Below are 56,167 nucleotides of genomic sequence, written 5' to 3'. Positions count from 1 at the left end.
ATGGGGCATGCGCCGCAGATGCAGGAGCCGGTGAAATTCCACAAGGCGCTGGTGGAAGGGCTGGTGCGCTGATCTTGATGGTGGTGGCTTCGTTTTAAGAACTTGGGTACCCGCCTCCGCGGGTACGACGTTTCGAAGGCGCGGGCCAGGAACCAGGCTGACGGCCCGCTACGCAAACACGTTGTACCATGTACGCAAGCACGTCGTACCCGCGAAGGCGGGTACCCAATTTAGCACGCCGACCCGCACCTCCCGCAGCACCCCAACCCCATTCTCTTGCAATTCGTTCAATGGTATCCTTACACGATGACCGTTGATCCATACACCAAACTGAAGCCCACGCGCGCCGCCTTTGCCGACGGTCCGCGCCTGCTGGCCGACATCGGCGCCACCCATGCGCGCTTCGGTCTCGAGACCGCGCCCGGGGTCCTCTCCCAGGTCACCGTGCTGCGCTGCGACGACTACGACGGCATCGTCCCGCTGCTGCACGCGTACCTGGCCGATCATCCGAACCAGCGCATCAGCCACGCGGCCTTCGCGCTGGCCAATCCGATCAGCGGCGATTTGATCCGCATGACCAATCGCGACTGGCAGTTCTCGACCGACGAGGTGCGCCGCGCGCTGGGCCTGTCGACGCTCCTGATCGTAAACGATTTCACCGCGCTGGCGATGGCGCTGCCCGGCTTCCAGCCGAAGGACCTGCTGCAGGTCGGCGGCGGACAGGCGCAGACGCATGCGGTGTCGGGCGTGCTCGGTCCCGGCACGGGCCTGGGCGTATCGGGCGTGATCCCGACCATCGACGGTTTCGTGACCCTGGGCAGCGAGGGCGGCCACGTCAACTTCGCGCCGAGCGACGAGCGCGAATTCGCGATCCTGCAATACGCCTGGCGCGAATGGAAGCACGTCTCGAACGAGCGCCTGATCTCCGGCCCCGGCATCGAACTGATCTACCGCGCGCTGGCGCAACGCAACGGCGTCGATGCGCCTGCGCGCAGCACCGCCGAGATCATGAGCGGCGCGCTGGACGCCGGCGACGCCCTGTGCCTGGAGGTGCTGGAAACCTTCGCCGGCATGCTGGGCAGCGCCGCCGCCAACCTGGCGGTGACCCTGGGCGCCTTCGGCGGCATCTTCATCGGCGGCGGCATCGTGCCGCGCATGGGCGAGTGGTTCGCCGGTTCGCCGTTCCGGGCCCGCTTCGAGGCCAAGGGGCGCTTTTCCGACTACATCGCACAGATCCCGACCTTCGTCATCATGACCCCGAACCCGGCCCTGTACGGCGTGTCGGCGATCCTGTCCGAACACCTGCGCGGACGCAGCGGCGCCAACACGCTGATGGACCGCGTGCAGCAGCTGCGCCACGAACTGTCGCCGGCCGAGCAGCGCGTGGCCAGCCTGGTGGTCGACCATCCGCGTAAGGTGCTGTCCGAACCGATCGCCGAGATCGCGCGCCTGGCGGACGTGAGCCAGCCAACCGTGATCCGCTTCTGCCGTTCGCTGGGCTTCCAGGGCCTGGCCGAATTCAAGCTCAAATTCGCCGGCAGCCTGACCGGCACCATCCCGGTGCGGCACAGCCAGGTGCGGGTCACCGACAGCACCCACGATTTGTCGGCCAAGGTGATCGACAACACGGTGTCGGCGATCCTGAAGTTCCGCGACGCGCTCGACGTGCATGCGATCGACCGCGCGATCGAGCTGCTGCGGCGCGCGCGCCGGGTCGAGTTCTACGCGATGGGCAATTCGCGCGCGGTGGCGCTGGACGGCCAGCACAAGTTCTTCCGCTTCCGTATCCCGGCCGCGCTGTACGGCGACTCGCACCTGCTCAACCTGGCCGCCGGCCTCTTGGGACCGGGCGACGTGGTGATCGCGATCTCCACCGGCGGCCAGCTGCCCGACCTGCTGGAGGCAGTCGACACCGCGCGCGCGCAAGGCGCCGACGTCATCGCCATCACCAGCAGCAAGTCGCCGCTGGCCAAGAAGGCCAGCGTCTGCCTGGCGGTCGACCACAGCGAGGACAGCACCACCTTCCTGTCGATGATCTCGCGCATCCTGCAGCTGCTTCTGATCGACATCATGTCGGTCGGGATCTCGCTGGGAGCCCAAGGGGAGGGCAGCCAGGGTAGCCAGAACGACATCGAACAGCGCCGGCTGCTGATTTCGCACCTGGACATCTAGAAGGACCCGCATGATTCATCACCTGTCGCTCGGCGTGCGGAATCTGCATGCCAGCGCGCGTTTCTACGACGGCATCCTTGGCGCGCTGGGTTTCCGGCGCGTGTTCGAGGACGACGAGGCGATCGGCTATGGTCTGGAAGACGATGAGGACATCCTGTGCCTGAAGCAGCGCGATGACGCCGCGGCGCCCGGTCCAGGGTTTCACCTCGCGTTCGCCGCGCCGACGCGAGCGGCCGTGGATACCTTCCATGCGGCCGGGATGCGTGCGGGCGGCGCGGATAACGGCGCTCCGGGACTGCGCCCCGACTACGGCCCGCATTACTACGCGGCTTTCCTGGTCGATCCTGACGGTCATCGGGTCGAAGCGGTAGTCAAAGGGCCGGTGGCCTGACGCCGAATGTCACACCGGTGTCACGGTCAACCCCGACAATGAAAGCCAAGCCTGATCACCGGAGGTGGCCCGTGTCGCATCCTGCCTGTTCACTTTCCTTGCGTGTCGCCGGCGCGGCATTCGTCGCGCTGCTGGCGGCCGGCTGCGCCAGCCACGACCTGAAGAACCCGGGCCCGTCCTGGCCCACCTCTCCCAGCGTCATCGCCCACCGCGGCGCCTCGGCCCTGCGGCCCGAGCACACGCTGGCCGCCTACCGCAAGGCGATCGAGGACGGCGCCGACAGCGTCGAGCCCGACCTGGTCGCAACGCGCGACGGCGTGCTGGTGGCGCGCCACGAGAACGAAATCTCGGGCACCACCAACGTCGCGGAGCTGGCGCAGTTCTCCGCGCGCAAGGCCAGCAAGACCATTGACGGCGCGGTGGTCAGCGGCTGGTTCACCGAAGACTTCACTCTCGTCGAACTCAAACAGCTGCGCGCCCGCGAGCGCATTCCCGCCAACCGGCCTGCCAACACGATGCACGATGATCGGCATGCGGTCCCGACCCTGCAGGAAATCATCGACCTGGTCGACAAGGAAAGCCGCGCGCGCAACAAGACCATCGGCCTGGTCCCGGAGCTGAAGCACCCGAGCTATTTCAAGTCGATCGGTCTGCCGCTCGAGCGGCGCCTGGTGGACGTGCTGGCGGCCAACGGCTACCGCGGCCGCGATGCGGCCGTGTTCATCCAGTCTTTCGAAACCGGCAACCTGAAGGAGCTGCGCGCGATGGCCGGCTACCGCCTGGTCCAGCTGGTCGGTCCGAGCGGCGCGCCCCACGATGCGATCGAAGCCGGCAGCGGCCTGACCTATGCCGACATGATCACGCCGGAAGGACTGCGCGCGATCGCGCGCTATGCCGACGTGGTGGCGCCGTACAAGACCATCGTCATCCCGCGTGACGCCGCCGGAGAACTGGGAGCGGCGACGCGCTTCGTCCAGGATGCGCGCGGCGCCGGGCTGGCGGTTCATGTGTGGACCATGCGGCCCGAGAATCCCTTCCTGCCAACTGGCATGCGCTTCCCGCCCGCAGACTCGCCCAGCCAGCGCGGCGATGCGGCGGGCGAGATTCGCGCCTACCTGGAAGCCGGCGTGGACGCGATTTTCACCGACGATCCGGCGACCGGACGGACTGCCATTGATTCCGTACGGAAACATTAATTCTTGCTGCCCTGGCTCCAGGACGATGTATCGTATTGACGACCGCTGGGGCCCACGCGTAAAAGCGTCTACGCCACGCAACGCTCACGGCGGAAACAGTAGTTTCCAGTAGGAACCCCATGTAAGATTCGGCCGTGGACGCCCCCATCCCCGGCGTTCCGTCATCGTCCCGGCCTCGACCCGCCGTCCCTGAACCGGTATTTGGAAGAGCACCATCATCGTCACCTACGCACACAACGAACAGGCCCGCCTCGCAGCGCTGGCCGCGCTTCAAATCCTCGACACGCCCGCGGAAACGCGCTTCGACCGGTACACCCGGCTCGCCGCGATGACCTTCGGCGTGCCGATCGCGCTGGTGTCGCTGGTCGATGCCGGGCGCCAGTGGTTCAAGTCGCGCGCCGGGCTTGAAGTGCAGGAGACGCCGCGCTCGATCTCGTTCTGCAGCCATGCGGTGCAGGCGAGCGAGATGCTGGTGGTAGAGGACGCGGCGCACGATCCGCGCTTCGCCGTCAATCCGCTGGTGACGGGCGCGCCGCACATCCGCTTCTATGCCGGCCAGCCGGTCTACAGCGATGGCCAGGCGGTGGGCACCCTGTGCATCATCGATAGCGCGCCGCGCAGCTTCAGCATCGAGGAGCGCCAGGTGCTGAAGGACCTGGCCGGGTTGGTCGAAACCGAACTGAATCACATGAAGGCGGTGATGGCGCGCATGCTCGCCGAGCAGGCGCTCAAGTCGCTCAATACCGAACTCGAAGCCCGCATCGCAGCCCGCACCGCCGAGCTGGAAGAGCGCGTGGCCGAGTCCATGCGCATCCGCCAGCAGCTGGAAGAAAAGCAGGAGCTGCTGGACGCGGTGCTGGAATCGATCGACGTCGGCGTGGTCGCTTGCGATGCGATCGGCAACCTGACGCTGTTCAACCGCACCGCGCGCGACTTCCATGGCCTCGACCTGAAGGCGGTGGCGCCAAGCGAATGGTCGCAGTACTACTCGCTGTACCACGCCGACGGCCGCACGCCGATGGCGATGGACGAGGTGCCGCTGGTGCGCGCGCTCAAGGGCGAGGTGGTGCGCGACGGCGCGATGGTGATCGCACCGAACAAACGCCTTCCCTATACGCTGATGTCCAGCGGCCGGCCGCTGCGCAATGCCCAGGGCAAGACCCTCGGCGCGGTGGTGGCGATGAAGGACATCACCGAACTGAAGGCCTCCAAGGACCGGCTGGTCGAGAGCGAGGAACGCTTGCGCACGATCACCGACAACCTGCCGGTGCTGATCGCGCATCTCGACCACGACCATCGTTATGTGTTCGCCAACGCGGTGCACCAGTCCTGGCTGGGCAAGGCGCCCGAGCAGGTGGCTGGCCAGACCATGGTCGAGGCCTTCGGCGAAGAATACTGGTCGCAGCAGCAGGAAGCCCTGAAGGATGCCTGGGAAGGCAAGGCCTCGCAGTGCGAGCATGACATCGTGCGCAAGAAGCACATCCGCATCGTGCACTCGACCTTCCTGCCGCACCTGCGCGACGGCCAGGTGGTCGGCGTCTACATCCTGACCACCGACGCCACCGCAGCGCGCATGCATGAGCGTAACCTGCACGCGCTGGCCCACACCGACGCGCTGACCGGCATTCCGAACCGGCGCCAGTTCGAGCTGGCGCTGCAGGCGGCGGTGCAGCGCGCGCCGCAGCGCGAGCGCGCCTTCGCCCTGCTGTACCTGGACATCGACCACTTCAAGCAGATCAACGACAGCCACGGCCACGCGGTGGGCGACATGGTGCTGGTGGAGTTCGCGCGCCGCGTGCGCAAGGTGGTGCGCAGCTCCGACCTGGTGGCGCGCCTGGCCGGCGACGAATTCACCGTGCTGCTCGACGAAGTCGGCTCGCCGCGCGACGTCGAGTTGGTGGCCAAGAAGATCATGCAGGCGATGGAAGCGCCGTTCGTGGTCGGCAGCCAGGCGATTCCCGTGGGCGTCACCATCGGCGTCGGCCTGGCCGACGCGCCGGACGTCACGGCGCAGGCAATCAGCGAGCTGGCCGACGGCGCGCTGTACGAGGCCAAGGGCATGGGCCGCAATACCTTTGCCATCGCAAGGCTGGCCGACGCGCTGGCGCTCGACGCCGCGGCCTGACCGAGTCTAAAAACCGGGGTCATAAAAACCGGGGTCAGGTCTGACATTCGGACACGAACTCAGCCTTTGCGAAGCTTGTTACAGTTCTCGAAAAGCGCAGGATCACCTAATTGGTGCCTAGTGATTGTCGAGGTCGTGTCTGAATGTCAGACCTGACCCCCGGTGTTGTGTGTCTGAATGTCAGACCTGACCCCCGGTGTTGTGACCCCCGGTGTTGGTTGCCGATAACAATCACCGCGTTGGCGGCGAAGCCGGCTGCGCGCCCCGGCCAACGCTACTCCACAAACACCACCGCGGTACGCGCCGGCACCGTGAAGGTGCCTCGCGCGCTGTCGAAGCGCGCCTCTTGCGCGCGCTGGTCCGCCGCGCCGGCCGCGGTATGCACCGGATGCAGGCGCAGCTTCTTGCCGCGCAGGAGCGTGGCGTCGATGGTGTGCGCCTTCTTGTCCACGTTCACCAGGTAGCCCAGGCCGGCGAAGTTCGCGCCGGGATAGCCCTGGCCGTCGATCCAGGCCGCCAGCACGGTCGGCACCTGCTCCGGGCCGGTGTTGAAGAAACGCAGACGGGCATTGATGTCCTCGGTGCTGCGCAGGCGCAGCAGCGTGGAGCTGGAGCGGATCTGCAGCAAGTCGCGGAAGGCGTCGCGCGCGAATGCGATGTCGGCGGGCGCCGGCTTGAGCGCGGCATTGGCCAGCAGCGGCTTGAACAGCGGCCAGTCCTTGGCATTGTCTGCGGCCGGCGGCAGGCCGGTGCCGAAGAAGTTGTCCTGGTAGGTCCAGTCCAGACGGTTGAACCAGTCGCCCGAATTGAAGCTGTTGCGGTCCAGGGACTTCGAGCGCAGCACGTCGATGCCGGCGTGGTAATAGGCCACGCCCTGGCTGAAGGCATTGATCGCCATGCCCAGCACCTGCACCCGCGCACGCTCGGCAGCGCTGGTCGCCACCGGCAGCTTGAGCGCGTTGATGTCGTACAGGGTCTGGTTGTCGTGGTTCTCGACGTAGTTCACCGCCTCGGCGGGCTGGCTCGCATAGCCGGCCGGCTGGTTGCCGCCGTAGACGATGTCCTGCAGCTGGCGCACCTTGCCGTCGAAGGTCTGTACGGAAAAGCTGCGCACCGAGCCGGCCAGGCCGACGCGGATCAGGTCGGCCGCGCGCAACAGGTCTGCGGGTTTGGCCGCGCCGCCGAGCGCGTTCGGGTCGTACGCCAGGCCATTGATATAGCCTTGCTGGCGGATGACGATCTCGCCCGAGTCGCCCGGCGAGCCGCCGCGCACGGCGTCGCGCGCGCGGTCGCTGAAGGTGCCGATGCCGGTGCCGTTCAGGGACAGCTGCGAGGCCTGCACGAAGCGCGCGCCATCGGCCACCTCGCCGAAGTTCCAGCCTTCGCCGATCAGCTGCACATGGCGGCCGGCGGCCTCGTTCACGTCCTTCTGCAGGCGTTCCATCGCCGCGCGCGGCTGGTGGCCCATCAGGTCGAAGCGGTAGGAGTCGATCTTGTAGTGGCGGGTCCACAGTACCGACGAGTCGATCATCAGCTTGGCCATCATCGTGTTCTCGGTGGCCGTGTTGAAGCAGCAGGTCGAGGTCTCGATGCCGCCTTTCTCATCCAGGCGGTGGTAGTAGCCCGGCACCACGCGGTCGAGGATCGATTTCTCTTCTTGCCCGGCGATGAAGGTGTGGTTGTAGACCACGTCGGTACCGACGCGCAGGCCTGCCTTGTGCAGGTTCATCACCATCTCGCGGAACTCGACGATGCGGCGCGCGCCATCCTGCGGGTCGCTGGCATAGCTGCCCTCGACCGCATTGAAGTGCTGCGGGTCGTAGCCCCAGTTGAAGCAGTCGGTATGCGCGGTCTTGCCGATCAGGGCCTGCTGGCTTTCGCCGTCCGGCGCGCCGGACGGTTGCGGCTGTGCGCAAGCCACTTCCGGGATGCTGCCGATGTCGTACACCGGCAGCAGGTGCACGTCGGTCAGGCCGGCTTTGGCCAGCGCGCGCAGGTGCTTCATGCCATTCGAGTTCGTCTCGGAGAAGGCGGTGTACTTGCCGCGCTTGGGCGCGGGCACGGTCGCGTCGATCAGCGAGAAGTCGCGCACGTGCAGCTCGTAGATGACCATGTCGGTCTGGGCCTGCACCGTGGCTGGCGGACGGGTGTCGTCCCAGCCGCGCGGCTTGAGGTTCGGCGCATCGAGGTCGGCGATGTAGCTGCGCTTCGAATCCGCGTTCAGGCTGACCGAATACGGATCGGTGACCAGGTTGCGCACCAGGCCGGCGCCGGGCACGACGACGTCGACCGCATATTTGTAATAGGTGCCCGACAGGTCGCGCGGCAGGCTGGCCGACCAGGCGCCGGTCTTGTCGTCGAGCGTCATCGCGTGCACGGCGTTCGCCTTGGCCGTCGGGCCGTCATAGGTGCAGACCGCCACCTGGCGCGCGGTCGGCGCCCACAGCTTGAAACCGGTCTTCTTCGCAGTCGGCGTGGCCCCGAGATCGGGGATGGCTTCGGCGGCGGCATACAGTTCGTCGAGCGCGCCGGCCGACTGGATGCGGGTGGCGGCGACCACCATGCCGCGCGCGTCTTCCTGCACCAGCACCAGCTGTTCGCGGTGCAGGGCCGGCAGACGCGCGAGATCGGCGTCCGCCACGCGCAGGGTTGGGCCGGTCGCGACCCATTTGAAGCGCTCGGCCGCGGCTTGCGGGACGGCGGTGGTAGAGATGTCGAGCTTGATCGAGCCGGTGGCGCCGGTCACCTTGGCGCCTGGCTTGGCATTGACCGATGCGGCAGGGGAGTGGTACAGGCGATAGGCGCCGTCAGCGGCGGCGCCCGGCCAGCGCACCAGGCGCTTGTCGAGCCAGACGGCGCGCGCATCGACTTGTTCGCCATTGGCTTGCAGGACTTCCTGGAAGCCGGCGCTGTCGCAAGTTGCGAGGGGAACCGCGGCGTAGGCGGACGTCGAGAGTGAAGCCGCCACGAGGGCGAGATGCAGTTTGCTCATGTAGGGTGGACGGCTCCGCCGTCCACGCGTTCAAGCGGCCGGAAGAATACCGCCATGATTGGCAGTTGATAGGGATGTTGAACGCGTGGACGGCAAAGCCGTCCACCCCACGTTCAGTGCAGCAATGCGCTCAGGCCGCGTTGCCGCGATAATGATCGACCATCTTGTAGCGCGTCGCATACCAGCCGAATGCCAGCGCCGACAGTAGCGCGAAGCCGGCGAAGAAATACATCTGCGCGGCCATCACGCCCATGCCGGTGCCTTCGATATAGCCCACCACCGACTCGTTCTTGACGCTCGCGTTCACGATCAGCACCCACAGGTTACCCACCGTGACGGCCAGGTACCACAGGGCCATGATCACGCCCTTCATCGAGGCCGGGGCCTGGCTGTAGGCGAACTCGAGGCCGGTCGCCGAGACCAGCACCTCGCCCAGGGTCAGCAGCGCATATGGCGCGATCTGCCAGGCGATCGAGACAGCGTCGCCAGCGTCGAGTGCGACCTGCAGGTTGCCGACCACGATCCAGGCCGCGGCCGACAGCACGATGCCTGCGGTCATGCGGCGCAGCGGCGACGGTTCGATGCCGAACTTGCGCAGCATCGGGAACAGGAGCAGGTTATTCACCGGGATCAGGATCATCACCAGCAGCGGGTTCAGGGCCTGCATCTGGGCCGGGATGACGTCGAAGCTCCAGCCGAGGAAGCTCACCTGCGTGGTCATGGCGTTGGCCTGCACGATCCAGGTCGAGGCCTTCTGGTCGAACAGCGACCAGAACGGCGTCACCAGCGCGAACACGATCAGGATGCGCAGCACGGCGCGCACGCCGTCCACCGCCTCTTGCGGATGCAGGCCGCGCGCGCGGTCCAGCTGCATCGAGGCGCCGATGCCGCCGAAGGCCATCAGCAGCACCAGCGCGGTACAGGCGCCGATCACGAAGCCCCATTGCACCGACATCGCCAGCGAGACCACGGCGCCCGCGGCGCCGATCAGGGCCACGTTCAGGCCCGGGCGGCCCTGGCCGGGCGCCTTTGCCAGCAGGGCAGTCCTGGCCACCTGCATGAAGGAGTGCGGATTCGGCGGCGAGGGCGGCACGTGCACGTATTTCTTCTTGCCGCTCCAGAACACCATGGTGGCGATGAACATCAGGATGCCGGGCACGCCGAAGGCCCAGGCCGGACCGTAGTCGCGCAGCAGCAGCGGCATCAGCAGCGAAGCGAAGAACGAGCCGAAGTTGATGATCCAGTAGAAGGCGTCGAACACGACCTTCGCCTTGTCCTTGTTGGTCTGGTCGAACTGGTCGCCGACGAAGGAGGCCACCAGCGGCTTGATGCCGCCGGAGCCGAGCGCGATCAGGAACAGGCCGAAGTAGAAGCCGTTGACGTTGTCCTCGAAGATGGCGAGGCAAGCGTGGCCCGCGCAGTACACGAGGCTGAGCCAGAACACCGTGTTGTATTTGCCGAAGTAGCGGTCGGCCAGCCAGCCGCCCAGCAGCGGGAAGAAGTACACGCCGATGACGAAGGTGTGGAACACGTGCTTGGCTTCGCCGGTGCGCATGTCTTCCGGCAGGAACATCAGGAGCGTCGTGATCAGGAAGGGCGTCAGGATGTTGCGCATCCCGTAAAAGCTGAAACGCTCGCAGCCTTCGTTGGCAATAATGTAGGGAATCTGCCGCGGCATTCGCCCGGAACCTGGTTTTGCTAGATCAGTCATCGACCGCTTCCTTGAAATGTCAAACAGACGCGATGCTATGACGAGCGCGTATCTCTTTGCAATAAAAATATTGTTGTGAAACAAACGAGAAACATATCGACGTAGTTTAGTTACGAAGGCGATGCTGCTGGAAACGTTTTCGCTCTTTCAAGCCATTGAATCATAAGGATAAATCGTGAATTTTCGGAAAATTTCCGGAATTGTCAAGTTTTGTTGCGTCCTGTATATTGCCTAGAATTCCAAACCAGAGACCAGCCATGACCCAGATCTCGACCACGACGAATCCGAACTGGTGGCGCGACGCCATCATCTACCAGGTTTATCCGCGCAGCTTCCTCGATACCAACGGCGATGGCATCGGCGACCTGGCCGGCATCACCGAAAAGCTCAACTATATCGCGAGCCTGGGCGTGGACATCGTCTGGTTGTCGCCGTTCTTCAAGTCGCCGATGCGCGACTTCGGCTACGACATCGCCGATTACTGCGACGTCGACCCGATGTTCGGCACCCTGGCCGACTTCGACCGCCTGGTGGCCAAGGCCCACGGCCTGGGCCTGAAGATCATGATCGACCAGGTGATGTCGCACACCGCCGACACCCACCCCTGGTTCGCCGAGAGCCGTTCCAGCCGCGACAATCCGAAATCGGACTGGTATGTCTGGGCCGATCCGCTCCCGGACGGCAACCCGCCCAATAACTGGCTGTCGGTGTTCGGCGGCTCGGCCTGGCAGTGGGATACCCGCCGCAAGCAGTACTATATGCACAACTTCCTGGTGAGCCAGCCGCAGCTGAACTTCCATAACCCGGACGTGCAGAAGGCGCACCTGGCGGCCCAGCGCTTCTGGCTCGAGCGCGGTGTGGACGGCGTGCGCATGGACGCCTGCGTGTTCCACTTCCACGACCGCCAGCTGCGCAGCAATCCGCCGGCGCTGGTGCGCGACACCTCGACCGTGACGGACGTGAACCCGTACGGCATGCAGGCCCACATCTACGACAAGACCCAGCCCGAGAACATCGCCTTCATGGAAAAGCTGCGCGCCCAGCTGGACGAATTCGGCGCGGTCTCGATCGGCGAGATCAGCTCGGACGATGCGCTGGCCCAGATGAACGAGTACATGGCGGGCGGGAACAAGCTGCATATGGCCTACAGCTTCAATTTCCTGACGCCGGTGTTCACGGCCGCGCATATCCGCGCGCAAGTGGAAGACTTCGAGCGCCGCGTCGAGGAAGGCTGGGCCTCCTGGTCGGTGGGCAACCACGACGCGATCCGCGTGATGACGCGCTGGGGCGGCCCGCAAGCGACCGCCGGTTTCGCCAAGCTGGTGCTGGCGATGCAGCTTTCGCTCAAGGGCACGCCCTGCCTGTACCAGGGCGACGAGCTGGCGTTGCACGAAGCTGACGTTCCGTTCGAACTGCTGCAAGACCCGTACGGCATCACCTTCTGGCCCGAGTTCAAGGGCCGCGACGGCTGCCGCACCCCGATGCCGTGGCAGGCCGGCGCGCCGCACGCCGGCTTCACCGCGGGCACGCCGTGGCTGCCGGTCGAGCCGTCGCATGCCGCCGCCGCGGTCGACCTGCAGGACAAGGACCCCGATTCGATGCTGAACTTCCAGCGCCGCTTCATCGCCCTGCGCCGCACCATGCCGCAGCTGACGCGCGGCGAGATCGCCTTCATCGACGCGCCGGAGCCGGTGCTGGCCCTGCGCCGCGACCTCGCGGGCGAGCGCAGCGTGCTGGCGGCCTTCAACCTGTCGAACGAGGAAGTGACGTTCGACTGGCCGGCCACCGAAGGCGCCGATCACATGGTTGTCGACGGCCTGGCCGGCGCAGCCCGGCGCGGCCGCGTGACCCTGCCGCCGTACGGCGCCTGGTTCGGCCTGGTCCGCGCGGAGGGATGATGGCGGTCCAGCGGGAGCACGAGCCGGAAAAGTTCGCGCGCACGGCGTTCGCCGACGGACCGCGCCTGCTGGCCGACATCGGGGCGACCCATGCGCGCTTCGCGCTGCAGACTGCGCCGGGCGTGTTCCGCTCGGTCCAGGTGCTGCGCTGCGATGACTTCGAGGGCATCGTCCCGCTGCTGCGCCACTACCTGGCAGACCATGAGGACGTCCGGCTGAACCACGGCGCGTTCGCGGTCGCCAACCCGATCAACGGCGACTACGTGCGCATGACCAACCGCGCCTGGGAGTTCTCCACCGACGCGGTGCGGCGCGAGCTGGGCCTGTCGACCCTCCTGATCGTCAACGATTTCACTGCGCTCGCCACCGCGCTGCCGGGTTTCGCCAGGGAAGACCTGATGCAGGTGGGGCCGGGCACGCCCGTGCCGGGCGCCGTCATCGGCGTGCTGGGGCCGGGCACGGGCCTGGGCGTATCTGGCGGTATCCCGACCGCGGACGGTTTCGTCACCCTGGGCAGCGAGGGCGGCCACGTCAACTTCGCGCCGGCCGACGAGCGCGAGTTCGCCATCCTGCAATACGCCTGGCGCGAATGGCCGCACGTGTCGAACGAGCGCCTGATCTCGGGCCCCGGCATGGAAGTCATCTACCGCGCGCTGGCCGACCGCAACGGCATCGACGCCACGGCGCGCAGCGCGGCCGCGATCGTGTCGGGCGCGCTGGAGGCTCACGATCCGCTGTGCCTGGAAACGCTCGAATGTTTCTGCGGCATGCTGGGCGGCGCCGCCGCCAACCTGGCGGTGACGCTGGGCGCCTTCGGCGGCATTTTCATCGGCGGTGGCATCGTGCCGCGCCTTGGCGAGTGGTTCGCGCGCTCGGCATTCCGCACACGGTTCGAGGCCAAGGGGCGTTTTTCGGACTACCTGGCGGACATCCCGACCTATGTGATCACCACGCCGAATCCCGCCTTCCACGGCGTGGCGACCATCCTGGCCGAGCACCTGCGCGGCCGCAGCGGCGCCAACACGCTGATGGAACGCATCGGGCAACTGCGCGAAGAACTGTCGCCGGCCGAGGCGCGCGTGGCCACGCTCGTGCTCGAGCATCCGCGCACGGTGCTGAACGAACCGATCGCCGAGATCGCGCGCCTGGCCGACGTGAGCCAGCCGACCGTGATCCGCTTCTGCCGCTCGCTGGGCTTCCAGGGCCTGGCCGAATTCAAGCTCAAGTTCGCGAGCAGCCTGACCGGCGCGATCCCCGTGCGCCACAGCCAGGTGCGCATGAGCGACAGCACCCACGATCTGTCGGCCAAGGTGATCGACAACACGGTCTCCGCCATCCTGCGCTTCAGGGACCAGCTCGACGTGCGTTCGCTTGACCGCGCGATCGAACTGCTGAGCCGCGCGCGGCGCGTCGAGTTCTACGCGCTCGGTAACTCGCGCGCGGTGGCGCTGGACGGCCAGCACAAATTCTTCCGTTTCAGGATTCCGACCGCGCTGTATGGCGACGCCCACCTGTTCACGCTGGCCGCGGGCTTGCTGGGGCCGGGCGACGTCGTGATCGCGGTATCGAATTCGGGTGGCTTGCCGGAGCTATTGCAGGCGGTGGACATTGCACGCGCCGCCGGCGCCGACGTGATCGCCATCAGCAACAGCCAGTCGCCGCTGGCGCGCAAGGCCAGCGTGTGCCTGGCGGTCGATCACAGCGAGGACAGCACCAGCTTCCTGTCGATGATCTCGCGCATCCTGCAGCTGCTGCTGATCGACATCATGGCGGTGGGGATTTCGGTCGATGGCCAGCATGGGCCGGAGGCAGGGAAGGATCCGCGCCGTCTGCTGATCTCGCATCTGGATAGTTAGGGCGGGTCGATCGCGGTAGGTGCGCCGGATCTGAAAATTGCCATTTTAAAATTGTTCAACTAGACTGTTATTTATTGAACAAATATTGAACAGAGTGTTATTACGATGCGAGGCGTAAAAATTCCAGCAGTGGTGCGTTCCGGTGTGATGGCACTGGTGCTGCCTGCCTGGCTGGCAGGATGCGGTGGGGAGCCGCCACCGTCGAGCGCCAACCCCATCGCGACGATGGCGGGCGATTCGCGGCGGGTCGCGACGCAGGCCGGTGTCGTCGAAGTCGCCGGTTATCGCGAGAATTTCATTGTCACGCGCATGGATGCCGATGGCGTGGTCACGCTCACCAGCTGCCTCGACGGGGAAGTGAGGCGCTTGGAGAACCCCGGCCTGATCAAATTTTTCGACAAGTGGACGTCGTTCGATCATGACGGCGTCGATGGCAAGATCTACCGCCTGTACCAGGCGGCATTCGGACGCCCGCCCGACCAGGCTGGCCTGGGCTTCTGGATCCATGCGGCGCAGGCCAGTCCCGAGGCCGGGATACAGGATATCGCCCGGCAGTTCCTGGCATCGGATGAGTTCAGGGAACGGTATGGCGCGAGCCAATCGCCTGAAGCCTACGTTAGTACCCTGTACCAGAATATCCTGCGCCGCGAGGGCGATCCGGCCGGTTATCGCTGGTGGGTGGACAATATTGGCTGGGGATTGGCGCGCGCAGACGTGCTGCTCGGCTTTTCCGAGTCCGAGGAAAACAGGAAGGCCATCGATCCGCATCTGGCCAATGGCATCGATTTCGTCCCGTTCAACAAGCCGGGCGGCGTTGCCCCCCAGCGTACTTCGTATGCGAATGCGAAACAAAACGGCCGGGGGCCGATCGCCTTGCCGCGCGAGGCAATGCATGCGGATGCGTATGTCGAGGCGGATTTCATGCAGGATGGCAGCATGAGCCTGTTTACGGCAAAGCTCACGTATTCCCCCATCAAACCCCTGAGCGAAGCCACGCCGGGAAGGTTCGCCTTCTGGTCGAGGACCGCCGATGGCGGATGGATGGAGCGCGATGACCTGATTGTGGGGACGCAGGATGGCTGCCTCCACCCGAGAAAGGCAATCGCGGCGGATTTCAACGACGACGGCAAGCCGGATGTGCTGGTGGCCTGCCATGGCTATGATGCTCCTCCGTTCCCGGGAGAAGCCATGACGTTGCTGCTGAGTGGGGCCGATGGGAAGTACCGGCTTCGCCACATGACTGAATTCAGGGGCTTTTTCCACGCGGTCGCTGCAGCCGATATCGACAAGGACGGACTGGTCGACCTGGTGGCCACGGATTCCCAGGGCACATATCCCTTGCGCGTGCTGATCAATCAGGGCGACGGCAGTTTCAAGGAGCGACCGGAACTGCTGCCGGTAACCCTGGTCCGGCAACATCCCTATTTCACCGTAGAAGTTGCAGATATGACTGGCGACGGAAACGTCGACCTGCTGGTGGGCGGGCATGAGTGGGAGGGCAATGCCAGGACGTTGTTGTTCCAGGGCGATAATAGCCCTGGATTTGCGGCGAGCCCGGCGAGAATCATTCCGGCCGTGCCTGGGCACGGCGTCGTCCTGGATTTCCTGATGACGGGCAAGGGGTTGGTCGTAAACCGGACCTCCGGCGGAATCGACGCGCCGTTCTACCAGAGTGCCGTTCTTCAGCTGGTCGATCCGGATACGCTGACTTCGACCATTATCTTCAAGCGGGAGGGAGGGGAGTGGATACGTTGGCTGGTGCCTACGTCCGATGGCGTCGCCAGTGGCGATACCACTCGTCCAGGCAGCGTTGCTTGGTGATCCATGCGCTATTCTTTCAGGTTGAATCCATGGTCTTCGCACCGCGTGCGTAGCGCCGCCCTGGTCTGTTCGTCACGATACCGGCGCCAACGTTCGCGCAGCCCGAGTCTGTCCAGTAGCTGCGAGTAGCGGCCATATGCCCGGGACGTCGAAACAGCTGGCGCACCGCATCGTATTCGTCAGACATGTCGGACTTGACGAAGCCGAAGACCAGTTCCTGTCCAAGGCCGAGTCCGCGCGCGGAAGGAATTGGCGTGAAATACGCGCTGTCGTTCACGTTGTCCGGGATGGCTTCTACCGGCTCGCCGACTTCGTCCGATTGGATAAGGACGACACCACTGCTGCGACATACCCAGGCTTCAGCGCTGCGGTCTGCATCTAGCAGAAGCATCGCGGATTCGAGGTCAGGGACATCGACGGTCGTCATCACCTTTTCCTTTGGTCGGTCGAGTGGACCGGTGCGTCAGTTGGCGCTCTTGATGTCCACGCGCTCGATGGTGCGGCGCCATTCCTGGAGACTGAGCAGGGTGTCCGAGCCGGTGTCGTCGACCAGGATCTCGCTGCCGTCCTGGGCCACCAGGAAGCTCTCGCGGCGACGCGCATCGTCGGCGCGGTTCTCGACAAAACTCAGCTGGTAATACTTCTTGCCATTGACTTCGCGCGGGACCGGATCGTCCTCGATCACGGCGCCGTGCGCCTTGCCCTGGCTGCGCTGTTCGATCTGGCGCGACCAGGCCTGCAGTTCCGGCAGCGCCAGCAGCGAATCCATCGCCTCCTGTTTCGTGTGCGCTGGCGCCTGTGCCGCGGGCGCGGCGGGCGCGGGCGCCGGTGGCGCTTCGCGCTCGGCGCGCTTGCAGCCGGCAACGGCGCAGCACAGCATCAGCGCGGCAATGGTCAGGCGCAAGGGGGAAGAAGATGCGGCGCGTGTGGACATGGCAAGTCTCGTGAGGGCAGGCGGTCATGGTAAACCATGCGTGTTCGACCAGCAACACGGGACGCCGTTCGACGACAGCATGGATTGTGCGAAAAGCAAGGGCATTGCAACGATGTTTTGCGTCCGTCGTTCAACATATTTCTTTATGGAAAGTAATTCGTGTTTTTCGCCACGAAATCAACTTTTTCACCATGGAACCAGAATTTATTTGTAGAAATAATGCTATTCTGTAGGACCACTCCTACCTGAAGTTCCTCCTCATGGACCGCCGCCGCTCTGCTTATACTCGTCGCCTCGCCAAGGCGTCGCAACGCGAAAAGTACCTGGGCGCGCTCGCGATGCTGGGACTTGCCGTGGGTGTCGCGGGCGTATTGGCGCCGCCGCTGGACATCGACTGGACGCGGCTGGACCGCCAGCCGGACGAGATCACCCGCGCCGGCGCAAGCCCGGGCGCCGCACTGGCGCCGGCCGCGTCGACCCCGGCGCCGGCCGCCGAGCAGGGCGCCGCGCGCCGCATCTATCCGTTCTCGATCATCCCCGGCGGCGTGGCCGACAAGGACGAACTGGCGCGCGTCATCCGCACCGACGCCGTGGTCGCGGCGCACTATGCCGGCTTCGACGTGGCGAATGCGCGCGCGGTCACCGTGACCGCGCCGCGCGCCGTGTACGTGTCCTACCGCAAGGGCGACCAGGTCTACTGGACCAGGAAGAAGCTGATGCTGGCGCCGGGCGAAACCCTGCTCACCGACGGCAAGAACGAGATGCGGGCGCGCTGCGCCAACCGGATTTCCGACGTGCCGATGTATCCGGTCGAAGCCAATGGGCCGACCGAGTCGGAACTCGATTCCTTCGTCGTCGAGGATGGCGGCGGGATGATGGCCGTGGCGGCCGGCCTGGAGGGATTCGACGACGGTCCCTCCGCAGGGCAGCGCTATCCTACCGAGGTGTTCCCGAACGGCGCCGGCCTGCTGACGGGCGCCGCGCCGGCCGCGCAGTCGCGCCTGGCCGACCTCATGGGCAGTCCGCCCGCAAGGTATGGCTCGGGCATTTCGAACGGCGGCACGCTGGGCGACGGCAGCGGCGATGGCGCGACGACGCCATCGACCGGGACGCCCGTCGGCAGTACCCCGACGCCGGGAGGCGCCGGCAATGGCAATGCCGGCAGCGGCGACAGTCCTGGCGGCGGCTTGCCTGGCGCCTCGACCCCGTCCACGCCGACGCCATCAACGCCGACGCCATCAACGCCGACGCCGGACCCTGGCACCATCCCGGGCTCCGATCCCGATCCCGGCCCGGGACCCAATCCCGAGTTGCCTCCGCCCACACCGGGTGTGCCGGGCACGCCGGGAGGTCCCGATACGCCGGGCACGCCAGGCGTTCCGGGCACCCCGGGAAATCCCGGCATCCCCGGCACCCCGGGCGGTCCGCCGGACGACATCGAGGTCGAGCCGAACGACCCGGTCGACGTGCCGGAGCCGGGCACCCTGTGGCTGGGCGGCGCGGCCTTCGCGGCCATGCTGTGGCTGCGTCGCAAGGGGCCGCGCGCCAGGAGCTGAGGTTCCCGCTGCATCAAACAACAAAAAAGCCCGCGAGGTGTGAACCTCGCGGGCTTTTTATCGTGGAAGACTCGCGCGCCGGCGTTGCCGCGGCGCGCCAGGCGACCGGCTGAATTACATCATGCCGTCCATGCCGCCCATGCCGCCCATACCACCCATGCCGCCCATGCCGCCGGCTGGCTTGTCTTCAGCCAGTTCCGAGACCATGCAGTCGGTGGTCAGCATCAGGCCGGCGATCGACGCTGCATTCTGCAGTGCCGAGCGGGTGACCTTGGCTGGATCCAGCACGCCCATTTCGACCATGTCGCCGTAGGTGCCGTTGGCGGCGTTGTAGCCGTAGTTGCCCGAACCGGCCAACACTGCTGCGACGACGACCGATGGCTCTTCGCCGGCGTTCTGGACGATCATGCGCAGTGGCTCTTCCATGGCGCGCAGGACGATCTTGATGCCTGCGTCCTGGTCTGGGTTGTCACCCTTGATGTCGATCGAAGCGCGAGCGCGCAGCAGGGCAACGCCACCGCCGGCGACGATGCCTTCTTCCACGGCAGCGCGGGTAGCGTGCAGTGCATCTTCGACGCGTGCTTTCTTCTCTTTCATCTCGACTTCGGTAGCTGCACCGACGCGGATCACGGCAACGCCGCCGGCCAGCTTGGCCACGCGCTCTTGCAGTTTTTCGCGGTCGTAGTCCGAGCTCGCTTCTTCGATCTGGGCGCGGATCATCTTGACACGGCCTTCGATCGATTCAGCCTGGCCGGCGCCGTCGATGATGATGGTGTTTTCCTTGCCGACTTCGACGCGCGAAGCCTGGCCCAGCTCTGCCAGGGTGACCTTTTCCAGGGTCAGGCCGACTTCTTCGGCGATGACCTGGCCACCGGTCAGGACAGCGATGTCTTCCAGCATGGCCTTGCGACGGTCGCCGAAACCAGGCGCCTTGACGGCGACGGTTTTCAGGATGCCACGGATGTTGTTGACGACCAGGGTCGCCAGCGCTTCGCCTTCGATGTCTTCGGCGACGATGACCAGCGGACGGCCAGCCTTGGCGACTTGTTCCAGTACCGGCAGCAGGTCACGGATGTTCGAGATCTTCTTGTCGCACAGCAGGATGAATGGCTGCTCGTGGACGGCGACTTGCTTGTCCGGATTGTTGATGAAGTACGGCGACAGGTAGCCGCGGTCGAACTGCATGCCTTCCACGATGTCCAGCTCGTCGTTCAGCGACTTGCCGTCTTCCACGGTGATGACGCCTTCCTTGCCCACTTTTTCCATCGCTTCAGCGATGCGCTCGCCGATCGAGGTTTCCGAGTTGGCCGAAATGGCGCCGACTTGTGCGATCTCTTTGGTGGTGGTGGTTGGCTTGGCGATCTTCTTCAGTTCTTCGACGGTGGCTGCGACGGCCTTGTCGATGCCGCGCTTGAGGTCCATCGGGTTCATGCCGGCGGCAACGAACTTCATGCCTTCGCGCACGATGGCTTGTGCCAGCACGGTCGCGGTGGTGGTGCCGTCACCGGCGTTGTCGCTGGTCTTGGAAGCGACTTCCTTGACCATCTGCGCGCCCATGTTCTGGAGCTTGTCTTTCAGTTCGATTTCTTTCGCGACCGAGACACCATCCTTGGTGACGGTCGGGGCGCCGAACGAGCGCTCGAGCACGACGTTGCGGCCTTTCGGGCCCAGGGTGACCTTGACCGCGTTGGCCAGGATATTGACGCCTTCGACCATCTTGGCGCGCGCTGCGTCGCCGAACACTACTTCTTTAGCTGCCATTTGTTATTTCTCCGAATGTTTCGTGAATGGGGTCAGGGAATTACTGCTGGACGACGGCCATGATGTCTTCTTCGCGCATCACGAGCAGTTCTTCGCCATCGACCTTGACGGCCTGGCCGGAGTACTTACCGAACAGCACGCGGTCGCCGACTTTGACTTCCAGCGGACGGACCTGGCCGTTGTCTTGCACTTTGCCGTTACCGATGGCGAGGACTTCGCCTTGGTCTGGCTTCTCTGCCGCGGCATCAGGGATGATCAGGCCAGACGCAGTCTTGGTTTCCTGGTCGAGGCGCTTGACGATTACGCGATCGTGCAGAGGACGAAGGTTCATGCAAAACTCCTTAATATTCAGTGGTTTAACTAGCGTTTTTTTGACATCGCCCCGGCCTTGCATTCAAGTGCCGCGGCAATCTGCAAAGAGTTGTTAGCACTCTCAGCTAACGAGTGCTAATTATAGGGACGATAACTTGCCTTTTCAAGCGCCCGGCGGTAGATATAGTTTTATACGCTTGAGCCAGCGCAAACCGGTCTAGGCCCCGCACAATGTGTTTTTGGCATCTCTTGCCGACAAGTGCGGAACAGGCAAGAGGCGGGCAGCGTACACTGCCTGGCGCTTTCCTGCCGCACGCCAGGCCGCCGCGGCCAGGCCTTCCACGCTCGTCTTGCCGCACCGCAGCGCGATTCGGTTGACGGAAAATCCATCTCGATCCTATAGTGTCGAATGATTTCCGAATTCCAAGACCTCTCAGACAAAATCGACCGGCTCGCCCAGCTGACCCAGTCGTTGCGCGCCGAGAACTATTTGCTGCGCCAGGCCAATACCCTGCTCAGCGCCGAGAACCTGGCGTTCAAGGAGCGCCTGATCGAGGCCCAGCGCCGGGTCGAGGCCCTGCTCGACGAATTGCCCAAGCCACCGGGCGAGGATGGCGAAGAGGGCGGGGAAGACGAAGCCGCCGGGGCGGCCGGCGATGCAGCCGGCAGCGCGGCCGGCGCACCGGGCAATAGTGAGGCAGCACGATGATCCATCTCGACGTCACCATCATGGGCCAGCCCTACCGCCTGGCCTGCCGCGACGGCGAAGAGCGCACCCTGCGCGAGGCGGTCGCTTACCTCGACGGCAAGATGTGCCAGCTGCGCGATTCGGGCAAGGTGAGGGGCACCGACCGCATCGCCGTCATGGCCGCGCTGAGCGTCGCCGCGGAATTCCTGTCGGTGAAGTCGCCACAGGGACCGCTGTCGGACATGTCGATCCTCGAGGTCAAGCAAAAGCTGGAAGCGATGCACACGGTGCTCGACAAGGCGCTGGCGCCCCAGGAAAATCTTTTCTGAAAAGCCGAATCCGTTTGACATGCCGCTTCAAAAGAGTAAACTGCGCTCTACCCTGCGGTGTTCGAGATTTGCCATATATTCCTTGAACCATTCTTACGCATAGGTCGTGGAACAAGTTCGATGGGAGTGAGCGTCACTCGTTTGACGAACCCGAAATTGATCTGACCGTGACCGCCTTGAACCGTTTTGGTTCAGGATGCCGGCAAAAACGGCACTGGCGGGGGCTAGAATACACAAGCGGTTGCGCACTCTGTACGCAGCCGCTTTTTTTTGTGCGCGCGTCAACCGTGACGGCGCCTTGCAGGGAGAACGGCGCGATGCGCTATTGGTTGATGAAATCCGAACCGGACGAAGTCAGTTTCGACGACGTCCTGTCCGCACCCGGCCAGACCGTGGCCTGGTTCGGCGTGCGCAACTACCAAGCGCGCAACTTCATGCGCGACGCGATGGCCGTCGGCGACGGCGTCCTGTTCTATCACTCCAGCTGCGCCGTGCCCGGCGTGGCCGGGCTGGCCGAGATCGCGAGCGGTCCCTATCCCGACGCCACCCAGTTCGACCCCGCCAGCCATTACCACGACCCGAAAGCCACCCCGGAAACGCCGCGCTGGATCTCGATCGACGTGCGCGCGCGGGAAGCGGGGCGCTATCTGCCGCTGGCCGAGATGCGCACCGTTCCCGCACTGGACGGCATGGTGCTGCTGCAGAAGGGCAGCCGGCTGTCGATCTCGCCGGTCACCAGATCCGAATGGGATGCGGTCGTCGAACTCGTGCGCGCCAGGGAGGCCTGAATGGATCCCTGGCTGATCCTGGCCCTCCTGGCGATGGGCACCTTCGGCGGCTTCGCGGCCGGCCTGCTCGGCATCGGCGGCGGCATGGTGCTGGTGCCGTTCATCACGATGATCTTCACCGCCCGCGGCTTCGCCGACGAACTGGTGGTCCACATGGCGATCGCCACCGCGCTCGGCGTCATCCTGTTTACCTCGATGTCCTCGGTGCGCGCCCACCACAAGCACGGCGCCGTGCTGTGGCCCGTGGTGCGCCTGCTGGCGCCGGGCATCCTGATCGGCTCCTGGATCGGGCCCTGGATCGGCAAGCAGATGAATACCTCGGTGCTGGCCTTCTTCTTCGGCTGCTTCGTCGCCTTCTCGGCCACCCAGATGCTGATCGGGAAGAAGCCGACGGCGGCGCGCGAATTGCCGGGCCGGGCCGGCATGTTCGTCACCGGTGGCCTGATCGGGATTTTGTCGGGACTGGTGGGCGCCGGCGGCGGCTTCGTCTCGGTGCCGTTCATGACGCGCTGTAATGTGCGCATCCATAACGCGGTCGCCACCAGCGCGGCGCTGGGCTTTCCGATCGCGCTCTCGGGCACGCTGTCGAATATGTATTATGGCTGGGGCGAGCCGGGCCTGCCGGCATGGTCGCTGGGCTTTGTCTACCTGCCGGCGCTGGCCATCATCGTGCTGGCCAGCGTGACCATGGCGCCGCTCGGCGCCCGCACCGCGCACAAGATGCCGGTGCGCCAGCTGCAGCGCATCTTCGCCGTGATCCTGTATGCGCTGGCGGTGTACATGTTCTGGAAGGCTTTCAACTAGCCTTTTCTCATCCTCGCCCGATCCAGCGGCAGGTCGCGCATGCGCAGTCCGCAGGCGTCGAACACCGCGTTGGCGATCGCCGCCGCGGCCGGGCCTTGCGCCGCTTCGCCGGTGCCCAGGAAGGGCTGGCCGGGGCGGTCGATCAGGTGCACGTCGACCTTGTCCGGCGCCTGGCCGAAGCGCAGGATCGGATATGAGGCCCAGTCCACGGTGAGCACGCGCGTGGCGTCGAAGCGCACCTGTTCCAATAAAGTCCAGCTGGCCGACTGATTGACGCCGCCCTCGATCTGGTTACGCACGCCGTCCGGATTGACGATCTCGCCGCAATCGACGGCGCTCGATACACGCGTCACGCGCACCAGACCCGTTTCGCGCGCCACTTCCACCTCGACCGCCAGCGCGCAATACGACGCCAGGTTCTTGTAGCGCGCGAATGCAAAACCGCGGCCACGGCGTGGCAGCCGCTTGTCATCGGCCCAGCCGAACTTCGCCGCCGCCAGCTTCACCACCTCGATGGCGCGCGGATCGTCCAGATGGCGTAGCCGGAAAGCGACCGGGTCGACTTTCGCCGCACGCGCCAGTTCGTCCATGAAGCTCTCGATCGCGAACACATTGCAATAGGCGCCCAGGCCGCGCATGGCCGAGGTGCGCAGGACCGCCTTCGGCTGGAAGTGATGGGTCACGCGCGCGTTCGGCAGCCGGTAATAGGGGATCGCGTTTCGGTCGCCGCTGCCTTCGGGCTGCGGGCTGGGTTTCGGCCTTGGCGGCGTAAAGGGCTTGGCCAGATGCGTGGCCGGCAGCAGGTTGCCGGCCTTGCCGGGACGGGTGTTGTGCGGGGGCGTGAAGACGTCGTACTGCCAGTCGGCGATGCGACCGTCCGGCCCCAGCGTGGCCGCCACCTGCGCCACCATCGCCGCGCCGAACGGCTCCCAGCCGTGTTCATCCTCACGCATCCACTGCACCCGCACCGGCCGGCCCGGGAAGGCGCGCGCCAGCAGGGCGGCGTCGGCCGCCACGTCGTCGGCGCCGTTGTGGCCATAGCAGCCCGAGCCCTCGACGTGGATGCAGCGGATCGCGTCCTCCCGGGTCGCCAGCAGTTCGGCCAGCGCACTGCGCAGCGGGAACACTCCCTGCGAGTGGGTCCAGACCGTGTAGCGGTTCTCCACCAGCTGCGCCACCGCGCAGGACGGGCCGATGGAGGCGTGCAGCTGGAAGGGGCGGGTATAGGTGGCTTTCAAGTGTGTGCCTTCCTGCACACGTGCGCCGCGTTCGAGGATGGTCGTCGGTTCGGCCGGCTGGGCCATCACCAGCGCCTTGACGTCGGCATCAGCCGGCAGCGCGGCCGGCGTCTCCCAGCGCGCGCCGCGCGCGAGCAGCGCGGCGGCTTTCACGGCGCGGTATTCGCCGTCGGCGATCACGGCCAGGAAGCGGCCGTCGCGCACGATCTTCAATACGCCCGGCAGGCGCATGACGGCGGCCGTGTCCACCTCGGTCAAGGTCGCCGCCTGTGCGGTAGGGCGCACGACGCGCGCATGCACCATGTTCGGCAGGCGCAGGTCCTGCACGTAGGCGGCTCCGCCCGTGACCTTGGCCGGGATGTCGATCCTCGGCAGCGACTGGCCGATTGCCGTCCTCGGGCCGGGAGCGGGCGGCGCCGGCTGCGGCGTGGCGCGCAGGTGCAGCTCCTGGCCGGTGACCAGCTGGCCGAAGCTGGCGCGGCGGCCGTCGGGGGCGATGAAGGCGCCATCCTTCAATGCCAGGCCGGCCGCGGGCGTTCCAAGGCGCACCGCCGCCAGTTCGCCCAAGCGCATCCGCACCTGGCCCGCCGCATGGCGCAGCGCGGCGCCGCTGTCCTTCATCGAGTTGCTGCCGGCAGTCATGCCTTCGTCCGGCGTGCGCGCGGTGTCGGCGGTGACGAGCGTCAGGCGCCCAGGTGCGATGCGCAGCTCGTCGGCCACGACCTGCAGCAGCGCGGTCTTGATGCCTTGCCCCAGCTCGGCCTTGCCGGTGAAGACCGTGATGCGGTCATCGGCGTCGATGCGGATCCAGGCGTCGAGCCAAGGCGTTTTTTCGAGGCTTTTCGGCAGCGCATCCTGCGCGGACCACGCCGGCATGGCGAACGACAGCGTCAACGCGCCGCCCGCGGCCAGGAAGTGGCGGCGGCCCTGGTCTGCGCTCATCGCTGTTCTCCCTTTGCCAGCACGTCGGCGGCACGCCGCACCGCGCGCAGGATGCGCATATGGGTGCCGCAGCGGCACAGGTTGGGCGACATGTGGGCGCGGATCCGGGCGTCGCTCGGATTCGGTTCGCGTTCGAGCAGCGCGCTGGCCTGCATGATCATGCCCGCGATGCAGTAGCCGCATTGCGCCGCCTGCTCGTCGATGAAGGCCTGCTGCAGCACGCCGGGCTTGTCGCTGTCGCCCAGGCCTTCGACGGTGCGCACGGCGCGTGTGCCGACGCTCGACACGGGCACCAGGCAGGACATCACGGGCTCGCCGTCCATGATCACGGTGCAGGAGCCGCACTGGCCCAGGCCGCAACCGAACTTGGCGCCATTCAGGGCCAGGTCGTTGCGCAGCACGTAAAGCAGCGGGGTATCGGGATCGGTATCGACGGCGTGGCGCTTGCCGTTCACCTGCAGGCGGTAGGTCGTCATCGTGCTCTCGCTTTGCTCACTTGCTGGTCCAGTTGCGGCCAGGCCGGCTGGCCGGCGCCGTACTTGCGCAGGTAGGCGGCCAGCGCGCCGGCCTGCTCATCGCTCAGGATCGCCTCGAAGCCGGGCATCCAGCGTCCCGGCTCGCCATCCGGCGGCAGGATGCCGGTGTCGACGATGTGGATCAGGCTGCGCGGGTCGGGGTCGTAAAGGGCGATCGCTTTCTGCAGGGGCAGGGCAGTGCCCGAGCTCGGGGCACGGCCGACGTCGTGGCAGCGCGCGCACGAGTTGGCGTAGAGCGCGTAGCCGAGGCGCATGCGCGGCAGGTCGGGATCGTCGGCGGCGGGTTCGGGTAGCGCTCCAGCGCGCTGCGCCGGCGTCGCGCGCAGCGGCGCCTGCGACAGGTGGCTGTGGGTCCAGGCGGCCAGCGCGGCGACGTCGCCTTCATCGGCCTGGGCCAGGTGCATCACCACGTCCTGCATCGGGCCGCCGGCGACCGCGTGGTCCTCGGCCATGCCGGTGCGCAGGTAAGCCTGCAGCTTTTCGCGTGTCCATGGCAGCGGCGACGGCGATGTTGCATTCAGGGCGGGCGCATACCAGTCGTCGGCTTCGCCGCCATCGAGCTGGCGCTCGATATCCGGGCCGCCCAGCTTCGTGCGCGGCGTGTGGCAGGCGGCGCAGTGGGCAACAGCATCGGCCAGGTAGGCGCCGCGGTTCCATTCGGCCGATTGTCGCGGGTCGGGCCGCCATGGCGCATCGTCCAGGTACAGCACGTTCCAGAAACCGACCAGCGGCCGGAAACCGAAGGGGAAGGTCATCTCGTTGGCGGGCGCCGGCGCGGCGATCGGGGAGCGCGTCATGAAGTAGGCGTACAGGTCGTCGATATCGTCCTGCGTCATGCGCACGTAGTGGTTGTAGGGGAAGGCGGGATACAATCGGTGGCCGTCGCGCGAGACGCCCTCGCGCATCGCCCTGGTGAAGGCTTCAGGGCTCCAGGCGCCGATGCCGGTGTCGGCGTCGGGTGTGATATTGGTGCTGTGGAGGATGCCGAACGGCGTCTCCATCGGCTTGCCGCCGGCGAAGGGGCGCGCCAGGTCGGCCGTATGGCACGAGGCGCACATGCCGAGGTGGGCGAGATTGGCGCCACGCTCGATGCGGGCCTGGTCGAAGGAAGGTGGCGTGGCTTGCGGCGCCAGCGCGGGGCGCCACATGATGGCGAAGGCGATGCCTGTCAATACGACGATGGCGGCAAGCAGCAGCCACCATCCGGTATGCCGCCTGCGCCTTGTTTGATCCATGAGGGCTCCGATCCGTGGAGCCTCATTGTCGGGCGTGAAGGACGAGCGCTCTGTGCGCTCGCCCACTCAGAGCTTGATCACGCGGTCACAGGCCGGCCCGGCGCCTGGCGATAGGCCCAGGCCAGCATGACAAGGGCGGCGACGATCATCGGCAGCGACAGCACCTGGCCCGAGGTGATCGGCAGGCCGAACACGGTGGTTTCCCAGTCCGGCACGCGGAACCACTCGGTGAAGAAGCGCGCGCAGCCATACAGCAGGGTGAACATGGCGCCGACCGCCAGGCGCGGACGCGCCTTGCGTGCGAACATCCACAGGATCACGAACACCAGCACGCCGTCGACCAGCGCCTGGTATAGCGGCGACGGGTGGCGCGGGCCGGCCACGCCGGGCCACAGCATGGCCCACGGCAGGTTCGGGTCGGCCAGGCGGCCCGGCAGTTCGGCGTTGATGAAGTTGCCCATGCGGCCGGCGGCATAGCCGAGCGGCACCAGCGGCGCGATGAAGTCGTACACGTCGAGCAGGTTGCGCTTGCGTTTGCGCGACCACAGCGCCATCGCGATCAGCACGCCCAGGAAGCCGCCGTGGAAGGACATGCCGCCCTTCCAGATCATGAAGATCTCGAGCGGATGTTCGAGGAAGTACAGCGGCTGGTAGAACAGCACTTCGCCCAGGCGGCCGCCCACGATCACGCCCAGCATCCCGTAGAACAGCATGTCGTCCAGGTCGTCGCGGGTCCACCCCTGCGCCGCCACGTGCGGCATGCGGATGCGCACCCGGCCCAGGATAATGAACAGGGCGAAGGCCACCACGTACATCAGGCCGTACCAGTGGATTTGCACCGGGCCGAGCGCAATCGCGATCGGGTCCGGCTGCGGATGAATCAGCATAGTCAGTCTCTCTTCAATTCTTCAAACATTCCAGGAAGCCCCTCAGCACGGGCGAATCGTTGTCGCGCCGCCAGGCCAGGCCGGTTTCGGCCAGCGGCGCCGGGTCGCGCAGGGCACGGTATTCTACGCCGGGACGCATCAGGTTCGACACGGATTGTGGCACAAGTGCCAAGCCCATGCCGCCGGAGACCAGGCTGACGATGGTCTGCATCTGGATCGCTTCCTGGCCGATGGTGGGCGGCACACCGGCCGCGCGAAAGCAGGCCAGGATCGCATCGTGCAGGCTGGGCGCCACCGCGCGCGGGAAGATCACCAGCGGCAGCGGCGGCAGGTCGCGCAGGCGCACCGGGCCCGGAGCCGACAGCGCCGCCAGGCCGCTCGGCGCGCACAGCACCAGCGGCTCGTCGACGATCTTGAGGTAATCGAGGGCGCCGTCGGCCATGTCGTCGGCGGCGCCCGGCTGCGGCGGAATGACGAAGCCGGCATCGATGCGGCCCGAGAGCAGTTCGTCGAACTGGACGTCGGAAGTCGCCTCTTGCAGCACCAGGCGCACGGACGGATAGGCGGCGCGATAGCGGCGCAGCACATCGGGCAGCATGCCCAGGCCTGCGGTCGAGACGAAGGACAGGGCCAGGCGGCCCGCTTCGCCGCTGGCAGCGCGCCGCACCAGTTCGGGCAGCGCGGCGGCCTCCTCGAGGATGCGGCGCGCTTCCGGCAGCAGGGCGGCGCCGGCCGCGGTCAGGCCGACCATGCGCCGGTTGCGCACGAAGAGCTGGGCTTTGAACAGTTCTTCGAGGTTGGCAATGCTCTGCGACAGCGGCGGCTGGGTCATGTGCAGGCGGCGCGCGGCGCGGCCGAAATGCAGCTCTTCGGCCACGGTGACGAAATGGCGCAGCTGGCGCAGTTCGGGATGCATGGGTGATGATTGGACTAGGGCTGTGATATTTCAAATGTATCACAGGGCCGGCTGGTTCAACGGCGCTTGTCGAGGGGCTTCTTGATGCGCTCGTTGCGGCGCTTGTCCTGCAGTTCGTGTTCTTTTTTCTTGTCGAGCCCGAGGATCTTCTCGATGTATTCGAACCAGATGAAGGCGGCAACGAACAGCCCGGCGATGACCCACCAGGACAGCTCGGCAAAACGCCAGACCTCGAAGAAGCGCAGGGCGGCGAGGGCGACGATCAAGAGGATGAGTGGCATGATGTAAAAAGCTCCTTCAGGCCTCACATCTTACAAAGAAAAGAATGCCGACGGGAAAAAGTTGCTATTTTCTTGTTACAGGATATTGGTAAACGTGGCGATCGAGTTACAGAGTGTATCGCCCCCATTGCCCCGCAGGGAAAGGGCGTAGAATCCAATCAGTCATAAACTCGGAGAAACAAATGAAGCGGTCCCTGATGTTGTGTGTGGTGCTGTCGGCTTTCGCCTCGTCGGGTGCGTTCGCCCAGGCCGACCTGGCCAAGGCCAAGAATTGCATGGCTTGCCACACCGTCGCCACCAAGCTGGTCGGTCCTGCCTACAAGGACGTCGCGCAGAAGTACGCGGGCCAGAAGGGCGCCGAGGACAAGCTGGTGCAGAAGGTGCTGAAAGGCGGCGCGGGCACCTGGGGCCCGATCCCGATGCCGGCCAATCCGCAGGTGAGCGAGGCCGAGGCGCGCTCGCTGGTCAAGTGGGTGCTGGCGACCAAGTAAGTATCACCCCTTATCCGTAAAAAGGCGCGCCTGCGTGAGCAAGGCGCGCTTTGTCGTTTACGGCCGGCTTCAGTCGTTGTTCGGGATCGCGCAGCGCATTGCAATTGCTGGCGGGCCGCCCGCCCTTGCCAAGGCTTTGCACGAACTGCAATTCATCGTCGAACGTCCCAGTAGGGTCAGTGTCGAATTAATTGACAATTTCCACAAAACCTTACTAATTAATTAGGGTCGGAGTCGAATTCTTTGACAACTTTTTATGCAAACGAAAGGTGCTGTTGATTTTAGATGTCGTGAAGATGTAGGTCACTGGGAAGAAAATGATCGCTTTGGGTGAAATCAAAATCAGCCTAACGATCGCTTGTGCAAAGTCGCACTGTGGCGGACTGGTATGACAACGCGCCGTTGGAACGGCGGCCAGCGCGGGGAAATTGCTCAATAATTCGACTCCGACCCTAATTAATTCGTAAGGTTTGAGGGATATTGCCAATTAATTCGACACTGACCCTAATGGGATTGGACGCGAAGGGAAGCGCGTCTGCGTGCGCGGCTGTAGAGTCAGGTGGGCTACACTGGTGGCCCACTCACCAGGAGCGACCATGAGCATGATTCGAACCGCACGCATCGCAGTTTGTATCGCCACCTTGTGCGCAACGAATGCGTTTGCGCAGCAAGTCAATATCAAGCCTGGGCTCTGGCAGATCGACATGACCCTGCCCGGCCAGGGAGGGGGCAATCAGATGGCGGGCATCGCCGCGCTGATGAAGAATCAGATGGCGTCGATGTCGCCCGCCCAGCGCGCGGAGATACAAAAAAGGCTGGGCGCCAGTGGAACGGAATTCACGGACGATGGCTTGCGCACCAAGCAGTGCATCACGAAAGAGGACATCGCGAAGTTCGACGTATTTGGCAAAAAAGGTCCTGACGGCTGCACCAGGAATGCGACGCCCGCCACTGGCGGCATGAATGTCAGCATGCAGTGCACCCAGCCGCAGATGAAAATCGATGCCGTTGTGAAGACGCCGAGCGAGACGGCCTATACCTTCGATTCGACTGCCACCGTGGCCGGTCCGAACGGCATGATGGTGACCCAGAAAACCAGCGGCACGGGTAAATGGCTGGGCAGCGACTGCGGGAATGTCGCGCCGGTGGCCGACAAAGGCTAACGCAGCCCGGGCAAGGCCGTCGGCGGCACCTCGTCGGGCGAGAAGAACAGCCAGTCGTGGTTGCCGAGACTGATGCCGATCCCGGCTACCTGGAAATGGCTGCCCAGGTCGGGCGTGAAGAAAATCTGCGGCGCGTCGTCGTAGGCGGCGCCGGCCAGCACCACCAGCAGGGTCGAGCCGCCCGCGTCGATCGTCAACGCCATCTCGTTGAACATGGCGATGCGCCCGCGGCCCGACTGTATCAGGCCGCCCAGCGACCTGGCATACACGAAGCACAGCGCCGTGGCCTCGTCATGCCAGGCGCGCAGGCGCGCCGCGATGTCGCCGCCATGCGCGGACGATCGTCGGACCAGTTGATGCGGTGCGGCCAGGATACCCATCGGTCTTCTCCACGATAGTCTGGCGGCGTGACGATCAGCGGATCACGTCCATCCGCGTGCGCTTGCCGCCCTTGTAGGTGTACAGCGTCAGCGCGCCATCGAGGATGTCGCCCGACGGATCGAACTGGATGGTGCCGGTCACGCCCTCGTATTTGATCTTCTTGAGCTCGGGAAGGTACTTCGCCGGCTCGGCCGATTTCGCCTTCTGCATCGCGGCCGCCATCACCATCACCGAGTCGTACACATACGGCGCATACAGCTGCACCTCGAGCCCCGTCTTCTGCTTGAAGCGGTTGCGGAAGTCGGCCATCACCTGCTCTTGCGCGCCTTTCACGCCGCCCGCTTCGGCGCACACGACCTTGTCTTCGCCGACCGCGTCGCCGGCCAGGCGGCCCAGCGCCGTGGTGCACATGCCGTCGCCGCCCATGAAGCGGGCATTGATGCCCAGCGCCTTCATCTGCTTGAGCATCGGACCGGCCACCGCGTCCATGCCGCCGAAGAAGACCAGGTCGGGCTTCTTGGCGCGGATGGCGGTGAGAATGGCGGTGAAGTCGGTGGCGGTGGCGCTGGTGAACTGCTTGTCGACGATGCGTACGCCCGGCCCCTTGGCGGCCTTCGCGAACTCGGCGGCCACGCCCTGGCCGTAGGTGGTGCGGTCGTCGATGACGGCGATATTCTTGACCTTGAGCGTCTCGACCGCGTACTTGCCGAGGGTGCCGCCCAGTTTGGCGTCGTTGGCGACCACGCGGAACACGCCCGGGAATTTCTGTTTGGTGAACTGGGTCGCGGTGGTGGCCGGCGAGACCTGCACCAGGCCGGCGTTGTGATAGATGCGCGAGGCCGGCACGCTGGTGCCGGAGTTCAGGTGGCCGACCACGCCATTGACCTTGGCGTCGACCAGTTTCTGCGCCACCGCCGTGCCTTGCTTCGGATCGCTGGCGTCGTCCTCGGCCAGCAGCTGCAAGGTGACCTTCTGGCCATTGATGGTGAAGCCCTTGGCGTTGAGTTCATCGATCGCCATGCGCGCCGCGTTTTCGTTGTCCTTGCCGAGGTGGGAATTGGGGCCGGAGACCGGTCCCACATGGCCGATCCTGACGATCTGCTGGGCGCCGGCGCCGGAGGCGACGGTCAGGGCAATGGCGAACGCGATGGGCTTGCTGATAAACCGCATGGACGGGCTCCGAAGTAGGGTGGTGGACGTGGCAGATCTGAAATTGCAGAGCAACGTTACCGCAAATTACAGGCTTCGGAAAGCGATAAATACAGGGCCGCCGCGGGCCGCACCCGGGCGGTGCGGCGGCGCTGGAAGGTGGCGCGCCGGCGGCCGCCTTGCGCGCCGCCGCGGGGCAGGATCAGCGCGTGATGCGGCGTTTCGCAACGTCCGCCAGCGTCTTTTCCAGGCCCTGCACGTCGGCCTCGCTGCTGGCGGCCATGTAGCCGCGCACGTAGGCGGCCTGTTTGGCTACCTGGCTGTTGCCGCCCTTGAGTTCCTCGAGCAGGTGGTCGGCCACCGCCATGTCGTTCAGGAGGCCGAGGCGGTCCTGCAGCTTTTCCAGGTGGCCGACGTAGCGCTTGACGCGGCGCGCCGGCAGCAGGTCGCGGAAGAATTCGGCCGCATAGCGCGCCTTCTTGGCGGCGATGCGCACCCGGTGGCGGCCCGGCGCGTCACCCTCGTCCAGGCCGTCGATGCGTTTGGCCAGGCGCTTCTCGGCCTTGCGCAGCAGGGGCAGGGCGGCCCTGGCGGCGCGCTCGGCCAGAGGCGAATCCTTGTCCAGCGTGGCGTCGGGACGCCAGCGGCGTTCGCCGAGCCATTCGTTCAGCTGCGTCATCAGCTCGACGTAGCGCGGCTCGCGCAGCACGTTCAGGATGTGCGCGTGGTGCGCGTTCGCCCGCTCGTGCGCGGCCTGGCGCAGCGCCGACGAGTCCAAGCCCTGGACCCGGTCGAGGGTGGAGTCGGCCAGCACGTCCCAGTCGCGCGCCGGTCCCAGTTCGCCGGACAGCCATTCGATGTCGGCGTGCAGGGCGACGGGCGGCGCGGCCAGGTCCTCGAACATGGCAAGCAGCGCGCGCAGGCGGCGCAGGCCGACCCGCATCTGGTGCAGGCTTTCGACGTTTTGCTTCAGCACGCCCGGCAGGTTCGCCTCGATCTGCCGGACGCAATTGAGGCCGATGGACTGGAAGGCGTCTTCCAGCGTCATGCGCCCGCGCAGGCGCACTGGTTCGGCCTTGACCGGGCGGATCGGTTCTTCCTTCGGCAAAGGTTGATCCTGCTGGGGCTCGGGTGGCGCCACCGCTGCGGCCTGCTGCGGGACTTGCTGTTCGGCCGGCGGCACGAGAGCTGCGTCTTTGCCTTGCGGCGCCAGTTTTTCTTTCTGTTGCTTACTCATGCTGGTTCCTTTCACGGTAGACAAGCGTAGCGGCAAGGTGGATCGCGAAGAAGCCTGTGTCGATTTTCACTGCAGGCGTGAAAGTGCTACCCATTCCGCTGGCTGTTTCGCTGCCACGAGAAGTCCTATGCTTCTCCCGACAACGAGCTGGACAGATCGATCATACGCCGATGAACCGCCCAGCATGCCCATACATGACAGGAGAATGACATGATGCTTCCAAGCACCCTTGCGCGCCTATACACCGCCATCGCTATCGCCATCGCCGTCCCGGGCGTGGCCCACGCGGCGCCGGCCGCCGCGCCCATCCCGACCATCGGCCAGCTCGAACGCGTGGCCGCCTTCGACGGCCCGATGCCCACCGGCGTCACGGTGGCCGAAGGCAATCGTATCTTCGTGAACTTCCCGCGCTGGGGCGATGACGTGCCCTATACGGTGGCCGAAATCCGCGATGGCAGGCCGGTGCCGTATCCCGACGCCGCCATCAACTGCGCCGACCCGGGCGATCCGGCGCGCGGCCTGGAGAGCGTCCAAAGCGTGGTCGCCGATGGCCAGGGACGACTGTGGATCCTGGACACCGCCGCGCCAGGCTTCGCCGCGCCGAGGCCGGGCGGCGCCAAGCTGGTGGCGGTCGACCTCAAGACCGACAAGGTGGTCAGGACGGTGGTGTTTCCGCCCGATGTGATCCTGCCGAGCACCTACGTCAACGACGTGCGTTTCGATTTCCGCGTGGGCGCCGAAGGCGTGGCCTATGTGACCGATTCGTCCCTGAGCGGGCCGGGCGCCATCATCGTGCTCGACCTGGCCACCGGCAAGGCGCAGCGCCGCCTCCAAGGGGATCGCTCCACCTCGGCCGATCCGCGCTTCGTGCCGCGCGTGGAAGGCCGGGTGTTGCAGAGCCGTGCGGCCGATGGCAAGACGGCGCCGTTCCGGGTGGCGTCGGACGGCATCGCGCTCTCGCCCGACGGTGAAACCCTGTATTTCAGTCCGCTCTCTAGCCGGCATGGCTACGCGGTGGCCACGCGCCTGTTGCGCGATCCGGCGGTCAGCGAAGCGGCGCTGGCGCTGGCCGTGCGCGACCTGGGCCAGAAGGGCGCGTCCGACGGGCTGGAGACCGATGCCGCCGGCAACCTGTATGCGACCGACTACGAGAACAATGCGATCCGCCGCCTGGAAGCCGACGGCAGCTGGCGCACCATTGCGCAAAGCCCCGAGCTGCTGTGGCCCGATACGCTGTCCGCCGGTCCGGATGGCTACCTGTACGTCACCGCGAACCAGTTGCATCGCCAGGCCGGCTTCAACGGCGGCAAGGACCTGCGCGCCAAGCCATACCGCCTGCTGCGCATGAAGATCGGGCATGGGCCGGCGCCGACGCGCTGATGCTCACTTGATGCTTACTTGCCGATCCGGTAGATCACGTCCACGCCCTGCACCAGCTTCTGCACCGTCACCAGCAGCGGATCCCCCGGCGTGGACACCGGGCTGTAACGCGGCCCGTCGGTGGCCAGTCCCATCGCGTTCGACAGGTTCTTGAGCGGCGCCAGCGCCACGCCGTTCGCCGGTCCCAGCCTGGCGCCGATCCCGCGCGCGATGTTCTGCGCCTTCAGGCGCGCCGCGCCCAGGGCCTGGCTCACGAGTTCGGCCTCGATCTTGTCGGCGTCGCTGCGGCTGAAGGCGACCGCCAGCGACTCGACGTTCGGCGTCGTCATCAGGGCCTGGATCAGCGGCGTCCACCCTTCCAGGTTGCGCACCGTGGCGTGGACCGCGGCACGGGTTTCGATCGCCTGCACCGTATCGCCCTGCTTGAGAGGACGCCGCAGCAGGTCCTGCACCGAGATGTCCTCGACCGCGACACCGTGCTGCGCGAGCAGCGCGCGGCTGGCCCCAAGTCGTTCGCTGACCAGCTTCCAGGCCGCTTCCAGGTCGGGGTCCAGGCTGACGATCTCGAAATCGATCTCGCCCACGTCCGGCATCACGTGCAGGTTGGCGGCGGCGTTCACGTGGATGAAGGGATAGTTCGGCAGGTCGGCCGCCTGGGCGGGGGCGAATGCAGTGCAGGAAGCGATGGCGAATGTGGCGGCGAGTTTCTTCAGCATGACGGTCCTTGTGGGGCGGGAGGATTCCCGGCGACAGCCAGCTTAGGTTATCTAGACATTGATGTCTAGAAGTGATGATATTTCATGCCGGACGGGTAGGGCGACCGTCAGTCGCAGATTCATGGGCGCTCTACTCCACTTCGAACGCCAGGTCGCGCCCCTCCAGCGCCAGATTGCCGGCGAAGTCGGCGGCGTGGATGCGCAGGGTGTAGCGGCCGGGGGCGAGCTCGCCGATGCGCCAGCTGCCGGTCTCGATCTCGCCGTCCTGCAGGCGGTTGTTGAGCGCGTAGTCGAACTGGGTCGACTTGCTGCCATAGACCGTGATGCCGCTGGTCGGCGCGTAGACGGCCTTGACGGCGTCCTGGTTGCGCGGCAGGCGGTCGAAGACCTGGGTGATGACCGGCTGCCCGAAGCCGGGCAGGGGCGTGCCGTCGTTCTGCAACAGCTGGTAGCCCAGCTTGTACAGGCCGAGCTTGCGGCGCGCCAGGTTGCCGTTCACCTGGTCGTAGGCGTTGACGACCACCTGGATGTCGCCCAGGCTGCGGGCCAAAAGGATCGGCTCGCCCTTCTTCGCCGTGATGCGCTTGCCGGCGCCGTCGTACAGCGCGATGCGCTGGATGGTCGGTGGGACGGTGTCGGTAAAGCCCGTGAAGGGCAGGGTCAGCGGATTGACCACCGTGCCGCCCTGGTAGTAATCCAGGTGGACGTGGGCCATGGCATTGATGGTGCCGAGCGCATCGCCCACCGCGAAGCGGGTGCCGCGCGGCACCCGCACGCGTTCGGCTTTGCCCTTGGCGTCGCGCAGGATCTGGAAGCGCTTATCGAGCGGCCGGCCCTGCGGGTCGCGGCCGACGCGCATGTGGATGTACGAGAGCGGCCCCAGGCTCAGGCCTTCGCTGAGGGAATTGAAACCCCAGTTGGCATGCGGGTCGGTCACTTTCGACGGGAATACCGCCAGCACCTTCGCGCCGACGTCGGCGCGCACGTCCAGGCCGGCGTGGAAATGGTGGCGGCTGTCGCCGTTGTAGGCGCCGCGCACCTCGCCCATCACGCCGACGACTTCATGGACCATGTCTTGTGGGCCGACCGGCCAAGGCATCGGTTCGGTGCGCGTGACCAGCGCCGGCCGCGCCAGTGCCGGCGCCGCTTCGCCCTCGCGCGGCGGCGCCAGCCGGTGCACGCGGTGGGCACTGGCGTCGGCCACCACCAGGCTGCCGTCGCGGCCGACCGCGATGCCGCGCGGGCCGTACAGCTGCACCGTGCCGTCGCTGCCGAAGCCGTTCGGATCGAGGGGGCGGTCGGCGTCCTGCAGCGGACGCATTTCGCCTTCCGGCGTCAGTTGCAGGATGCGGCCGCCGGCACTGGCGGCGATGTACAGGTAGCCGTCGCGCGTGAGCGCCAGGCCCGCAGGGCGCCGCAGCGGCGGCCGTACCTCTCCTTCGAGCGGGATCGCCAGCGTGTCGACCGTGCCGTCGGGCTTGATGCGGCGCACCGCGTGGTTGCCGGTGTCGGCCACGTACAGCGTGCCGTCGCGGCCGGCCGCCAGCGCGCTCGGGGTGTCGAAGCCGGCGTCGAGCAGCGCGCCATCCAGCAGGCCGGGTTTTCCATTGCCTGCCAGCGTGGTCACCGTGCCATCGTGCGCGATGCGGCGGATGCGGTCGTTATAGGTGTCGGCCACGTAGACGATGCCGGCGTCGTCCACCGCGATGCCGACCGGGCCGTTGAACTGGGCCGCACGGCCCACGCCGTCCAGGTAGCCGGGGCTGCCGCTGCCGGCCACCGTGGTCACCGTGCCGTCGGGCGCCACCTTGCGGATCGCGTGGTTGCCGGTGTCGGCCACGTACAGATTGCCTTCATGGTCGAGCGCCAGGGCGGACGGGGTGTGGAAGGCGGCCGCCGCGCCGATGCCGTCGGCAAAACCTTCCTTGCCGCCGGCCAGCGTCGAGACCGCGCCGTCGGGCTGGACCAGGCGGATGCGGTTGGCTTCGCCCCCGTCGGCGACGTACACCACGCCGCGCGGGCCAATGGCCACGCCGTACGGGTCGCTGAAGCGGTTGGCGCTGGCCGGCCCGTCGATCACGCCGTCGCGGCCGTCGCCCGCCAGCAGGCTCACGCGCGCCGGCCAGAATGGCGTGGTCTTCGCGATGGGTGGCGTCAGGATGGCCAGGGCGCCAGGGCGTTGTTCGATGGTATCGGTAAAGTAGACGGCCGTGCCGATGGCCAGGACGGCGGCGCCCACGAGCGCGGCGATGAGGGAGGTTCGTTTCACGAGACGCAAGAGAGGATGCTTAAATGCATGTGGGGTGGACGGCAGCGCCGACTACGCGCCCCGGTCCACCCCACGCGGAATTACCCGAAAGGCTCAGATACGCAGATCGTCGAGCGACTTGCCCTTGCCCAGCGCCTCGACTACCCATTTCGGCTGGCGGCCGCGGCCGGTCCAGGTCTGGGAGTTGTCGGCTGGGTTGTGGTATTGGGGATTCACCTTGGCGCCGCTGCCCGCTTTCTTGCTTTTACCAGTGCCCTTGGCCAGCAATTCTTCCACCGAGATTCCCATATTCTGGGCGATCTCGAGAATCTGCTCACGCGCTTTCTTGACGTCTTGCTGCTGGCGGTTTTTGATCTCCTTTTCGATATCGAATTGAAGTCCCTTCAGCTCGGCGAGGTTATAACCCGACAGATCGATGTTTGCCATTTTGTTTCATCCTTGATTAGGTGATTCGATTCGTTTCGAAGTGCCGCGCAGGGATTTTACTATTTAATCGTCAAATATGAATGACAATCGTGCGCGGGGTGATGTCGAATCAAATCCCATGGCAAATCGTTAATGCATATGGGGTTATTTTCCCAGGGTCTGGAGATGGGCAATTTCTTGTGAAACGGCGCGGGTCACGACCTGGTCCAGCGATTGATGCAGGCTAGCTCGAATTTCGGCCGAAAAACCCGCCATCGCTTTATCCACCGCGTCGGCGATGCCATCGCGCAGCCGTTGTTCGAGCACGAAATCGATCCGGCCCTGCAATTGCTGCAGCACGCGTTCGGTGAGGCGGCGTTCCATGACGCTCCACTGCTCGCCGCTCCAGCGGTCGGCGGCCCGCCGTTCCAAGGCTTCCGGGGTATCCGGATCGTCGTCGATGGCGCTCGTTTCCGTCGTGACGGCCACTGTCGCAACAGCAGCGGGAGCAGCCGGCGCCACTGGCGCGACCGGCGCCGGCGAGTCGGCGACGACCTCGGTCAATACGGGAATGCTGGTATCGAAAGCGGGATCCTGGTTCATGTCTGTCCTGCGACGAAGTGGGTCAATGGATAGGATTGCTTTTTATATGCGACATAGCGTTTGCGTCCTTCGGCGGCATCGTCTTCGTCAAGCGAAATGATTTCGAACACGCGCGCGAATTGCGCGAAATTGTTCGGCGTGCGGCGCGTGAGGTTCACAAGCATATCGTGGTGCGGCAGCGTCGCGTCTTCATTATCGGTAATCACGATCGGCGTTTGCGGCGCCAGCGGATCGTCGGCCAGCACGTGAGGAATGAAATCGGTATCGCCCACGTTCCACAGTGCCGCATTCAATGCCTCGGCCTGCTCAAGGCTTTCTGCCAGCACCACGACTTTGGCGCGCGCGCCATATGCCTTGCGCGCCAGCCGGCAGGCATAGGACAGCTTATCTGGGATATTCGTGTGGAAGTCGATCCGGGTCATGTCATCACTAAAAAGAGGAGGGCTTTCGCCCTCCGGTGCAGTTCTCTAATACTTCAGGCATTCATGCCGCTATGGCGCAGCAAAGCGTCGATCGAAGGTTCGCGGCCGCGGAAGGCCTTGAACGATTCAAGCGCGGGCCGCGAGCCGCCCACGGCAAGGATCTCGCGATGGAAACGGCGTCCCGTTTCGAACAGGTCGGCCCCGCCTTCGACGGCTTCTTCGAATGCGGCATAAGCGTCGGCGGACAGCACCTCGGCCCATTTATAGCTGTAATAGCCAGCCGCATAGCCGCCCGCGAAGATATGGCTGAACGAATGCTGGAAGCGGTTGAACGACGGCGGCGTGATGACGGCGAAGTTGCGGCGGATATCGTCGACCAGGCTTTGCACTTCCTGATTGTGCGGATCGAAATCGTAGTGCAGGTGCATGTCGATCAGCGAGAACTCGACCTGGCGCAGGGTCTGCATCCCGGACTGGAAGTTCTTCGCCGCCAGCATCTTGTCGTACAGCGCGCGTGGCAGCGGCTCGCCGGTCTTGTAGTGCGCCGTCATCTGCTGCAGCTTGTCCCACTCCCAGCAGAAGTTTTCCATGAACTGCGACGGCAGTTCCACCGCATCCCATTCGACGCCCGAGATGCCGGCCACCGACAGTTCTTCGACCTCGGTCAGCATATGGTGCAGGCCGTGGCCGAATTCGTGGAACAGCGTGGTCACTTCGTCGTGCGTGAACAGCGACGGCTGCAGCACGCCGTCCACCGTCGCCGGCGGCGTGAAATTGCAGACCAGGTAGGCGACCGGCGTCTGCACCGTGCCGCCAGAGAGCAGGCGGCGGCCGCGCGCATCGTTCATCCAGGCGCCCTGCGCCTTGCCGGCGCGCGCATACGGATCGAGGTAGAACTGGCCAACCAGCTGGCCATTGCGCTCGATGCGGTAGAAGCGCACGTCCGGGTGCCACACGGGCGCGTCCTCGGGGATGACGTCGGCTTCGAACAGCTGGCGGATCACGCCGAACAGGCCTTGCACCACCTTATGTTCAGGGAAGTATTCCTTCACTTCCTGGGCCGAGAAGGCATAGCGCTTCTCGCGCAGCTTTTCGGACGCGTAAGTGACGTCCCAGGATTGCAGCTCGTCGATGCCAAGCTCGGTGCGCGCGAATTCGCGCAGTTCGGCCAGGTCTTTTTCGGCATACGGACGCGCGCGGCGCGCCAGGTCTTCGAGGAATTCGATCACGTGCTGCGGGCTCTGCGCCATCTTGGCCACCAGCGAGACGTCGGCGAAGCTGCCGTAGTCGAGCAGGCGCGCTTCTTCGTTGCGCAGCTTGAGCAGGTTGACGATGTTGGAAGAGTTGTCCCACTTCTCGACCTCGGTGAACATGATGCCGGCATCCGACGCCTTGGTGGCGCTGGCGCGGTAGATCTTTTCGCGGAGCAGGCGGTTATCCGCGAATTGCAGCACCGGGAAGTAGGACGGGAAGTGCAGGGTGAACTGCCAGCCGCCCTTGCCATCGCGCTCGGCGGCGGCCTTCGCTGCTGCTTTTACATCGTCGGGCAGGCCGGCGAGTTCTTCTTCGTTCTCGACGACGAGCTTGTAGTCGTTGGTCGCGTCCAGCACGTTTTCCGAGTAGCGGGTCGACAGCTGCGACTGCTGCTCCTGGATCTCGGCGAAGCGCGGCTTTTTATCTTCCGGCAGTTCGGCGCCGCCCAGGCGGAAGTCGCGCAGGGCGTTTTCGACGATGCGCTGGCGCACCGGATTGAGGCTGTCCCAGTGCGGGCCGTTGCGCAACTGCCTGTACTTGGCGAACAGCGCCTCGTTCTGGCCGATGGCGGTGGAAAATTCCACGACTTTCGGCTGGTTCTCGTTATAGGTGGCGCGCAGTTCGGGCGTGTCCACCACGTGGTTCAGGTGGCCGACCACGCCCCAGGCGCGGCCCAGGCGTTCGCTGGCGTCGTCGAGCGGGGCCAGGGTGTCCCAGGTGACGTCGTCCACCGGGGCTTCGAGTTGGGCCACGATGGCATTGGCTTCGGCGATCAGCTGCTCGATGGCGGGCGTGACGTGCTCGGGCTTGATCGCGTCGAAGCGCGGCAGGCCGGAAAAGTCGAGGAGGGGATTGGTAGCGGTCGTCATCGTAGTCCTTCCATATTCGTTAATCACTGGTACGCCGAACGCTCATGCAGCTGCCATGGCCAGTTAGCAGCCATGGCGCCATGACCGGCTTACGCCAGGCCTGGTTTCGGTTCCATGCCCGACGCCTGCCCCGCTGGCGGCTGGCCGCTGACGTGCACGCGCTCTGCGGACTCAAGGGTATTCATCAACAACATCGTGATCGTCATCGGACCGACGCCGCCCGGCACCGGAGTGATGTGCGATGCCACCTCGGACACGCCCGCGAAATCGACGTCGCCGCATAACTTGCCCGCGTCGTCACGGTTCATGCCGACGTCGATCACGATCGCGCCCGGCTTGACCATCTCTGCGGTGAGGGTATTGCGGCGGCCGACGGCGGCCACGATCACGTCGGCCTGGCGGGTGTGGTAGCCCAGGTCCGGCGTGGCGCTATGGCAGATGGTGACGGTGGCGTTGGCTTGCAAGAGCAACAGGGCCATCGGCTTGCCGACGGTATTCGAGCGCCCGATCACCACTGCGTGCTTGCCGCGCAGGTCGATGCCGGTGGTCTCGATCAGCTTCATGCAGCCGTACGGGGTGCAAGGACGAAAGCCCGGCAGGTTGGCAACCAGCTCGCCGGCCGACAGCACCGAATAGCCGTCGACGTCCTTGGCGGTGGAGATGGCCTCGATGACTTTCGACGGGTCGATGTGCTTCGGCAGCGGCATCTGCACCAGGATGCCGTGGACGGCCGGGTCCACGTTCAATGCTGCAATGCGGTCGAGCAGGGCCGCTTCGGACAGGTCGGCCTCGTATTTTTCGAGCACCGAATGAAAGCCCACGTCGCCGCAGGCCTTCACCTTGTTGCGCACATAGACCTGGCTGGCCGGGTCTTCGCCGACCAGGATGACGGCCAGGCCCGGCTGCTTGCCGGCGGCGGTGAGTTTGGCGGCGCGCGCGGCGATATCTTCGCGCAGTTGTTTGGAAAGGAGAACTCCGTCGATCAGTTGTGCAGGCATGGTGAAGGCTCGTCGCTGGGCAAAAACAGAATTATACGACCCAGGCATGCAATCTCCTCCGTTCAGCCTATAAATGGCCCGTTTTTCGCCGTTTTGGAGGCGCTTCGGTATACGATATCCGTTGATCGAACGTCCAGTGTTTCCCTATGAAAAATGTGCACTTGCAGCATACGATTTCATATAGTGAAATAGCATACCGTAATTTGAAAATGCCAAAATCCACTGGTAGAATCCGTGGGTTTATCTAAAAAGATAGTCTGAAATTTCACCACTCGCCGCCAGCCTGCGCAGGGATCGGGTCGGGGCGCACCACTCTAGGAGACACATGACATGTCAGCTCAACTCGACCAGTTGACCGCGCAAGCCGCCAATGATCCGGACGCGATCGAGACCCGCGAATGGCTCGATGCGCTGGAAGCGGTGATCGAACATGAAGGGACCGAACGTGCCCATTACCTGATGGAGCGCCTGGTGGACCTGGCGCGCCGTCGCGGCGCCCACGTTCCGTTCTCGGCCAATACCGCCTACGTGAACACCATCCCGGCCCACCTGAACCAGAACTCGCCGGGCAACCTCGAATACGAAGAGCGCCTGCGCTCGTGGATGCGCTGGAACGCGATGGCGATGGTCGTCAAGGCCAACCGCGCCGACGGCGACCTGGGTGGCCACATCTCGTCCTTCGCCTCGCTGGCCAATATGCTGGGCACGGGCTTCAACCACTTCTGGCACGCCCCGACCGAAGACCACGGCGGCGACCTGCTGTACATCCAGGGCCACTCCTCGCCCGGCATCTACGCGCGCGCCTTCCTCGAAGGGCGCCTCTCCGAAGAACAGCTGCTGAACTTCCGCCGCGAAGTCGACGGCAAGGGCCTGTCGTCTTACCCGCACCCGAAACTGATGCCGGACTTCTGGCAGTTCCCGACCGTGTCGATGGGCTTAGGGCCACTGATGGCGATCTACCAGGCGCGCTTCCTGAAATACCTGCACGCGCGCGGCATCGCCAAGACCGACAACCGCAAGGTCTGGGTCTTCTGCGGCGACGGCGAGATGGACGAGCCGGAATCGATGGGCGCGATCGGCATGGCCGCGCGCGAGCGCCTGGACAACCTGGTCATGGTCGTCAACTGCAACCTGCAGCGCCTGGACGGTCCGGTGCGCGGCAACGGCAAGATCATCCAGGAACTCGAAGCCGACTTCCGCGGCGCCGGCTGGAACGTGGTCAAGGTCATCTGGGGTTCGCAGTGGGATCCGCTGCTGGCCCAGGACAAGGACGGCATCCTGCAGCGCGTCATGATGGAATCGGTCGACGGCGAATACCAGAACTACAAGGCCAAGGACGGCGCCTACGTGCGCAAGCACTTCTTCGGCAAGCACCCTGCGCTGCTCGAGATGGTGTCGAAGATGAGCGACGACGACATCTGGCGCCTGACCCGCGGCGGCCACGATCCGCACAAGATCTACGCCGCGTTCAAGAACGCGCAAGAGAACAAGGGCACCCCGACCGTGCTGCTGGTCAAGACCGTCAAGGGCTTCGGCATGGGCAAGTCGGGCGAGGCGCGCAATACCGCCCACCAGACCAAGAAGCTCGACGACCAGGCGATCCGCGACATGCGCGACCGCTTCAACATCGCCATCCCCGACGACCAGCTGGCCGACATCCCGTTCTTCAAGCCGGCCGACGACGCGCCCGAGATGGTGTACCTGCACGAGCGCCGAAAGGCCCTGGGCGGCTACCTGCCGCAGCGCCGCGAGAAGGCCGACGAGCAGCTGGTGGTGCCGAAGCTGGAAAGCTTCAAGGGCGTGCTCGAGCCAACCCCGGAAGGCCGCGAGATCTCGTCGACCCAGGCCTATGTGCGCGTGATCACCAGCCTGTTGAAGGACGAAAGCATCGGCCAGCGCATCGTGCCGATCCTGGTCGACGAATCGCGCACCTTCGGCATGGAAGGCCTGTTCCGCCAGATCGGCATCTTCAACCAGCAGGGCCAGTTGTACGAGCCGGTCGACCGCGACCAGGTGATGTACTACCGTGAAGACAAGGCAGGCCAGATCCTGCAAGAGGGCATCAACGAAGCGGGCGGCATGAGCTCGTGGATCGCGGCGGCGACTTCGTACTCGTCGAACAACCGCACGATGATCCCGTTCTACACCTTCTACTCGATGTTCGGCATGCAGCGCGTGGGCGACCTGGTCTGGCTGGCCGGCGACATTCGTGCGCGCGGCTTCCTGATGGGCGGCACCGCCGGCCGCACGACGCTCAACGGCGAAGGCCTGCAGCACGAAGATGGCCACAGCCACGTGATCGCCGCGACCGTGCCGAACTGCCTGCCATATGACCCGACCTTCGGTCACGAAGTCGCCGTCATCATCCAGGACGGCCTGCGCCGCATGGTGGAAGAACAGGAAGACGTGTTCTACTACATCACCATCATGAACGAGAACTACCCGCATCCAGGCCTGAAGCCGGGCCAGGAAGAGGGCATCCTGAAGGGCATGTACCTGCTCCAGGAAGGCGCGCCGATCGCTGGCGACAAGCCGGCGCCGCGCGTGCAGCTGATCGGTTGCGGCACCATCCTGCGCGAGTCGATCTTCGCCGCAGAGCTGCTCAAGAACGACTGGGGCGTCGACGCGGACGTGTGGTCGGCGCCTTCGCTGACGCTGCTGGCGCGCGATGGCCAGGACGCCGAGCGCTGGAACATGGTTAACCCGGAACAGCCGCAGCGCGTGCCGTACGTGACCTCGCTGCTGCAAAACACCAGCGGCCCGATCGTCGCGACCACCGACTACATGCGCATGTTCGCCGAGCAGATCCGCGCCTTCATGCCGAAGGACCGCACTTATAAAGTGCTGGGCACCGACGGCTTCGGCCGCTCGGATTCGCGCGTCAAGCTGCGCGAGTTCTTCGAGGTGAACCGCTACTACGTCACGGTCGCCGCCCTGCGCTCGCTGGCCGACGAAGGCAAGATCGACCGCGCCATCGTGTCGCAGGCGATCGCCAAGTACGGCATCGACCAGAACAAGCCGAATCCGGTGACCCAGTAATGCTCTGGTGACCCGTCGTCCCCGGGCGAACGCCGCACTCGGCGGGGACCCAAGTTTGCATGCGTTACGATGACAGTGAGTGCATCGCGGCGCTGATGACTTGGGTTCCCGCCTGCACGGGAACGACGGTCTCCAAGCCAATGAAAAATAACGGAGCTAACACTATGAGCGTTGTGGAAGTCAAAGTCCCCGATATCGGCGACTTCAAGGAAGTCGAAGTCATCGAACTGATGGTCAAGGTCGGCGACACGATCAAGGTCGACCAGTCGCTGCTGACCGTCGAATCGGACAAGGCGAGCATGGAGATTCCATCGAGCCATGCCGGCGTCGTCAAAGAGATCAAGGTCAATGTCGGCGACAAGGTCGCCATGGGTTCGCTGGTGCTGCTGCTCGAGGAAGCCGGCGGCGCGGCCGAAGCGCCTGCTGCTGCTCCTGCAGCCGCCCCTGCCGCCGCTGAAAAGCCGGCCGAGAAGCCTGCCGAAGCACCAGCCGCTGCCGCCCCTGCGGCATCTGGCGGCCCGGTCGACGTGAACGTGCCCGATATCGGCGACTTCAAGGAAGTCGAAGTCATCGAACTGATGGTCAAGGTCGGCGACACGATCAAGGTCGACCAGTCGCTGATCACGGTCGAATCAGACAAGGCCAGCATGGAGATCCCGTCGAGCCATGCCGGCGTCGTGAAAGAACTGAAAGTGAAGGTCGGCGACAAGGTTGCCAAGGGTTCGCTGGTGCTGGTCGTGGAAGCGACTGGCGGCGCGCCTGCCGCCGCGGCTCCTGCTGCTGCACCTGCACCTGCCGCAGCGCCCGCAGCCGCGCCAGCGCAAGCATCGGCGCCAGCACCTGCTGCCGCTCCTGCTCCGGCTGCAGCGCCAGGCGTGACCGGCTCGAAAGCCCACGCTTCGCCATCGATCCGCAAGTTCGCGCGCGAACTGGGCGTCGACCTGGGCCGCGTGCCTGGTTCGGGCCCGAAAGGCCGCATCACCCAGCAAGACGTGCAGAACTTCGTCAAGGGTGTAATGGCCGCGCCAGCAGCCGCACCGGCAAAATCGGGCGGCAGTGGCGTTGGACTGGACCTGCTGGCCTGGCCGTCGCTCGACTTCTCGAAATTCGGTCCGACCGAAACCGTGCCGCTGTCGCGCATCAAGAAGATCTCGGGCCCGAACCTGCATCGCAACTGGGTCATGATCCCGCACGTGACGCACTTCGACGAAGCCGACGTGACCGACCTGGAACAGTTCCGCGTCGATTCGAACGCCGCGCTGGCCAAGCAGAAATCAAACGTCAAGCTGACCATGCTGGCCTTCGTCATCAAGGCAAGCGTCGCCGCGCTCAAGAAATTCCCGCAATTTAACGCGTCGCTGTCGGAAGACGGCGCGGCCCTGATCACCAAGCAGTACTACAACATCGGCTTCGCGGCCGACACCCCGAACGGCCTGGTGGTCCCGGTCGTCAAGGACGCCGACAAGAAGACCATCTCGCAGATCGCCACCGAAATGGGTGAACTCTCTGGCCTGGCACGCGATGGCAAGCTGCCGCCGACCGCGATGCAGGGCGCGACCTTCACCATCTCGTCGCTGGGCGGCATCGGCGGCACCAACTTCACGCCGATCATCAATGCGCCTGAGCTGGCGATCCTGGGCCTGTCCAAGTCGGCGATGAAGCCGGTGTGGGACGGTTCGAGCTTCCAGCCGCGCCTGATGCTGCCGATGTCGCTGTCGTACGATCACCGTGTGATCGACGGCGCCGGCGCCGCGCGCTTTGCCGCCTACCTGGGCGAAGTGCTGGCCGACCTGCGCAAGACCCTTCTGTGATTGGAGCGCACTGATGAGCACTGTTGAAGTGAAAGTCCCGAATATCGGCGACTTCAAGGACGTCGAAGTGATCGAGCTGATGGTCAAGGCCGGCGACACGATCAAGGTCGACCAGTCCCTGATCACCGTCGAATCGGACAAGGCCAGCATGGAGATCCCATCGACCCACGCGGGCGTGGTGAAGGACATCGCGGTCAAGGTCGGCGACAAGATCAACGAAGGCACGCTGCTGCTGACGGTGGAAGAGTCGGGCGCTGACGCGCCGGCCGGGAAGCCGGCGGACAAGCCTGCTGCGCAGATCGGCGCACAGGCTGTTGCGCCGACCGCTGCTGCCGCGCCGACCGATTCGTATGCGCCGGCACACCCCGCGCCGGCCGTCCTGCCGGGCGCTGCGCCCGCGCCGAACGCCGCGAGCTACTCGGGCCAGGTCGACATCGAGTGCGAGATGATGGTGCTGGGCGCCGGTCCTGGCGGCTACTCGGCCGCGTTCCGCGCCGCCGATCTCGGCATGAACACCGTGCTGGTCGAGAAGTACGCGGCCCTGGGCGGCGTGTGCCTGAACGTCGGTTGCATTCCATCGAAGGCGCTGCTGCACGTGGCGCACATCATGGATGAAACCGCGCACATGGCCGACCTGGGCGTGGCCTTCGACAAGCCGCAAGTCGATATCGACAAGCTGCGCGCGCACAAGGATGGCGTGATCAAGAAGATGACCGGCGGCCTGGCCTTCATGGCCAAGGCGCGCAAGGTCAATGTGGTGCAGGGCGTGGGCCAGTTCCTCTCCCCGAACCACATCGAAGTCACCGGCCCGGACGGCGCCAAGAAGGTCGTGGCCTTCAAGAAGGCGATCATTGCCGCCGGTTCGTCGGTGGTGAAGCTGCCGTTCGTGCCGGAAGATCCACGCATCGTCGATTCGACCGGCGCGCTGGAGCTGCGCCAGGTGCCGAAGAAGATGCTGGTCATCGGCGGCGGCATCATCGGCCTGGAAATGGCGACCGTCTATTCGTCGCTGGGTTCGCGCATCGACGTGGTCGAGATGATGGACGGCCTGATGCAGGGCGCCGACCGCGAGGCCGTCAAGGTCTGGCAGAAGTTCAACGCCCACCGCTTCGACAACATCATGACCAAGACCAAGACCGTCGGCGTGGAAGCGCTGCCGGAAGGGATCAAGGTCACCTTCGAAGCCGCCGAAGCCGGCGCCGCCTCGCCAGAACCGCAGCTGTACGACCTGGTGCTGGTGGCCGTGGGCCGCAGCCCTAACGGCAAGAAGATCGCGGCCGACAAGGCTGGCGTGACGGTGAGCGATCGCGGCTTCATCGCGGTCGACAGCCAGATGCGCACCAATGTGCCGCACATCTTTGCCATCGGCGACCTGGTGGGCCAGCCGATGCTGGCGCACAAGGCGGTGCACGAAGCGCACGTGGCGGCCGAAGCGGCGTTTGAGAAGAAGACCCACTTCGACGCCAAGGTCATCCCGTCGGTCGCGTACACCGATCCCGAAGTGGCATGGGTCGGCCTCACCGAGGATGAAGCCAAGCAGAAGGGCATCAAGGTCGAGAAGGGCCACTTCCCGTGGAACGCCAGCGGCCGCGCGGTCGCCAACGGCCGCGACGAAGGCTTCACCAAGCTGCTGTTCGACGCCGAGACCCACCGCATCGTCGGCGGCACCATCGTCGGTACCAATGCCGGCGACATGATCGGCGAGATCGCGCTGGCGATCGAGATGGGCGCGGACGGCGTGGACATCGGCAAGACCATCCACCCGCACCCGACCCTGGGCGAGTCGATCGGCATGGCGGCCGAAGCCTATGAAGGCGTCTGTACCGATTTGCCGCCGCCGCGCAAGCGTTAAGCGTCAGCCAGTAGCTTTCGCCCGTCGTCCCCGCGCAGGCGGGGACCCAAGTTTGCAAGCGTTTCGATAGCGCGCGCAGTAATTGGGTCCCCGCCTTCGCGGGGACGACGTTTTTGAGGCTAACAAAAGAATGTGTGCGGACGGCCGATTACACCTGCCGGAACACGTCCATGTAGTTGCGGCTCACCGCCAGCTGCTTATCGCGTCCCTTGAGCTTCACATGCAGCCGCCACGGACGGCGCCGCCGTCGCCACGCGCGCCATCGACCTGGATCGACAGGTCGGCGGCGTGGCTGGCGGCAGCGCTGGACAGCAGGGCAAGCAGGAGGGCAAGGCGGTTCATGGAAGTCTCCGGTTGAGTGGTCGGTAGGGCCATTCTGGAAGAGCGAACCGGACCCCGCCGCGGTTTGCGACGAAGCGGCGCCTGGCGGCGCGAGTTGCAGGCATGCGGCGCCAGTTGCCTTGCCCGCGTGCGCCGCTTGCCAGCGCCCGCCAAAAGCCTATGATGGAAGAATGCGGCGGCAAGCCGACTTGCCGCGTCCGTGTTCAGCTCAGGAGGGCATGATGGACGAGCACTGCAACGAGTACGTCGGGACCGTCTACGTGTTACCGGAAACCCGCTGTTTCGAACTCCATACCACGGTCCATGGCGCGCCGGCGACCATTACCGGCACCATATCCCAGCTGCTGGCCTCGCAGTTCAGCCAGTACGTGCCGGGCGCCATCGGCACCGTCGATCCGCAGCAGGTGGCGGTGCGGCCGCGCCGGGTCGAGGTGCTGACCCGCGAACTGCACGAGCGCCACCGGGCGCCGCGCAAGGTGCACCTGCTCACACGCGTGCATGACGTGGAAGAGCAGGCCAGGCCGGTGCCCGTGTCGGCCATTTGAAGGTGCTACAAATGAAAAATGCCGCCCGGCTTGCACCGGGCGGCATTGTGATGAAGGCGACTTTGCTTCAGCCGAAGCTGACGAAGCGCTCCGGGATATCGATCGTGCCGGCCTTGGCGGCGGCGGCATAGGTGCGCATTTCAGCGATGACCGCTTCCATCTGGTCGGCGCCAGGATTTTCGATGAAGTTCTTCATGCGTTCTTGCAGCGATGCTTGTTGATCACGCCATTCGTATCTGGACGACTTGCTCATGCTTTCTCCTCGCGGTCACACCGCTGTTATTGATATTCACGACATCCTCTGTGAAGGCTTACAGAGTGCCACAAAATGCCATATTGTGTCCGTGCGATGCCGCACTTATTAGCTCATCGGTTCTTCAGGACACTTGCATAAAACAGTTCAAGGCGCGCTGCCAGCTCGCGCCGCGTTTCCTCGCGCGTGGGTTGGGTGTCGGGGAACAGGAAGCGTCCGATCGGATCGCCGCTGATGCAGCCGATCAGGTGGGTCGGCAGCAACTCCAGCGGCACGTCGTCGCGCAGCTGGCTGCGGATGTCCGGGCGCGAAAAGAAGCGGTACAGCATCTCGCGCGTCAGGCGCGGCCCGCCTTCATAGAAAGCCTCGGCCAGCTCCGGATTGCTGCCGGCTTCGGCGATCACCACGCGCTGCATGGCCATCGCCTCGGGTTCGACCAGCATATCGTAGAAATCGCGCGCGAAGTCGTCGACGATCTCGCGCAGCGGCCGGGTGTCGACGTCCATGTCGTGTCCGGCGAACAGGCGTTCGCGCCGTGAGGCGAGCACGGCCTTGAGCAGGCCGCCCTTGCCGCCGAACTTCACATAGATCGTGCGCACCGCCACCCGCGCCTCGCGGGCGATGGCTTCCAGGCTGACCTTGGTATAGCCATGGCGCAGGATGAGGCAGCCCGCTGCGTGGATCAATTCCTGGGTGCGGGCCTCGACTTCCGACGCCTTCGGGCGTCCGGCGGATTTGACTGCCGCCACTGTTTCATTCTGTGCTTTGCTCATGGCAAAGACTCTAGTGCAAACTAAAATGAAACGCAACCGTTTCATTTCTTGACTTCCGTGTATTGCTGGCAAATAATGCGATGAATCCATTTCATTTCATTTCCGGAGCTTTTCCATGGCAGAGATGCACAGCACGGCAGGGCAGTCGCCCGCGGCACAAACCCCAGCGGGCGGGGCGCCCGGCAAGAGCGGCCCCAACAAGCGCGTGCTGGCCGTGGTGGGCCTGATCGCGCTGGTGGCGATCGGCGCCGGTGGACGCATGTGGTACCGCAGCCATCACTTCGTCGAGACCGAAAATGCCTACGTCACCGGGCGCGTGCACCAGGTGTCGTCGCGCGTGGCCGGCGTGGTCACCAAGGTACTGGTGGACGACAACCAGCTGGTCAAGGCAGGCGACACGATCGCCGAGCTCGATCCGGTCGACCATGCCGTGCGTGTCGAACAGATCGAAGCCCAGATCGCCAGCATGCAGCAGCAGCTCAAGCAGGCCGAGGCCCAGATAGAGCAGGTGCGCGCACAGGCCGCGGCGGCCGGCGCCCAGGTCAAGCAGTCGCAGGCCCAGCTGCTGAGGGCGCGCCAGGATGCCGAGCGCTTCGGCCAGCTGTACAACGAGACCATGAAGGCGGTCTCGAAGGCCGAGGTGGATGCGTCGAGCGCCGCGCGCGACGCCGCCGTGGCCGACCTGGCCGCGCGCCGCGACAATGCGTCCGCCGCGCAAGCCCAGATCGGCGCCGCCGAGGCGGGCCGCGACGTGCTCAAGGCCCAGGTGAAGGTATTGCAGGCGCAGTGGAAGGAAGCGAGGCAGCAACTGGCCTACAACCGCATCGTGGCGCCGGTCGACGGCCGCGTCGGCCGCCGCAGCGTCGAAGTCGGCGCCCGCGTGCAGCCGGGCCAGGCGATGCTGGCCGTGGTCGAGGACAATGTGTGGGTGGTCGCCAACTTCAAGGAAACCCAGCTCGCCGGCCTGGCGCCGGGACAGATGGTCAATCTCGACGTCGACGCATTGCCTGAACACCACCTGGTGGGCCGCGTGGACAGCTTCGCCCCGGCCTCGGGCAACCAGTTCGCGCTGCTGCCGGCCGATAACGCGACCGGCAACTTCACCAAGATCGTGCAGCGCGTGCCGGTCAAGATCGCGCTCGACCCGCAGGACGTGAAAAAATACGCCGGCCGCCTGGTGCCCGGCATGTCGGTGGTGGCCGAGGTCGAACTGGGCCAGGACGTCAAACCGACCCAGACCGCCGCCGTCCACTAAGCGCTTGCCATGACTACCCTGAGCAAATCTGCTCCAGTGGGTGCGGTCCCGGGTGCGCCAGCCGATGGCGCGGCCGTGGACATGCGCACCTGGATCGCGATCGCCGCCGGCATGCTGGGCGCCTTCATGGCGGTGCTCGACATCCAGATCACCAATTCTTCGCTGCGCGACATCCTCGGCACCTTGTCGGCCACGCAGGAAGAAGGCTCATGGATCTCGACCGCCTACCTGTGCGCCGAAATCGTCGTGATCCCGCTGACGGCGCTGTTCTCGCGCGCCTTCGGCGTGCGCAACTACATGATCGGCACCACCGCGCTGTTCCTGGTGTTCTCGACCCTGTGCGGCGCGGCCTGGAGCCTGGAGAGCATGATCGTGTTCCGCATGCTGCAGGGCTTCACCGGCGGCGCGCTGATCCCGATGGCGATGACCCTGGTGATGACGCTGCTGCCGCCATCCAAGCGCGCCACCGGCATGGCCATCTTCGGCCTGACCGCGACCCTGGCGCCGGCCATGGGGCCGACCCTGGGCGGCTACCTGTCGGAGCTGTATGGCTGGCCGTCGATCTTCTACATCAACTGGGTGCCGGGCGTACTGCTGATCGCCGGCATGGCCTGGGGCCTGAATCCCGAGAAAGCCAATGTCAGGACGCTGGTGAAGGCCGACTGGCTGGGCATCGCGCTGATGGCGATGGGCCTGGCCTGCCTGACGATCTTCCTGGAAGAAGGCAATTCGAAGGACTGGTTCGATTCGAGCTTCATCGTGGCCTTCGCCGCGCTCTCGCTCACGGGCCTCTTGGGCTGGGTGGCGCTGAGCTTCTCGAAGCCGGAACCGTTCGTCAACCTGCGCCTCTACGGCAAGCGTAACTTTTTGGTGGCGACCACGCTGTCGGCCGTGATCGGCATGGGCCTGTATGGTTCGTCTTACCTGTTGCCGCTGTACCTGGGCCAGATCGCCGGCTACACGCCGATGCAGATCGGCGAAGTGATCGCCTGGGTCGGCCTGCCGCAATTGCTGGTGATGCCGTTCGCGGCCAAGCTGTCCTCGAAAGTCGACAACCGCATCCTGTGCAGCTTCGGCCTGTTCATGTTCGGTATCTCGTGCATCATGAACTCCTTCATGGACGCCACCACCGGCTACGACCAGCTGATGTGGACGCAGGTCGTGCGCGCCATCGGCCAGCCCTTCGTGATGCTGACCCTGTCGAATTTCGCGATGTCGGGCCTGCAGCCGCGCGATATGGGGTCGGCCTCGAGCCTGTTCAACATGACCCGCAACCTGGGCGGCTCGATCGGCATCGCGCTGCTGGCGACCTCGCTCACCAACCGCGAACACTTCCACTCGGCGCGCCTGGGCGAAGCGGTCTCGGTCTATGCGCCCGCGACCCAGGAACGCCTGGACGCACTGACCCAGGGCTTCATCGCCAAGGGCATCGACCCCGCCAGTGCCGCGAACCAGGCGCTGGCCGTGGTCGACCGCCTGGTGCGGCGCGAAGCCTATGTGATGGCCTATAACGATGGCTTCTGGATCATCGGCATGATCCTGCTCGGCTGCATCGCGGCGATTTGGATGGCCGACAAGGTCAAGTCGCCGGGTGGCGGCGGTGGCGGCCATTGATGCGGCGCCTGAATACTGAATTCGAATGAAGAGATCAACCATGTTCAAACCTCTCGCCTCTGTCATCGCGGTCAGCGCACTGGTCGCCGGCTGCACCACGCTCGGCCCGGATTTCAAGGCGCCGGACGCGCCGGTGCAAACGGCGTTTCGCCATCTCGAAGCGGGCAGCGACAGCGCGCGCCTGCCGGCCGCCTGGTGGACCGTGTTCCATGACGCCACCCTCGACAGCCTCGAGACGCGCGCGCTGCGCGACAACCCCGGCGTGCAGGCCGCAGCCCAGCGCCTGCTGCAGGCGCAGGCGCAACTGGGCGTCGTGCGCGCCGGCCAGCTGCCGAGCGTCTCGGTCGGCGCCGGTGTGTCGAATGCCCGTACCTCGGCCGAGACGTCGCAGGGCCTGGCCCTGGGCGGCCGCTCGATCGAGGGCAACAATTACAGCGTCGGCGCCTCGCTGTCGTATGAGCTCGACCTGTGGGGCCGCGTGCGCCGCGTGGTCGAGGCCAGCGATGCGCAGGCGCTGGCGGCGCAGATTGATCGCGACGGCGTGGTCCTGCTGCTGTCGAGCCAGGTCGCATCGTCGTACTGGCAGCTGCGCGGACTGGACGCCGAGCGCGCGATCCTGGAGGACGCCCTGGCCACGCGCCGCGAGTCGGAGCAACTGGTCGAGGCCCGCTTCAATGCCGGCCTGTCGAACGAGCTGGACGTGTCGCGCGCGCGCATCGAGCGCGCCAACGCCGAAGCCGACCTGCACGAGGTGCAGCGCCAGCGCAACCTGGTGGAACACGCGCTGGCCACGCTGGTGGGCAGCACGCCCAGCGCGCCGCTGATAGCTACAGGGCAGATGAAAACCGCGACCGCGCAACTGCCGCAGCCGCCCGCGATTCCCGTTGGCCTGCCGGCCAGCCTGATGGGCCAGCGGCCCGACCTGGCGGCGAGCAGCGCGCAGCTGAAGGCGGCCAATGCGCAGATCGGCGTGGCCGAAGGCGCCTTCTATCCGGCGCTGTCGCTGACCGGGAATTTCGGCTATGCCTCGCAAAGCCTGAACGACCTGACCAACGGCGGCGCGCGCCAGTTCTCGGCCGGCCCGCTGGCGCTGTCGCTGCCGATCTTCGAAGGCGGCCGCAATCGCGCCAACCTGGCGCTGGCCAGGGCGCGTTACGACGAGGCGGTGGCCAATCACCAGACAAAGCTCTTGACGGCACTGCGCGAGGTGGAAGACGCGCTGTCCGACCTGCAGCAGCGCCAGCAACAGGGCGAGGTGCAGGCCCAGTCGCAACAGGCGGCGGCGCGCGCGCTGCTGGTGGCGCAGGCGCGCTACGAGCGCGGCGTGTCGACCTATCTCGACGTGACCGACGCCCAGCGCAGCACGCTGGCGGCGGACCGCGCCGCGGCCCAGATCCGCACCCAGCGCCTGCTGGCGACAGTGGCGGTGGCGCGTGCGCTCGGCGGCGGTTGGGAGCAGGGGGAGGCGCTGGCGACGGTGCGATAATGGCCTGATTGCCATTCAGGATACGGAAGAGACCATGAAAACAATCTTCGCACCGCTCGCTTTGTGCTTTGCCATCAGCGCGGCATTCGCTCCAGCCGTGTACGCGCAAACGGCGCCGACGGTCGCCAGCGCCGACCAGTTGCAAGCGATGTCGAAACGCTTCGCGCCGGTCGAGCTGCGCGCCGACGTATCTCACTTGTCGAAGGGCGACCGCGCCGCCATCGCCCTGCTGATCGAAGCGGCCAGGATCATCGACACGCTGCAACTGCGCCAGCGCTGGGCCCACAACGAGGCGCTGTGGAACGCGCTCAAGAAGGACACCACGCCGCTCGGCCGCGCGCGCCTGGACGCCTTCTGGCTCAACAAGGGCCCGTGGTCGAACCTCGACAACAATGCCTCGTTCATGCCGGCCGAGTATGCGGGCATCAGGATTCCGGCGAAGAAGCCCGAGGGCGCCAACTTCTATCCGGAAGGCGCCACCAAGGCGTCGC

50 protein-coding genes and 1 other RNA gene (2 of these 51 cut by a window edge) are annotated in these 56,167 nt (G+C 65.5%); 26 read left to right on the top strand and 25 right to left on the bottom strand.

All coding sequences use genetic code 11. The features are described from left to right. The 5 genes from AC3A6F_RS10250 to AC3A6F_RS10230 form a co-directional block, all read left to right on the top strand. On the top strand, nt 1–72 hold the final stretch of the coding sequence (locus AC3A6F_RS10250) for an alpha/beta fold hydrolase (protein ID WP_487680314.1). It extends 954 nt beyond the left edge of the window; 72 of the gene's 1,026 nt are visible here — the last part of the coding sequence; its start codon lies beyond the left edge, outside the window; it ends in the stop codon at nt 70–72. Nucleotides 73–306: 234 nt separating this feature from the next. Further along, the gene (locus tag AC3A6F_RS10245; protein ID WP_487680312.1) at nt 307–2,172 is read left to right on the top strand and encodes a glucokinase; all 1,866 of its coding nucleotides are present in this window, start codon (nt 307–309) and stop codon (nt 2,170–2,172) included. A 10-nt stretch (nt 2,173–2,182) separates the two neighbouring features. Further along, entirely contained in the window at nt 2,183–2,563 is a 381-nt protein-coding gene (locus tag AC3A6F_RS10240; protein ID WP_487680310.1) for a VOC family protein, read from the top strand. A 71-nt stretch (nt 2,564–2,634) separates the two neighbouring features. Continuing rightward, nucleotides 2,635–3,759 carry a glycerophosphodiester phosphodiesterase gene (locus tag AC3A6F_RS10235; protein ID WP_487680308.1) on the top strand — a complete coding sequence of 375 codons (1,125 nt, stop codon included), beginning with the start codon at nt 2,635–2,637 and terminating at the stop codon, nt 3,757–3,759. Between the two features lie 199 nt (nt 3,760–3,958). Continuing rightward, on the top strand, nt 3,959–5,884 hold the full coding sequence (locus AC3A6F_RS10230) for a sensor domain-containing diguanylate cyclase (protein WP_487680451.1): 1,926 nt from the start codon (nt 3,959–3,961) through the stop codon (nt 5,882–5,884). 274 nt (nt 5,885–6,158) lie between these two features. Here the strand turns inward: AC3A6F_RS10230 and AC3A6F_RS10225 are convergent, their stop codons facing one another. Further along, entirely contained in the window at nt 6,159–8,876 is a 2,718-nt protein-coding gene (locus tag AC3A6F_RS10225; protein ID WP_487680306.1) for an alpha-1,6-glucosidase domain-containing protein, read from the bottom strand. Nucleotides 8,877–9,006: 130 nt separating this feature from the next. After that, entirely contained in the window at nt 9,007–10,587 is a 1,581-nt protein-coding gene (locus AC3A6F_RS10220; RefSeq protein ID WP_487680304.1) for a POT-type proton-dependent oligopeptide transporter, read from the bottom strand. Nucleotides 10,588–10,844: 257 nt separating this feature from the next. Between AC3A6F_RS10220 and AC3A6F_RS10215 the strand changes: the two genes are divergently transcribed. From AC3A6F_RS10215 to AC3A6F_RS10205, 3 genes are all read left to right on the top strand, one after another. After that, nucleotides 10,845–12,485, top strand: coding sequence for an alpha-glucosidase family protein (locus tag AC3A6F_RS10215; protein WP_487680302.1), 1,641 nt, complete (start codon nt 10,845–10,847; stop codon nt 12,483–12,485). After that, a complete protein-coding gene (locus AC3A6F_RS10210; RefSeq protein ID WP_487680300.1) occupies nt 12,485–14,341 on the top strand; it encodes a glucokinase in 1,857 nt (618 codons plus the stop codon). Before AC3A6F_RS10215 ends, AC3A6F_RS10210 begins: the two co-directional genes overlap by 1 nt. Nucleotides 14,342–14,488: 147 nt before the next feature. Continuing rightward, entirely contained in the window at nt 14,489–16,162 is a 1,674-nt protein-coding gene (locus tag AC3A6F_RS10205) for a DUF4214 domain-containing protein (protein ID WP_487680298.1), read from the top strand. A gap of 16 nt (nt 16,163–16,178) precedes the next feature. Here AC3A6F_RS10205 and AC3A6F_RS10200 read toward each other — a convergent pair whose 3' ends face one another. Next, nucleotides 16,179–16,589 carry a hypothetical protein gene (locus AC3A6F_RS10200; protein WP_487680296.1) on the bottom strand — a complete coding sequence of 137 codons (411 nt, stop codon included), beginning with the start codon at nt 16,587–16,589 and terminating at the stop codon, nt 16,179–16,181. Nucleotides 16,590–16,625: 36 nt separating this feature from the next. Then, the gene (locus tag AC3A6F_RS10195) at nt 16,626–17,096 is read right to left on the bottom strand and encodes a hypothetical protein (RefSeq protein ID WP_487680294.1); all 471 of its coding nucleotides are present in this window, start codon (nt 17,094–17,096) and stop codon (nt 16,626–16,628) included. Nucleotides 17,097–17,356: 260 nt separating this feature from the next. On the opposite strand from AC3A6F_RS10195, the gene AC3A6F_RS10190 reads away from it, so the two are divergent. Beyond that, nucleotides 17,357–18,652 carry a PEP-CTERM sorting domain-containing protein gene (locus AC3A6F_RS10190; protein WP_487680292.1) on the top strand — a complete coding sequence of 432 codons (1,296 nt, stop codon included), beginning with the start codon at nt 17,357–17,359 and terminating at the stop codon, nt 18,650–18,652. A gap of 114 nt (nt 18,653–18,766) precedes the next feature. On the opposite strand, the gene groL is transcribed toward AC3A6F_RS10190, so the two are convergent. Together groL and groES are read right to left on the bottom strand one after the other, a co-directional pair. Next, a complete protein-coding gene (gene groL, locus AC3A6F_RS10185) occupies nt 18,767–20,413 on the bottom strand; it encodes a chaperonin GroEL (RefSeq protein WP_487680290.1) in 1,647 nt (548 codons plus the stop codon). Nucleotides 20,414–20,453: 40 nt separating this feature from the next. Further along, a complete protein-coding gene (groES, locus tag AC3A6F_RS10180; protein WP_147935989.1) occupies nt 20,454–20,744 on the bottom strand; it encodes a co-chaperone GroES in 291 nt (96 codons plus the stop codon). Between the two features lie 390 nt (nt 20,745–21,134). On the opposite strand from groES, the gene AC3A6F_RS10175 reads away from it, so the two are divergent. The 5 genes from AC3A6F_RS10175 to AC3A6F_RS10155 all read left to right on the top strand — a co-directional run bounded on the left by AC3A6F_RS10175 (nt 21,135) and on the right by AC3A6F_RS10155 (nt 23,334). Continuing rightward, nucleotides 21,135–21,434 carry a hypothetical protein gene (locus AC3A6F_RS10175; RefSeq protein ID WP_487680287.1) on the top strand — a complete coding sequence of 100 codons (300 nt, stop codon included), beginning with the start codon at nt 21,135–21,137 and terminating at the stop codon, nt 21,432–21,434. Next, a complete protein-coding gene (locus AC3A6F_RS10170) occupies nt 21,431–21,742 on the top strand; it encodes a cell division protein ZapA (protein WP_109346553.1) in 312 nt (103 codons plus the stop codon). The genes AC3A6F_RS10175 and AC3A6F_RS10170 overlap by 4 nt, the downstream gene beginning before the upstream one ends. A gap of 46 nt (nt 21,743–21,788) precedes the next feature. Beyond that, nucleotides 21,789–21,970: non-coding RNA, 6S RNA (ssrS, locus tag AC3A6F_RS10165), on the top strand. 89 nt (nt 21,971–22,059) lie between these two features. Further along, nucleotides 22,060–22,530, top strand: a complete 471-nt coding sequence (locus AC3A6F_RS10160) for an EVE domain-containing protein (protein ID WP_487680285.1) — start codon at nt 22,060–22,062, stop codon at nt 22,528–22,530. Next, the gene (locus tag AC3A6F_RS10155) at nt 22,531–23,334 is read left to right on the top strand and encodes a sulfite exporter TauE/SafE family protein (protein WP_487680283.1); all 804 of its coding nucleotides are present in this window, start codon (nt 22,531–22,533) and stop codon (nt 23,332–23,334) included. On the opposite strand, the gene AC3A6F_RS10150 is transcribed toward AC3A6F_RS10155, so the two are convergent. From AC3A6F_RS10150 to AC3A6F_RS10125, 6 genes are all read right to left on the bottom strand, one after another. Then, entirely contained in the window at nt 23,331–25,514 is a 2,184-nt protein-coding gene (locus AC3A6F_RS10150) for a xanthine dehydrogenase family protein molybdopterin-binding subunit (protein WP_487680282.1), read from the bottom strand. The genes AC3A6F_RS10155 and AC3A6F_RS10150 overlap by 4 nt on opposite strands. Next, complete coding sequence (locus AC3A6F_RS10145) at nt 25,511–25,990, bottom strand: (2Fe-2S)-binding protein (RefSeq protein ID WP_487680280.1); 480 nt, start codon at nt 25,988–25,990, stop codon at nt 25,511–25,513. The genes AC3A6F_RS10150 and AC3A6F_RS10145 overlap by 4 nt, the downstream gene beginning before the upstream one ends. After that, a complete protein-coding gene (locus AC3A6F_RS10140; RefSeq protein WP_487680279.1) occupies nt 25,987–27,285 on the bottom strand; it encodes a c-type cytochrome in 1,299 nt (432 codons plus the stop codon). The genes AC3A6F_RS10145 and AC3A6F_RS10140 overlap by 4 nt, the downstream gene beginning before the upstream one ends. A gap of 77 nt (nt 27,286–27,362) precedes the next feature. Next, nucleotides 27,363–28,172 (bottom strand): prolipoprotein diacylglyceryl transferase, encoded by an 810-nt coding sequence (gene lgt, locus AC3A6F_RS10135; protein WP_487680277.1) that lies wholly within the window; start codon nt 28,170–28,172, stop codon nt 27,363–27,365. Between the two features lie 13 nt (nt 28,173–28,185). Then, nucleotides 28,186–29,088, bottom strand: a complete 903-nt coding sequence (locus tag AC3A6F_RS10130; RefSeq protein ID WP_487680275.1) for a LysR substrate-binding domain-containing protein — start codon at nt 29,086–29,088, stop codon at nt 28,186–28,188. A gap of 56 nt (nt 29,089–29,144) precedes the next feature. Continuing rightward, the gene (locus AC3A6F_RS10125; RefSeq protein ID WP_320476349.1) at nt 29,145–29,369 is read right to left on the bottom strand and encodes a TIGR04438 family Trp-rich protein; all 225 of its coding nucleotides are present in this window, start codon (nt 29,367–29,369) and stop codon (nt 29,145–29,147) included. Between the two features lie 182 nt (nt 29,370–29,551). Here AC3A6F_RS10125 and AC3A6F_RS10120 point away from each other — a divergent pair, with 182 nt between their 5' ends. From AC3A6F_RS10120 to AC3A6F_RS10110, 3 genes are all read left to right on the top strand, one after another. After that, nucleotides 29,552–29,860, top strand: coding sequence for a c-type cytochrome (locus tag AC3A6F_RS10120; protein WP_005665668.1), 309 nt, complete (start codon nt 29,552–29,554; stop codon nt 29,858–29,860). Between the two features lie 34 nt (nt 29,861–29,894). Next, the gene (locus tag AC3A6F_RS10115; RefSeq protein WP_487680273.1) at nt 29,895–30,086 is read left to right on the top strand and encodes a hypothetical protein; all 192 of its coding nucleotides are present in this window, start codon (nt 29,895–29,897) and stop codon (nt 30,084–30,086) included. Nucleotides 30,087–30,456: 370 nt separating this feature from the next. Beyond that, on the top strand, nt 30,457–31,023 hold the full coding sequence (locus AC3A6F_RS10110; RefSeq protein WP_487680271.1) for a DUF3617 domain-containing protein: 567 nt from the start codon (nt 30,457–30,459) through the stop codon (nt 31,021–31,023). Here AC3A6F_RS10110 and AC3A6F_RS10105 read toward each other — a convergent pair. The 3 genes from AC3A6F_RS10105 to AC3A6F_RS10095 all read right to left on the bottom strand — a co-directional run bounded on the left by AC3A6F_RS10105 (nt 31,020) and on the right by AC3A6F_RS10095 (nt 33,790). Further along, nucleotides 31,020–31,403: a hypothetical protein gene (locus AC3A6F_RS10105; protein WP_487680269.1), complete on the bottom strand. Its 384-nt coding sequence runs from the start codon at nt 31,401–31,403 to the stop codon at nt 31,020–31,022. The genes AC3A6F_RS10110 and AC3A6F_RS10105 overlap by 4 nt on opposite strands. A 34-nt stretch (nt 31,404–31,437) precedes the next feature. Further along, nucleotides 31,438–32,574: a branched-chain amino acid ABC transporter substrate-binding protein gene (locus AC3A6F_RS10100; protein WP_487680267.1), complete on the bottom strand. Its 1,137-nt coding sequence runs from the start codon at nt 32,572–32,574 to the stop codon at nt 31,438–31,440. A 181-nt stretch (nt 32,575–32,755) separates the two neighbouring features. Further along, nucleotides 32,756–33,790, bottom strand: coding sequence for a CHAD domain-containing protein (locus AC3A6F_RS10095; RefSeq protein WP_487680265.1), 1,035 nt, complete (start codon nt 33,788–33,790; stop codon nt 32,756–32,758). A 210-nt stretch (nt 33,791–34,000) separates the two neighbouring features. Between AC3A6F_RS10095 and AC3A6F_RS10090 the strand changes: the two genes are divergently transcribed. Further along, nucleotides 34,001–35,170, top strand: coding sequence for an L-dopachrome tautomerase-related protein (locus tag AC3A6F_RS10090; protein WP_487680263.1), 1,170 nt, complete (start codon nt 34,001–34,003; stop codon nt 35,168–35,170). A 14-nt stretch (nt 35,171–35,184) separates the two neighbouring features. Here AC3A6F_RS10090 and AC3A6F_RS10085 read toward each other — a convergent pair whose 3' ends face one another. From AC3A6F_RS10085 to folD, 7 genes are all read right to left on the bottom strand, one after another. Beyond that, nucleotides 35,185–35,886, bottom strand: a complete 702-nt coding sequence (locus AC3A6F_RS10085; RefSeq protein WP_487680261.1) for an SIMPL domain-containing protein — start codon at nt 35,884–35,886, stop codon at nt 35,185–35,187. Between the two features lie 130 nt (nt 35,887–36,016). Then, on the bottom strand, nt 36,017–38,155 hold the full coding sequence (locus tag AC3A6F_RS10080) for an NHL repeat-containing protein (protein ID WP_487680260.1): 2,139 nt from the start codon (nt 38,153–38,155) through the stop codon (nt 36,017–36,019). A gap of 93 nt (nt 38,156–38,248) precedes the next feature. Continuing rightward, a complete protein-coding gene (locus AC3A6F_RS10075) occupies nt 38,249–38,581 on the bottom strand; it encodes an H-NS histone family protein (protein WP_109346568.1) in 333 nt (110 codons plus the stop codon). Nucleotides 38,582–38,725: 144 nt separating this feature from the next. Beyond that, on the bottom strand, nt 38,726–39,163 hold the full coding sequence (locus tag AC3A6F_RS10070) for a DUF2486 family protein (protein WP_487680258.1): 438 nt from the start codon (nt 39,161–39,163) through the stop codon (nt 38,726–38,728). Then, nucleotides 39,160–39,585, bottom strand: coding sequence for a DNA polymerase III subunit chi (locus AC3A6F_RS10065; protein ID WP_487680256.1), 426 nt, complete (start codon nt 39,583–39,585; stop codon nt 39,160–39,162). Before AC3A6F_RS10065 ends, AC3A6F_RS10070 begins: the two co-directional genes overlap by 4 nt. Nucleotides 39,586–39,638: 53 nt before the next feature. Next, the gene (locus tag AC3A6F_RS10060) at nt 39,639–41,708 is read right to left on the bottom strand and encodes a M3 family metallopeptidase (RefSeq protein ID WP_487680254.1); all 2,070 of its coding nucleotides are present in this window, start codon (nt 41,706–41,708) and stop codon (nt 39,639–39,641) included. An 89-nt stretch (nt 41,709–41,797) separates the two neighbouring features. Next, nucleotides 41,798–42,706 carry a bifunctional methylenetetrahydrofolate dehydrogenase/methenyltetrahydrofolate cyclohydrolase FolD gene (gene folD / locus AC3A6F_RS10055; protein ID WP_487680252.1) on the bottom strand — a complete coding sequence of 303 codons (909 nt, stop codon included), beginning with the start codon at nt 42,704–42,706 and terminating at the stop codon, nt 41,798–41,800. Between the two features lie 330 nt (nt 42,707–43,036). Between folD and aceE the strand changes: the two genes are divergently transcribed. From aceE to lpdA, 3 genes are all read left to right on the top strand, one after another. Then, entirely contained in the window at nt 43,037–45,745 is a 2,709-nt protein-coding gene (gene aceE / locus AC3A6F_RS10050) for a pyruvate dehydrogenase (acetyl-transferring), homodimeric type (RefSeq protein ID WP_487680250.1), read from the top strand. 164 nt (nt 45,746–45,909) lie between these two features. Further along, nucleotides 45,910–47,556 carry a dihydrolipoyllysine-residue acetyltransferase gene (gene aceF / locus AC3A6F_RS10045; RefSeq protein ID WP_487680248.1) on the top strand — a complete coding sequence of 549 codons (1,647 nt, stop codon included), beginning with the start codon at nt 45,910–45,912 and terminating at the stop codon, nt 47,554–47,556. A gap of 13 nt (nt 47,557–47,569) precedes the next feature. Next, nucleotides 47,570–49,408, top strand: a complete 1,839-nt coding sequence (gene lpdA, locus AC3A6F_RS10040; RefSeq protein ID WP_487680246.1) for a dihydrolipoyl dehydrogenase — start codon at nt 47,570–47,572, stop codon at nt 49,406–49,408. Nucleotides 49,409–49,624: 216 nt separating this feature from the next. Here the strand turns inward: lpdA and AC3A6F_RS10035 are convergent, their stop codons facing one another. Then, nucleotides 49,625–49,750: a hypothetical protein gene (locus AC3A6F_RS10035; RefSeq protein ID WP_487680244.1), complete on the bottom strand. Its 126-nt coding sequence runs from the start codon at nt 49,748–49,750 to the stop codon at nt 49,625–49,627. 218 nt (nt 49,751–49,968) lie between these two features. Between AC3A6F_RS10035 and AC3A6F_RS10030 the strand changes: the two genes are divergently transcribed. Beyond that, entirely contained in the window at nt 49,969–50,295 is a 327-nt protein-coding gene (locus AC3A6F_RS10030; protein ID WP_487680242.1) for a hypothetical protein, read from the top strand. A 67-nt stretch (nt 50,296–50,362) separates the two neighbouring features. Here AC3A6F_RS10030 and AC3A6F_RS10025 read toward each other — a convergent pair whose 3' ends face one another. Together AC3A6F_RS10025 and AC3A6F_RS10020 are read right to left on the bottom strand one after the other, a co-directional pair. Beyond that, nucleotides 50,363–50,548 carry a hypothetical protein gene (locus AC3A6F_RS10025; protein ID WP_109346579.1) on the bottom strand — a complete coding sequence of 62 codons (186 nt, stop codon included), beginning with the start codon at nt 50,546–50,548 and terminating at the stop codon, nt 50,363–50,365. A 113-nt stretch (nt 50,549–50,661) separates the two neighbouring features. Next, nucleotides 50,662–51,321, bottom strand: a complete 660-nt coding sequence (locus AC3A6F_RS10020; RefSeq protein WP_487680240.1) for a TetR/AcrR family transcriptional regulator — start codon at nt 51,319–51,321, stop codon at nt 50,662–50,664. Nucleotides 51,322–51,436: 115 nt separating this feature from the next. Between AC3A6F_RS10020 and AC3A6F_RS10015 the strand changes: the two genes are divergently transcribed. The 4 genes in view from AC3A6F_RS10015 to AC3A6F_RS10000 are tightly spaced (at most 40 nt apart) and all read left to right on the top strand, a layout consistent with a single transcriptional unit that may run on beyond the window. Further along, nucleotides 51,437–52,576 carry an HlyD family secretion protein gene (locus AC3A6F_RS10015; RefSeq protein ID WP_487680238.1) on the top strand — a complete coding sequence of 380 codons (1,140 nt, stop codon included), beginning with the start codon at nt 51,437–51,439 and terminating at the stop codon, nt 52,574–52,576. A gap of 9 nt (nt 52,577–52,585) precedes the next feature. Continuing rightward, complete coding sequence (locus AC3A6F_RS10010) at nt 52,586–54,190, top strand: DHA2 family efflux MFS transporter permease subunit (protein ID WP_487680236.1); 1,605 nt, start codon at nt 52,586–52,588, stop codon at nt 54,188–54,190. A gap of 40 nt (nt 54,191–54,230) precedes the next feature. Next, complete coding sequence (locus tag AC3A6F_RS10005; protein ID WP_487680234.1) at nt 54,231–55,676, top strand: efflux transporter outer membrane subunit; 1,446 nt, start codon at nt 54,231–54,233, stop codon at nt 55,674–55,676. 34 nt (nt 55,677–55,710) lie between these two features. Beyond that, on the top strand, nt 55,711–56,167 hold the start of the coding sequence (locus AC3A6F_RS10000; protein ID WP_487680232.1) for a dipeptidyl-peptidase 3 family protein. Its footprint extends 1,268 nt past the window's final position; 457 of the gene's 1,725 nt are visible here — the first part of the coding sequence; it begins with the start codon at nt 55,711–55,713; its stop codon lies beyond the right edge, outside the window.

It is taken from the genome of Massilia sp. Soil_C_3 (assembly GCF_057657035.1).
The sequence above is the reverse complement of the archived record's forward strand: the minus strand, read 5'-3'. Positions and strand labels throughout refer to the sequence as shown.

Excerpts from the sequence above, each read along its gene's own strand:
- AC3A6F_RS10095 (WP_487680265.1), bottom strand. The coding sequence starts at position 33,790 with ATGAGTAAGCAACAGAAAGAAAAACTGGCGCCGCAAGGCAAAGACGCA.
- folD (WP_487680252.1), bottom strand. The coding sequence starts at position 42,706 with ATGCCTGCACAACTGATCGACGGAGTTCTCCTTTCCAAACAACTGCGC.
- AC3A6F_RS10195 (WP_487680294.1), bottom strand. The coding sequence starts at position 17,096 with ATGTCCACACGCGCCGCATCTTCTTCCCCCTTGCGCCTGACCATTGCC.
- AC3A6F_RS10200 (WP_487680296.1), bottom strand. The coding sequence starts at position 16,589 with ATGACGACCGTCGATGTCCCTGACCTCGAATCCGCGATGCTTCTGCTA.
- AC3A6F_RS10120 (WP_005665668.1), top strand. The coding sequence starts at position 29,552 with ATGAAGCGGTCCCTGATGTTGTGTGTGGTGCTGTCGGCTTTCGCCTCG.
- AC3A6F_RS10090 (WP_487680263.1), top strand. The coding sequence starts at position 34,001 with ATGATGCTTCCAAGCACCCTTGCGCGCCTATACACCGCCATCGCTATC.
- AC3A6F_RS10035 (WP_487680244.1), bottom strand. The coding sequence starts at position 49,750 with ATGAACCGCCTTGCCCTCCTGCTTGCCCTGCTGTCCAGCGCTGCCGCC.
- AC3A6F_RS10110 (WP_487680271.1), top strand. The coding sequence starts at position 30,457 with ATGAGCATGATTCGAACCGCACGCATCGCAGTTTGTATCGCCACCTTG.
- AC3A6F_RS10015 (WP_487680238.1), top strand. The coding sequence starts at position 51,437 with ATGGCAGAGATGCACAGCACGGCAGGGCAGTCGCCCGCGGCACAAACC.
- lgt (WP_487680277.1), bottom strand. The coding sequence starts at position 28,172 with ATGCTGATTCATCCGCAGCCGGACCCGATCGCGATTGCGCTCGGCCCG.
- AC3A6F_RS10150 (WP_487680282.1), bottom strand. The coding sequence starts at position 25,514 with ATGAGCGCAGACCAGGGCCGCCGCCACTTCCTGGCCGCGGGCGGCGCG.
- AC3A6F_RS10075 (WP_109346568.1), bottom strand. The coding sequence starts at position 38,581 with ATGGCAAACATCGATCTGTCGGGTTATAACCTCGCCGAGCTGAAGGGA.
- AC3A6F_RS10005 (WP_487680234.1), top strand. The coding sequence starts at position 54,231 with ATGTTCAAACCTCTCGCCTCTGTCATCGCGGTCAGCGCACTGGTCGCC.
- AC3A6F_RS10020 (WP_487680240.1), bottom strand. The coding sequence starts at position 51,321 with ATGAGCAAAGCACAGAATGAAACAGTGGCGGCAGTCAAATCCGCCGGA.
- AC3A6F_RS10100 (WP_487680267.1), bottom strand. The coding sequence starts at position 32,574 with ATGCGGTTTATCAGCAAGCCCATCGCGTTCGCCATTGCCCTGACCGTC.
- AC3A6F_RS10215 (WP_487680302.1), top strand. The coding sequence starts at position 10,845 with ATGACCCAGATCTCGACCACGACGAATCCGAACTGGTGGCGCGACGCC.
- AC3A6F_RS10170 (WP_109346553.1), top strand. The coding sequence starts at position 21,431 with ATGATCCATCTCGACGTCACCATCATGGGCCAGCCCTACCGCCTGGCC.
- groL (WP_487680290.1), bottom strand. The coding sequence starts at position 20,413 with ATGGCAGCTAAAGAAGTAGTGTTCGGCGACGCAGCGCGCGCCAAGATG.
- AC3A6F_RS10155 (WP_487680283.1), top strand. The coding sequence starts at position 22,531 with ATGGATCCCTGGCTGATCCTGGCCCTCCTGGCGATGGGCACCTTCGGC.
- AC3A6F_RS10160 (WP_487680285.1), top strand. The coding sequence starts at position 22,060 with ATGCGCTATTGGTTGATGAAATCCGAACCGGACGAAGTCAGTTTCGAC.
- AC3A6F_RS10225 (WP_487680306.1), bottom strand. The coding sequence starts at position 8,876 with ATGAGCAAACTGCATCTCGCCCTCGTGGCGGCTTCACTCTCGACGTCC.
- AC3A6F_RS10085 (WP_487680261.1), bottom strand. The coding sequence starts at position 35,886 with ATGCTGAAGAAACTCGCCGCCACATTCGCCATCGCTTCCTGCACTGCA.
- AC3A6F_RS10140 (WP_487680279.1), bottom strand. The coding sequence starts at position 27,285 with ATGGATCAAACAAGGCGCAGGCGGCATACCGGATGGTGGCTGCTGCTT.
- AC3A6F_RS10070 (WP_487680258.1), bottom strand. The coding sequence starts at position 39,163 with ATGAACCAGGATCCCGCTTTCGATACCAGCATTCCCGTATTGACCGAG.
- AC3A6F_RS10025 (WP_109346579.1), bottom strand. The coding sequence starts at position 50,548 with ATGAGCAAGTCGTCCAGATACGAATGGCGTGATCAACAAGCATCGCTG.
- AC3A6F_RS10220 (WP_487680304.1), bottom strand. The coding sequence starts at position 10,587 with ATGACTGATCTAGCAAAACCAGGTTCCGGGCGAATGCCGCGGCAGATT.
- AC3A6F_RS10130 (WP_487680275.1), bottom strand. The coding sequence starts at position 29,088 with ATGCATCCCGAACTGCGCCAGCTGCGCCATTTCGTCACCGTGGCCGAA.
- AC3A6F_RS10060 (WP_487680254.1), bottom strand. The coding sequence starts at position 41,708 with ATGACGACCGCTACCAATCCCCTCCTCGACTTTTCCGGCCTGCCGCGC.
- lpdA (WP_487680246.1), top strand. The coding sequence starts at position 47,570 with ATGAGCACTGTTGAAGTGAAAGTCCCGAATATCGGCGACTTCAAGGAC.
- AC3A6F_RS10240 (WP_487680310.1), top strand. The coding sequence starts at position 2,183 with ATGATTCATCACCTGTCGCTCGGCGTGCGGAATCTGCATGCCAGCGCG.
- aceF (WP_487680248.1), top strand. The coding sequence starts at position 45,910 with ATGAGCGTTGTGGAAGTCAAAGTCCCCGATATCGGCGACTTCAAGGAA.
- AC3A6F_RS10065 (WP_487680256.1), bottom strand. The coding sequence starts at position 39,585 with ATGACCCGGATCGACTTCCACACGAATATCCCAGATAAGCTGTCCTAT.
- aceE (WP_487680250.1), top strand. The coding sequence starts at position 43,037 with ATGTCAGCTCAACTCGACCAGTTGACCGCGCAAGCCGCCAATGATCCG.
- groES (WP_147935989.1), bottom strand. The coding sequence starts at position 20,744 with ATGAACCTTCGTCCTCTGCACGATCGCGTAATCGTCAAGCGCCTCGAC.
- AC3A6F_RS10010 (WP_487680236.1), top strand. The coding sequence starts at position 52,586 with ATGACTACCCTGAGCAAATCTGCTCCAGTGGGTGCGGTCCCGGGTGCG.
- AC3A6F_RS10175 (WP_487680287.1), top strand. The coding sequence starts at position 21,135 with ATGATTTCCGAATTCCAAGACCTCTCAGACAAAATCGACCGGCTCGCC.
- AC3A6F_RS10205 (WP_487680298.1), top strand. The coding sequence starts at position 14,489 with ATGGCACTGGTGCTGCCTGCCTGGCTGGCAGGATGCGGTGGGGAGCCG.
- AC3A6F_RS10030 (WP_487680242.1), top strand. The coding sequence starts at position 49,969 with ATGATGGACGAGCACTGCAACGAGTACGTCGGGACCGTCTACGTGTTA.
- AC3A6F_RS10125 (WP_320476349.1), bottom strand. The coding sequence starts at position 29,369 with ATGCCACTCATCCTCTTGATCGTCGCCCTCGCCGCCCTGCGCTTCTTC.
- AC3A6F_RS10245 (WP_487680312.1), top strand. The coding sequence starts at position 307 with ATGACCGTTGATCCATACACCAAACTGAAGCCCACGCGCGCCGCCTTT.
- AC3A6F_RS10105 (WP_487680269.1), bottom strand. The coding sequence starts at position 31,403 with ATGGGTATCCTGGCCGCACCGCATCAACTGGTCCGACGATCGTCCGCG.
- AC3A6F_RS10210 (WP_487680300.1), top strand. The coding sequence starts at position 12,485 with ATGGCGGTCCAGCGGGAGCACGAGCCGGAAAAGTTCGCGCGCACGGCG.
- AC3A6F_RS10190 (WP_487680292.1), top strand. The coding sequence starts at position 17,357 with ATGGACCGCCGCCGCTCTGCTTATACTCGTCGCCTCGCCAAGGCGTCG.
- AC3A6F_RS10145 (WP_487680280.1), bottom strand. The coding sequence starts at position 25,990 with ATGACGACCTACCGCCTGCAGGTGAACGGCAAGCGCCACGCCGTCGAT.